Source organism: Pseudomonas sp. PICF141 (assembly GCF_002286815.1).
Classification (GTDB): Bacteria; Pseudomonadota; Gammaproteobacteria; order Pseudomonadales; family Pseudomonadaceae; genus Aquipseudomonas.
In genome coordinates this window covers 56562-101557 of record NZ_MUNM01000017.1, presented here as the reverse complement: position 1 = coordinate 101557, position 44996 = coordinate 56562, and the positions used below count along the sequence as shown (strand labels likewise).

Annotated in this window: 39 protein-coding genes and 2 pseudogenes; 16 read left to right on the top strand and 25 right to left on the bottom strand. The window is 58.5% G+C overall.

What is annotated here, in order from left to right:
- Positions 1 to 388: hypothetical protein (locus BZL43_RS28370; RefSeq protein ID WP_218228022.1), on the top strand; the 388-nt coding region annotated here is incomplete at its 5' end.
- 339 nt (positions 389 to 727) lie between these two features.
- A complete protein-coding gene (locus BZL43_RS01935) occupies positions 728 to 5881 on the top strand; it encodes an RHS repeat-associated core domain-containing protein (protein ID WP_095630737.1) in 5154 nt (1717 codons plus the stop codon).
- Positions 5882 to 6050: 169 nt separating this feature from the next.
- Here the strand turns inward: BZL43_RS01935 and BZL43_RS28200 are convergent, their stop codons facing one another.
- From BZL43_RS28200 to BZL43_RS01925, 3 genes and pseudogenes are all read right to left on the bottom strand, one after another.
- A complete protein-coding gene (locus BZL43_RS28200; protein WP_168185051.1) occupies positions 6051 to 6209 on the bottom strand; it encodes a hypothetical protein in 159 nt (52 codons plus the stop codon).
- 67 nt (positions 6210 to 6276) lie between these two features.
- A pseudogene (locus BZL43_RS01930) lies at positions 6277 to 6357 on the bottom strand (AzlD domain-containing protein); the annotation flags it as partial.
- A pseudogene (locus tag BZL43_RS01925) lies at positions 6357 to 6838 on the bottom strand (AzlC family ABC transporter permease); the annotation flags it as partial. The pseudogenes BZL43_RS01930 and BZL43_RS01925, both read right to left, overlap by 1 nt.
- Before the next feature lie 136 nt (positions 6839 to 6974).
- On the opposite strand from BZL43_RS01925, the gene BZL43_RS01920 reads away from it, so the two are divergent.
- Positions 6975 to 7361, top strand: coding sequence for a DUF2784 domain-containing protein (locus BZL43_RS01920; RefSeq protein WP_095630736.1), 387 nt, complete (start codon positions 6975 to 6977; stop codon positions 7359 to 7361).
- 15 nt (positions 7362 to 7376) lie between these two features.
- On the opposite strand, the gene BZL43_RS01915 is transcribed toward BZL43_RS01920, so the two are convergent.
- Together BZL43_RS01915 and BZL43_RS01910 are read right to left on the bottom strand one after the other, a co-directional pair.
- Positions 7377 to 8954, bottom strand: a complete 1578-nt coding sequence (locus BZL43_RS01915; RefSeq protein WP_095630735.1) for a sensor domain-containing diguanylate cyclase — start codon at positions 8952 to 8954, stop codon at positions 7377 to 7379.
- 148 nt (positions 8955 to 9102) lie between these two features.
- On the bottom strand, positions 9103 to 9630 hold the full coding sequence (locus tag BZL43_RS01910) for a DUF3087 domain-containing protein (protein ID WP_095630734.1): 528 nt from the start codon (positions 9628 to 9630) through the stop codon (positions 9103 to 9105).
- A gap of 225 nt (positions 9631 to 9855) precedes the next feature.
- On the opposite strand from BZL43_RS01910, the gene ppnN reads away from it, so the two are divergent.
- Positions 9856 to 11229 carry a nucleotide 5'-monophosphate nucleosidase PpnN gene (ppnN, locus tag BZL43_RS01905; RefSeq protein ID WP_095630733.1) on the top strand — a complete coding sequence of 458 codons (1374 nt, stop codon included), beginning with the start codon at positions 9856 to 9858 and terminating at the stop codon, positions 11227 to 11229.
- 397 nt (positions 11230 to 11626) lie between these two features.
- On the opposite strand, the gene BZL43_RS01895 is transcribed toward ppnN, so the two are convergent.
- Together BZL43_RS01895 and BZL43_RS01890 are read right to left on the bottom strand one after the other, a co-directional pair.
- Complete coding sequence (locus tag BZL43_RS01895) at positions 11627 to 13054, bottom strand: FAD/NAD(P)-binding protein (RefSeq protein ID WP_095630731.1); 1428 nt, start codon at positions 13052 to 13054, stop codon at positions 11627 to 11629.
- Between the two features lie 31 nt (positions 13055 to 13085).
- Entirely contained in the window at positions 13086 to 13649 is a 564-nt protein-coding gene (locus BZL43_RS01890) for a helix-turn-helix domain-containing protein (protein ID WP_095630730.1), read from the bottom strand.
- Positions 13650 to 13664: 15 nt separating this feature from the next.
- On the opposite strand from BZL43_RS01890, the gene BZL43_RS01885 reads away from it, so the two are divergent.
- The 7 genes from BZL43_RS01885 (at position 13665) to BZL43_RS01855 (ending at position 20997) form a co-directional block, all read left to right on the top strand.
- Positions 13665 to 14672, top strand: coding sequence for a DMT family transporter (locus BZL43_RS01885; RefSeq protein WP_177409304.1), 1008 nt, complete (start codon positions 13665 to 13667; stop codon positions 14670 to 14672).
- Between the two features lie 249 nt (positions 14673 to 14921).
- Positions 14922 to 17852: a monovalent cation/H+ antiporter subunit A gene (locus BZL43_RS01880; RefSeq protein ID WP_095630728.1), complete on the top strand. Its 2931-nt coding sequence runs from the start codon at positions 14922 to 14924 to the stop codon at positions 17850 to 17852.
- Complete coding sequence (locus tag BZL43_RS01875) at positions 17852 to 18196, top strand: Na+/H+ antiporter subunit C (RefSeq protein ID WP_008029186.1); 345 nt, start codon at positions 17852 to 17854, stop codon at positions 18194 to 18196. The genes BZL43_RS01880 and BZL43_RS01875 overlap by 1 nt, the downstream gene beginning before the upstream one ends.
- Positions 18193 to 19878 carry a monovalent cation/H+ antiporter subunit D gene (locus tag BZL43_RS01870; protein ID WP_095630727.1) on the top strand — a complete coding sequence of 562 codons (1686 nt, stop codon included), beginning with the start codon at positions 18193 to 18195 and terminating at the stop codon, positions 19876 to 19878. The genes BZL43_RS01875 and BZL43_RS01870 overlap by 4 nt, the downstream gene beginning before the upstream one ends.
- A complete protein-coding gene (locus BZL43_RS01865) occupies positions 19875 to 20363 on the top strand; it encodes a Na+/H+ antiporter subunit E (RefSeq protein WP_095630726.1) in 489 nt (162 codons plus the stop codon). The genes BZL43_RS01870 and BZL43_RS01865 overlap by 4 nt, the downstream gene beginning before the upstream one ends.
- Positions 20360 to 20638: a K+/H+ antiporter subunit F gene (locus BZL43_RS01860; RefSeq protein WP_095630725.1), complete on the top strand. Its 279-nt coding sequence runs from the start codon at positions 20360 to 20362 to the stop codon at positions 20636 to 20638. The genes BZL43_RS01865 and BZL43_RS01860 overlap by 4 nt, the downstream gene beginning before the upstream one ends.
- Positions 20635 to 20997: a Na+/H+ antiporter subunit G gene (locus tag BZL43_RS01855; protein WP_095630724.1), complete on the top strand. Its 363-nt coding sequence runs from the start codon at positions 20635 to 20637 to the stop codon at positions 20995 to 20997. The genes BZL43_RS01860 and BZL43_RS01855 overlap by 4 nt, the downstream gene beginning before the upstream one ends.
- A 102-nt stretch (positions 20998 to 21099) precedes the next feature.
- Here the strand turns inward: BZL43_RS01855 and BZL43_RS01850 are convergent, their stop codons facing one another.
- From BZL43_RS01850 to BZL43_RS01835, 4 genes are all read right to left on the bottom strand, one after another.
- Positions 21100 to 21537, bottom strand: a complete 438-nt coding sequence (locus tag BZL43_RS01850; RefSeq protein WP_095630723.1) for a DUF3995 domain-containing protein — start codon at positions 21535 to 21537, stop codon at positions 21100 to 21102.
- Positions 21538 to 21780: 243 nt separating this feature from the next.
- Entirely contained in the window at positions 21781 to 22797 is a 1017-nt protein-coding gene (locus BZL43_RS01845; RefSeq protein WP_095630722.1) for an ABC transporter substrate-binding protein, read from the bottom strand.
- Between the two features lie 117 nt (positions 22798 to 22914).
- A complete protein-coding gene (locus BZL43_RS01840) occupies positions 22915 to 23118 on the bottom strand; it encodes a hypothetical protein (RefSeq protein WP_095630721.1) in 204 nt (67 codons plus the stop codon).
- Positions 23118 to 23588: a hypothetical protein gene (locus tag BZL43_RS01835; RefSeq protein WP_008067697.1), complete on the bottom strand. Its 471-nt coding sequence runs from the start codon at positions 23586 to 23588 to the stop codon at positions 23118 to 23120. Before BZL43_RS01835 ends, BZL43_RS01840 begins: the two co-directional genes overlap by 1 nt.
- A 410-nt stretch (positions 23589 to 23998) precedes the next feature.
- On the opposite strand from BZL43_RS01835, the gene BZL43_RS28435 reads away from it, so the two are divergent.
- From BZL43_RS28435 to BZL43_RS01820, 3 genes are all read left to right on the top strand, one after another.
- Positions 23999 to 24247, top strand: a complete 249-nt coding sequence (locus BZL43_RS28435) for a hypothetical protein (protein WP_095630720.1) — start codon at positions 23999 to 24001, stop codon at positions 24245 to 24247.
- A 155-nt stretch (positions 24248 to 24402) separates the two neighbouring features.
- Positions 24403 to 24633, top strand: a complete 231-nt coding sequence (locus tag BZL43_RS01825) for a hypothetical protein (RefSeq protein ID WP_095630719.1) — start codon at positions 24403 to 24405, stop codon at positions 24631 to 24633.
- A 76-nt stretch (positions 24634 to 24709) separates the two neighbouring features.
- Positions 24710 to 24949, top strand: coding sequence for a DUF2789 domain-containing protein (locus BZL43_RS01820; RefSeq protein ID WP_007907886.1), 240 nt, complete (start codon positions 24710 to 24712; stop codon positions 24947 to 24949).
- 23 nt (positions 24950 to 24972) lie between these two features.
- Here the strand turns inward: BZL43_RS01820 and BZL43_RS01815 are convergent, their stop codons facing one another.
- The 14 genes from BZL43_RS01815 to iolC all read right to left on the bottom strand — a co-directional run bounded on the left by BZL43_RS01815 (position 24973) and on the right by iolC (position 43015).
- On the bottom strand, positions 24973 to 26196 hold the full coding sequence (locus tag BZL43_RS01815; protein WP_371916194.1) for a methyl-accepting chemotaxis protein: 1224 nt from the start codon (positions 26194 to 26196) through the stop codon (positions 24973 to 24975).
- Between the two features lie 587 nt (positions 26197 to 26783).
- A complete protein-coding gene (locus BZL43_RS01810) occupies positions 26784 to 27188 on the bottom strand; it encodes a TraR/DksA family transcriptional regulator (RefSeq protein ID WP_007907888.1) in 405 nt (134 codons plus the stop codon).
- 328 nt (positions 27189 to 27516) lie between these two features.
- Entirely contained in the window at positions 27517 to 28539 is a 1023-nt protein-coding gene (locus tag BZL43_RS01805) for an ABC transporter permease (RefSeq protein WP_095630717.1), read from the bottom strand.
- Between the two features lie 114 nt (positions 28540 to 28653).
- A complete protein-coding gene (locus BZL43_RS01800) occupies positions 28654 to 30219 on the bottom strand; it encodes a sugar ABC transporter ATP-binding protein (RefSeq protein ID WP_095630740.1) in 1566 nt (521 codons plus the stop codon).
- Positions 30220 to 30288: 69 nt separating this feature from the next.
- The gene (locus BZL43_RS01795; RefSeq protein ID WP_095630716.1) at positions 30289 to 31215 is read right to left on the bottom strand and encodes a sugar ABC transporter substrate-binding protein; all 927 of its coding nucleotides are present in this window, start codon (positions 31213 to 31215) and stop codon (positions 30289 to 30291) included.
- Between the two features lie 369 nt (positions 31216 to 31584).
- The gene (locus BZL43_RS01790; protein WP_095630715.1) at positions 31585 to 32637 is read right to left on the bottom strand and encodes a Gfo/Idh/MocA family oxidoreductase; all 1053 of its coding nucleotides are present in this window, start codon (positions 32635 to 32637) and stop codon (positions 31585 to 31587) included.
- A 134-nt stretch (positions 32638 to 32771) separates the two neighbouring features.
- A complete protein-coding gene (locus BZL43_RS01785) occupies positions 32772 to 33632 on the bottom strand; it encodes a sugar phosphate isomerase/epimerase family protein (RefSeq protein WP_095630714.1) in 861 nt (286 codons plus the stop codon).
- A gap of 126 nt (positions 33633 to 33758) precedes the next feature.
- Positions 33759 to 34769, bottom strand: coding sequence for a Gfo/Idh/MocA family protein (locus tag BZL43_RS01780; RefSeq protein ID WP_095630713.1), 1011 nt, complete (start codon positions 34767 to 34769; stop codon positions 33759 to 33761).
- A 39-nt stretch (positions 34770 to 34808) separates the two neighbouring features.
- Positions 34809 to 36740: a 3D-(3,5/4)-trihydroxycyclohexane-1,2-dione acylhydrolase (decyclizing) gene (gene iolD / locus BZL43_RS01775; RefSeq protein ID WP_095630712.1), complete on the bottom strand. Its 1932-nt coding sequence runs from the start codon at positions 36738 to 36740 to the stop codon at positions 34809 to 34811.
- A gap of 108 nt (positions 36741 to 36848) precedes the next feature.
- Positions 36849 to 37670 (bottom strand): TIM barrel protein, encoded by an 822-nt coding sequence (locus BZL43_RS01770; RefSeq protein WP_095630711.1) that lies wholly within the window; start codon positions 37668 to 37670, stop codon positions 36849 to 36851.
- 25 nt (positions 37671 to 37695) lie between these two features.
- Positions 37696 to 39198 (bottom strand): CoA-acylating methylmalonate-semialdehyde dehydrogenase, encoded by a 1503-nt coding sequence (locus BZL43_RS01765; protein WP_095630710.1) that lies wholly within the window; start codon positions 39196 to 39198, stop codon positions 37696 to 37698.
- A gap of 43 nt (positions 39199 to 39241) precedes the next feature.
- Complete coding sequence (iolB, locus tag BZL43_RS01760) at positions 39242 to 40051, bottom strand: 5-deoxy-glucuronate isomerase (RefSeq protein WP_095630709.1); 810 nt, start codon at positions 40049 to 40051, stop codon at positions 39242 to 39244.
- On the bottom strand, positions 40051 to 40941 hold the full coding sequence (iolE, locus tag BZL43_RS01755; protein ID WP_095630708.1) for a myo-inosose-2 dehydratase: 891 nt from the start codon (positions 40939 to 40941) through the stop codon (positions 40051 to 40053). Before iolE ends, iolB begins: the two co-directional genes overlap by 1 nt.
- Positions 40942 to 41077: 136 nt before the next feature.
- A complete protein-coding gene (iolC, locus tag BZL43_RS01750; RefSeq protein WP_095630707.1) occupies positions 41078 to 43015 on the bottom strand; it encodes a 5-dehydro-2-deoxygluconokinase in 1938 nt (645 codons plus the stop codon).
- Between the two features lie 311 nt (positions 43016 to 43326).
- On the opposite strand from iolC, the gene BZL43_RS01745 reads away from it, so the two are divergent.
- Positions 43327 to 44247 (top strand): MurR/RpiR family transcriptional regulator, encoded by a 921-nt coding sequence (locus BZL43_RS01745; RefSeq protein ID WP_095630706.1) that lies wholly within the window; start codon positions 43327 to 43329, stop codon positions 44245 to 44247.
- A 76-nt stretch (positions 44248 to 44323) separates the two neighbouring features.
- Positions 44324 to 44935 carry a glutathione S-transferase gene (locus BZL43_RS01740; protein ID WP_095630705.1) on the top strand — a complete coding sequence of 204 codons (612 nt, stop codon included), beginning with the start codon at positions 44324 to 44326 and terminating at the stop codon, positions 44933 to 44935.
- The last annotated feature ends 61 nt before the right edge of the window (positions 44936 to 44996 follow it).

Below are 44996 nucleotides of genomic sequence, written 5' to 3'. Positions count from 1 at the left end.
GACTCCTCGGATAAATCGTTCAAAGGGCCGGCCAGCTGATTTTATATCGAATGTTCCATCTCGCGTGTCTTTTCTTATGGGGGACGACGAGCAGTTGTATGGGTTTGCAGATAGTATTACGCTTCCTCCAGGGCGGTGTAAGGTGGATGCCACCACGGGCGCATCGATTGCCCCAGAGCTGGAAATACAAAATCGTTCAGCGACTAAAACCTCGACTGTTCAGACAGCCAATACCAATTTGACTAAGCCCTTGGTCATCCCATCATCAGGGGGTGTTTATTTTAAATTTAACAACAACACTAAAAACTGGGATTTTGTAAAGGTCTATTTACAGAGTGATCCTCTGCCTCCGGGTGCTATTCCGTCGGGGCCGGTGAGTGTGAAATAGGCATCGGTGTCTAGTGCGCTATTTTCGAAACAACACTTCTCCGATCTTGGCTACATTTCTTGTTTTATCCAATATCCCCCAAATCGCCCTGCATAGGATGGGCGGCAAACTCGCGCGCCAGGTTGGCCGTGGCTGAACGACCTTTGGTAAGTTTTGGGGGAGCCGCGTGGGCGGATCGCAAGTCTGCTGGAAATTGAAAAGGATAGCCATTCTGGACGTCGTTTTTTATTTATCAAAAGAATCAAAAGCAGTTATAACAACATTCAGAACCAAAGTGAGAAACAATAAAAACGTTATTTTTAACAGTATCCCATTGTCGTGCTCGAGAGGATTTATTTCATGGCTACCACCAATGATTCCTATCAACTTTTCGACACTCAAAGCCCCATGATACATGGGGTAAACCCACAAACAGGAAATTTCCATACTTATATCCCGATCGCCTCGCTCGTCGGTAACAATGGGCTAGGACCCACCTTGGATATCAACCTGTTTTACTCGCCTGACATGCAAGACTTGATATTCAAAAACTGGGCACTGCGCTTCAGTCACTACTTTCAACACAGCTATCACGACCTCAACTCCGACGAACAATGTTCTTTATACCTATCCACGGGAGAGGCATGGTCATTCTTCAAAAATATAGATCTCAGCTCTCCAAACTTCACCCTACTTAATCTTGACAACACTACCATGAGATTAGCACGAAAGGATGGAGCAATAGAAATATTTGAAAAACACGAAACCATAATTATCACCCCAACCTACCCACACAATATCGAAGAGGCAAACTACTTTATATTAAAGCAACTCATATCACCCTCCGGACACTCATTAACATTAAACTGGGAGGCCTACCAACCTACCCCTCCCTGGATTACCCCTAGACTAATATCCATTAACGATGAATCGAGTACACTCCTGAGAGTTGATTATTCAAACTACGACAACAATGGCATCTTTGGCGAGAGTTTCATTACAGACTCAACAGGAATCATCAAATTCGATGTTTATCCCGACTCACCTCAAAAATTCTCATATGAATTCGAGATCACGGGCAACGGCCTTGCGAAATCAAGCAAAAACAAAACATTTGATATTACAAACTACGCATATACTGTAAAAGAAGTTTACCACACACATAACACATCCAACTTGACAAACATAACACATGCTTCTGGCGTTACCGAAACCCTGATTTACGATAAAACCACATGGAACATCACAAGACACCTGAAGACTTTGGACTCGACAACCTGCAATGATACTTGCTACACCTATACGGACACCACAACAACCATTGAAGACAAAATCAACAAAACAAAAAGCTTTCACCACTTCAACTCGGACCACCAGCAAACCAAGGAGATCATCAGCTCTGGTGACTGCAAAAAAACCATTGAGACCAATACAGAATTTATAAATGAAACCATGGTAATTACCAATCGAACCACTTACCAAAACAAGCAAGAGCAAACTCGCACAGAAGAAGTAAAAATCACACTGGACACATTGGGCAATCCCATCGCCAAAACCGAAAATGGTCTCACCACCGAATGGACCTACTATCGTGGCATGCCAAAAGAAGAAGTATTAGTCAAAACGGAAACCTTCACTGACGTCTCCGGTCCCGGCGGCGTATTCGGCTGGATCGGCGACAACCTGAATCCAATAGGCTGGGGCTTCCAGCTGTTCGGCAAAGCCGGCCTTACCTGGGGCACCCGAGAAATTCGAACCGTCACCCATGACCGCTGGGTTACCAGTAATGACAAAAGCACCTTTAACCTACCGGTGGACATCGTCTGCCCGGGAGACCCCAATTACTTCAAGGTCTATGTCGAATCCGAAAAGGTCTACACCGTACGCAACGGCCAGAGAGTGGATTTGCAATGGACCTACTACGGCTACGGCGACTTGCCGGTCAAAGGCTCGGACGTCAAGGGGCCCGCCGTCAAACCTACCCTCAAGCTGACGGTTTACAACCCTATTGGCGATGCCAACGGCAGACTCTCCTCCTGGCAAAACGGCACGATGACCGTTGAGGAAACCCAGTACATCACTGACGCGAACTCGCCTCACCATGGCCGAATCAAGTCCACCTCCCAGCGCATTCTGGACAGTAACGGCAATACAGTTCCTGACTCAACTGTAGACACAGTATTCGACTACAGCCTGGCGAACGGTCAACTCACGAGCACCACCACCGTTACCCCAGGCAATACACCGGCCCTCACCCAGAAACAAACCAGCCAGAGCCTTAATGGCCAGTTATTGGCATCGACCGACACCCAGGGCAACACCACCACCTATCAATATGACGCCTTGGGACGCCTCACCCAGCAGGCCAGTTGTGCATCCGATGGCACACCCAATGCCACCACCCTTTTCAGTTACACCGATTCAGCAGCGCAAGGCAGCACCATAATCCGCACCAGCCCCATGGGCGAACAAACCCGCGAGTCGTTTGACCCGCTGGGGCGCTTGAGTAAAACCGAACGCCTGCATGCTGACGGCTGGAGCTGGTTGACACTGTCCAGCACGAGCTATGACGCACAAGGACGGGAAGGCTCAATCACCGAATATGACTACCGCCCCGATGGCTCGGTGTTCTTGAGCCGTACACGGAATTTGAGCTATGACGACTGGGGAGCCGTGTCCAGAGTCGAGTGGATAGGCGGTGCGACTCAAGGTTTCGAGTACGATCCCGTTTCACGGCAACAGTCACAGTGGGTTACCTATGGGACGCGTTATAGTGCAAGCACTACTGTCGTGATCGACGAACCGGGAAACTCACGCAGGCAGGAAACGAGTTTATACACCAACAACCAACTGACCCGTTCATACACCGCCATCTACGATGCACAAGGGCGCTTGATTCAAGAGTCCTCTTCCGATGCACCAACTCGCCAATACGCATACGACGCATTCGGACGGCTGACGCGCATCACTGCTGAGGAAGAAGTCACCATCAACGAGTACCCTGCCCATACGCTGACGGCCACCGCCAGTGCCGCTCGTATTGAATCAGCAGGACAGAGCATTACCTTGGGGTCACGGGTAATCGATGGCCTGGGCCGTGTCACCCTAGCAACTATCGGCGGACGGTCCAGCGGATACACCTACACCGGCGCCACCTACTGGGGCAAAGCCAGCAACGTACGAACCGGTGAATTTCAACAAGCGATTCCCATCACGCTCCAAGCGGCATATGACCCAAATTTGAACCTGGCGACGGAAACTACCACTGGCGGTGTCGTACGCAATAGCAACAACACGACCAGCACAGTCCAGTACACCCGTTCCTTGCGTGGCATTTTGCTGAGTGAGACGGACGCCTTCGGCAATAGCACGACGTTCAACTATGACACTCAAGGACGTATGACCAGCAGTTCGAGCGCCATCGCCACAGTCAACTTCTACTACGACGACTTTGGCAGGCTGGAAACGGAAACCCTGTCTAATAACACGAACAACCGATCAATAGTCACCCGTTACACCTACGACAACAAAGACCGGGAGGTACAGCGCAAATTCGAAGCCCAAGGCTTCAAGACGCTGACGATGACGCAGGACTACAACGGTTCCAATCAAATAGCCAATATGGCGCTGTATGAAGATGCGACACTGTTGCGAAAAGAGACCTTTGGCTACGACAACAAAGGACGGTTGGACACCTACACCTGCGATGGCCCCCACAAACCAATGACTCCCGAAGGACTTACGCTGGACAGGCAAAGTTTCCTCTATGATCTTGCCGGCAATATCAAACATTGTGACAACACTGTAGATGATATTGCCTATCCCGATATTTATAAATACGACTCGATGGACCCAACCCAGTTAGTTAGTGCAACCCGAATGAAACCCGACACTAGCCTACGGACCTATACCTTTACCCATGACAGTCTGGGATACTTGAGCAATAACAATGGGACGATATTGAAATACAATACACTCGGCAAACTTGGTAGCATCCAGTCCCCCAAAGGTTCGTATGATTATTACTATAATAATTTGGGGCAGCTCGCGGGTTGCGCAGGCACCAACTATTTCGAGCAGTTCTTCTACCAAGGCGACTACCAATATGCCCGTAAAGGGGTCATTCAGATCAACGGTCAGCGGTATAACCGGACCTGCGTACTACTCAATCAAAGTTCCGCCTGTGTATTACAACAGAACACCCAAAGCATTGAGAGTGGCCCCTCCACCGTCAGTCACAGCTTTGAGATCAAGGACATCAAAGGCACAGTGATTGCAAGTCACAATATGCTCGACAACCGTTCGACGTTTTTTACCTACACCCCTTTCGGATACAGGCCGGACGATTGGCAGCACCCCACCTGGATCGGCTTCAATGGCCAGCCCATCGACCGTGTGAGCGGCTGCTACCCTCTGGGCAACGGAGTAAGGGTTTACAACCCCGAAACGCAGAATTTCCAATCCCCGGATGGCTTTAGCCCCTTTGGTCAAGGTTGTGCCAATACTCGTAGCTATTGCCATAACGACCCGGTGAACTACAGCGATCCCAGTGGGCACGCAGAAGTCATCAATCAATACACCGTGGTCACCCACTCCCCCGCTATTTATGACCCCTTGACCCAATCGATCCTGTTCGGTGCCGTGGGCGTCGTGCTGGCACCGTTTACAGGAGGCGCCTCAATCGGCTGGACAGTGGCAACAACGGGACTGGCAATCGTATCGGCAGGATTTGGTATCGCTTCGGCGACCTTACAACAAAGCGATCCCAAGCTGGCCGAGGCATTTGGATGGACGGCATTGGGAACCGGGCTGCTGAGTGCCGGGACCGGCTTATTGGGCTCCAAGGTAGCAGCGAGGGTTGCGCTGGGGAGTGGTTCCAAATTGACTCTACCCACGTCGCAACGCATTGCACGAGGAACGATCTATCGTAGAGGCAACCTGCCTGCTGGGGACTTGAAGAGCGGGAACGTCAATGCAGTGCTGCAAGGGACGCCTGTAAGTTCAACCTATGAACTTTACAGCGGAGGCCTGGACAGCCGGATTCTTTACATTGACGCCCATGGCACGGCAATGGCCAGTGAGCATGTAATTGCTCCGCTGCCCACCACCGAGTTTCAATTTCGCTCGGCCCCCGGCGTCAAGGCCGCGGATGTGGGCACCAGTTGGGAAACGCGAGTGTTGGGCAGAACCCCTTACCGACATGCCCCAGGTTCGGCCGACATACCTAACTACATACTGGATGAGTTCACGGTCGCTGAGCACGTCAGCATTCGCTCGCTCCCACAAAGCGTTCTCCCGCAAAACTATCAACCTGTATTGAAGGAGTTAGCCAAGCAACTGAACGCCGACATACTGAGGCCGACCAGTACCGTCTTTTTGGGCGACCTGATTAATGAACTCACGCGACAAGGCTTTAACTACGATCGAATTGTCGGCAATTTCTGTCGAGGCACCATGCCTTACAATACCTCGCCTCTGGTTCAGAGCCTGCGACGCGCTTTCGGTATGTTCTAGCCAGATGGCAAGGCCGGAACGATTTACCACGTCGCTCCGGCCTTTCCTCCAAAACGGTGCATCAACAGATGCCCTCAGCCAGCCTGGGCGCGTAGCGTCGTCCCTACCTTGGTAAGCCTAAGATAGACCATCTCTATCAATGGCGAGGTTTTTGACATGCGCAGATCGATCAGGGCTTCAGCGGACGTTCTTCGTCGAGGTCTGACAGGCTTTTACCGTCGTCGGGGTGCTTCCAGTCCGGCGTCGAACGCTTCTGCTGCTCGATCTCTTCCTCCGTCGGCTCATCGATGTCCTCATCCGGATCCGGACGCTTTGGTTCAGTGGTCATGTCCACCTCCCGTACTCAAGGGATCAATTATCCGCTTTAAGCGTAGAACAGTTTCACGCCGAACGACTCAGAGCCACCACCGCAGCAAGAAGAAAAACCCCATGCTCAACAACATGCTGAGCAAGGTGTTGCGGGTGTAAAGCACCAGAGGCCCGGAATGCTGCTGCCCAGCACAATGCCCGCCAGGGTGAAGAGGTTCCACGCAATGTAAAACGTCAGGCCCACACCCAGGGCGTACCAGCGATTGAACTGCTGCATGTCATGTTGGCTGGTCAGGGCGAACAGCTCATCGGTGAGCAGAAAGCCCAGCCCCACACGCCAGCGACCCGGCAACGGGGAAATCACCGAGCGCATGCTCATGCCATAAAGCAGATGCTGGGAGGTCAGCAGCAACGTGGTCAACAGGATCGAAAAGACGCCGACGCCGCCCTTGAGCATGCCGATGGCGACCAATTGGGCCGCGCCGGCAAACACGATGCTCGACAGCCCCTGGCCTTGCAGGGGCGTGAGATTGGCTTCGATGGCCATGGAGCCGGCCAGCAATCCCCAGGGCGCGGTCGCCAGGGACAACGGCTGATGGCTGCGGCACCGCGAAGGAATGCAGCGTGCGGCATGAGTGAGTTGGACATAACGCTCTACAACCAGGGAAAGACCCCAGACTGTGCCAGCAGTCGTGGCCGAAGGCTTGAACGATCTTGCGCACTTTTGGCGATCATCCGGCGCGAGTACCATGGAATGATTCAGATAACCCGTCAGGGAATCGACATGCTTTACCGAATCGCCGCCGACGGGCTGGTCCTGTCTCACTTGTTGTTCATTCTGTTCGTACTGTTCGGCGGGTTGCTGGTGCTCAAATGGCACCACTTGGCCTGGTGGCACCTGCCCGCCGCCGCGTGGGGCGTGACCGTGGAAGTTTTCCACCTGCCGTGCCCCCTGACCGAATGGGAAAACCTTATGCGCCACGCGGCCGGGCAAACCGGCTATGGCGGCGGTTTCATTGAACATTACGTGTGGCCGATTATTTATCCGGCCGGGCTGACCCCCACGATTCAGTTAGGGTTGGGCAGCGTGGTGTTGGCGATCAACGTGCTGATCTACCTGCGGTTGATCCACTTATGGAAGCTGCGACATCCGACTCATCCAGGGCAATAACCGCTCTATGTGAGTTCAGTTGGCAATGACACTCATGTTCCGGCCACTGGCCTTGGCCACATACAGCGCTTTGTCTGCGGCGCCGATCAAATCTTCAGGCTGGCTCTGCACCGTCTGGTTGTAGGCACAAACCCCCAGACTGACCGTGACGAGGCCTTCGGGGCTGCCGCTATGCTTGATGTCGATTTGCTGAACCGCGCGACGGATCTTTTCCGCCACCAGAAAGGCACCCACATAATCGGTGCCGGGCAGCACCACCGTAAACTCCTCACCACCGAATCGGGCCGCAAGATCGCCGGGGCGCTGGATGTTGTCGGTGATGATGGCGCTGATCTTGCGCAAACACTCATCGCCCGCCAAATGACCGTAGTGATCATTGAAGCTCTTGAAATGATCGACATCGATCATCAGCAACCCAAGGCTGGTGTGGGTACGCCTGGCACGGCCCATTTCCGCCAGGATGAACAGGTCGAATTGACGCCGGTTGGAAAGGCCGGTCAGGGCATCCTCCAGAGCCAGCAACTTGAGGCTGTGGTTGACCTCAAGAAGTTTCTCCTGAGCCTCCAGCAAATCGTGCTGAATAGTATTCTGCTGCTTCATGACACGAATCAGGCGATAGCCCAGAAGGCTCAAAAACCCCAGCAGCAATGCGACGATCCCGGCACTGAGTAGTGACTCCTGCCGCCAGCTGGCCAGGACTTCTTCCTTGTCCAGGGCGGTAAAAACGATGAGCGGATAACCTTCGACCCGCCGAAACCCCACCACCCGCTCCACCCCGTCCACGTAGGATTTGACGATGGCCGTTCCGGAATTCCCCTTGGGCAACAGCTGGGTAAACAGCGGCCCCTTGGCGACATTGGTGCCGATATCGGCTTCATTGAACGGTCGGCGAACGACAATGGTGGCGTCGTCGGCGATCAGATTGATCACACCGTTACTGCCCATGTCGATGCTGTTGTACAGGTCCAGGAAATGATTGAGATAGATCGAAGCTGCCACCACACCGGCAAACCGACCATCGGCATGATTGATCCGGCGTGACACGGTCATGATCCACTCACCGGTCGAACGACTTCTTATCGATGGACCGATATGAGGACCTCGGTCGGGATGATCACGGTGGTAGATGAAATATTCACGGTCGGAGTTATTGGCATTGGCCAGCACCGCGTTATTGGAGTTGGCGATCCAGCGTCCTTCTTCGTCGAAAACGAACAGCCCATGAATCTGCGCCAGTTCACTGCGCTGGGCGTGGAGCAAACGTTGCAGTCTGGGAATTTTTTCCGGTTCCATGCCATCGTTTTCAAGGCGATCCACCACGGCAAACAGCAGCGTATCGGCCTGTTTGATCGAGGCTTGCGCCTGCGAGGCGAGCGTTTGCGCCAGGTTGGACATTTCCACTTCACTGCCGTGCAAATGATACTGACGTGCGTTCCAGCTTTCACCGATCGCAATGGCCGTCATGGACAGGCACACCGCAACGAGCAGGAAGACTGCGTATCGAACCTTGAGTTTCGACTGAACCTGCCCGGGTAACCAAGACGTGGCGAGCCGGGTGCTTTCGATACGATCTTTGACGGACGGATGCCCCATGACGCTCCTTAATCCCTTATGACATGGCGAAATTTCCCGTTCGCCCTTTTAGCGCCAGCCAGCCGTGGCTGATGCTCGGACCACTATGACTGATCAACGAATACGATAGGTGATTTGCACGAAAATGCTCATCGCCAACGATCGCAGGCTACCTCTGCGTCTGTTTCACCGCCTCAAGCCAGGCCGGATTCAATCGTGTCTGTTCGGTCTCGATACCCAGCGCTTCCATCCGCGCCTTGTGCTGGTCCATTTCACGGGTCAGTTGGCTATGGTCGCTGGAGTTGCCGTCCAGCTCGTGCATCTGGCTCAAGCCCAGATGATAAAACCGCAGCAACTTCATAGCGCTCGGATCGCCTTTCTCCACGGCCGCCGTGACCAGGTGCATGACGTTGGTGATGCTCATCAGGCTGCGCTTGAGCTGCCAACCATAGACCGCTGACGCCATCCATTCCTGAGTCCAGAACGTGCCGCGCATCAGTGCCACCATCAGCAACAATGCGGCAAACACCCCGCCCACGTTAAAACGCAGATTGTCGCCGCCCGGCTCACCGAACAACGCCACCGCCGCCGTGGACAACACCATCGCCAGCGCCAGGAACATCAAGGCGATGATGATCGTACTGCGCCGCGTCTGGCGTCGGTAGGTTTGGGCATTCATGGGCTGGATTTCGAACATCGCAACGGGGTTCCTTGCGTCAATTAAAAAGCGCTGTGGCAAAAAGACTGCGGGGCATTATCGCCTCTGCGAGGGATTTAGCTATGCTGGGGCTCCTTTTCATCTTTCCATGTCAAACGGGGAACATGGCGATTCAGCGCAGTTCGTGCCATCTTCTCCATGGATACACACTATTCGGATGCCATGCGCCTGCCCGGCGGGTGACATCGTTTTAAGGATCATTGAATGACCCAACGACATGTAATCAACGCCTCGGTCAGCCCTAAAGGCAGCCTGGAAACACTGTCCCAACGTGAAGTACAGCAACTGAGCGAAGCCTCATCCGGCATCACCTACACCCTTTTCCGCCAGTGCGCCCTGGCTATCCTCAATACCGGCGCCCACGTCGATAACGCCAAAACCATTCTGGAAGCCTACAAAGATTTCGAAATCCGCATTCACCAGCAAGACCGCGGCGTGCGCCTGGAGCTGCTGAACGCCCCGGCCGACGCTTTCGTCGATGGCGAAATGATCGCCAGCACCCGCGAAATGCTTTTCAGCGCCCTGCGCGACATCGTCTACACCGAAAACGAACTCGACGCTCTAAGCATCGACCTCAGCACCTCCCAAGGCATCAGCGACTACGTCTTCCACCTGTTGCGCAACGCTCGTACCCTGCGCCCCGGCGTCGAACCGAAAATCGTGGTGTGCTGGGGCGGCCACTCGATCAACACCGAAGAATACAAGTACACCAAGCGAGTCGGCCACGAACTCGGCCTGCGCAGCCTGGACATCTGCACCGGTTGCGGCCCGGGCGTGATGAAAGGCCCGATGAAAGGCGCAACCATTGCCCACGCCAAACAGCGTATCCACGGTGGCCGCTACCTCGGCTTGACCGAACCCGGGATCATCGCCGCCGAAGCGCCCAACCCGATCGTCAATGAACTGGTGATCCTGCCGGACATTGAGAAACGCCTGGAAGCGTTCGTCCGCGTCGGCCACGGCATCATCATTTTCCCGGGTGGCGCGGGCACAGCCGAAGAGTTTCTGTACTTGCTCGGCATCCTGATGCACCCGGACAACGAAGGCCTGCCCTTCCCCGTGGTCCTCACCGGGCCGAAAAGCGCCGCGCCGTATCTGGAGCAGTTGCACGCCTTCGTCGGTGCCACCCTCGGTGAATCCGCGCAGAAGCACTACGAAATCATCATCGACGACCCGATTGAAGTGGCGCGACAAATGACTCAAGGCCTCAAAGAGGTCAAACAGTTCCGCCGCGAGCGCAACGACGCGTTTCATTTTAATTGGCTGCTGAAGATCGACGAAGGTTTCCAGCGCCCGTTCGACCCGACCCATGCCAACATGGCCAACCTGCAACTGAGCCGCAACCTGCCCTCCCACGAACTGGCCGCCAACCTGCGCCGCGCGTTCTCCGGCATCGTCGCCGGCAACGTCAAGGACAAGGGCATTCGTCTGATCGAAGAACACGGGCCGTACCAGATCCGTGGCGATGCCGCCGTCATGCAGCCGCTGGACAAACTGCTCAAAGCCTTCGTCGCCCAGCACCGGATGAAACTGCCGGGTGGTGCGGAGTATGTGCCGTGTTATCAGGTGGTGGCTTAAGTCAGTGGAACCTATTGTGGCGAGGGGGCTTGCCCCCGTTCGGCTGCGCAGCAGTCGTTAAACCGGTGTAGGCGTTGCACCTGAAAACATGCGATTGCAGGATTTGGGGTCGCTTCGCAACCCAACGGGGGCAAGCCCCCTCGCCACAGAAGCCCCATCTCCAGCATCGTATTCGAATAAACAATCAGACGACGCTTCGACAAATCGACAAGTGAAATAGATACATCCGCTTTTCTTTGCCTGACACCGGGCTTTGTAGCGACTGTACCGGCCTCATCGCGGGCAAGCCCGCTCCCACAGTGATCCGTGTCGTTCCCGCATTCTTGGGTCAAACCAGATACCTGTGGAAGCGGGCTTGCCCGCGATGAGGTCCGAAAAAACACCGTCCAGCATTCGGTCAAACCACCAACCGCGCCGCAAGCAACTTGGCCTGGCTCGCCACGTCAGTCACCGCCGTGCTCTCCCACCACATCCCCCGCAGCGGCGGGCCCATGGCGAACAAACGGTTGGCGACATGCCCCTCGGCGTTTAGTACCGCGCCGTCAACCGCAGCGGCAATGCCCAACGCCAATGGCCCTGGCCGCACCAGCCCGCGCGTCAATAATTGCTGAGGCAATGGCCGCGCCACGCGGCGCCAGTCGTATTCGATGCCGCTGGAATTGATCAGTGCCGCGCCATGCACCATGCAAGTCTCGGCCTCGCCACGGCGACGGATGCGGATACTCACTCCACCGCTCAACGAAGGCTCCAGCCCTTTGAAGGATGCAGCCTGAATCCGCAAGCGTCCTTCCCCGTGCAGCCGCGCCACCAACTCGGCACTCAAGGGTGGCGAGCGATGGTGATGGCTTTCCCACCACGGCCGCACATGGCGCACGAACTGCCGGCGTTGCACGTCGCTCGCCTGGCTCCACAAACGCCCGATGTGCGCCCGAACCGTATCGAGCGGAGCCTGCCAGTCGATGCCTTGGGCGATGGCTTCCCGACAGTGTCGGCGCAGTTCACGCATCAACTGACGCGGCGTGCGAATGCTGTGGTCCTCGGCGAGGAAATCCACCCACTCCGGCGGCTGCCGCCGCACATGGGGCAACAGCCCATGCCGGGAAAACACCTCGATCGGCCCGCGATGCCCGGCCTGCTCCAGCGACACCACGGCATCGACCATGGTCAAACCGGAACCGATGATCAGCACCGTGGACTGCGGATCGAGCTGGCGCATGGCAGCCACATCCCACGGATCGAGGGCGGCGGCGTTGAGGCCGCTGGATTGTTTTTGCGGCGTGCGCGCGGCGGGGAACATCCCCGTTGCCAATACGGTATAAGCGCCCTGCAAGCGTTGCCCATCGCTCAAGGTCAGCCGCACCGCATCATCCATTATCTGCAGGTCAATCACTTCGGCCCGCACATGCTCGACCGTTGAACCGTTCCCGGCCCCCACCGCTTGCGCTTCGGCCAGACGCTGCTGCACATAAACGCCAAACAGCCCGCGCGGCGGAAACAACTCACTGATCGGCACCGACTGCTGATGCGACTCCGGCCAGCCACCGGTGGCGATGTGTTCGGTGAGCCACTGGGTCAGGTCATCGGGGTTGTCCGGATCGACGCTCATTCGCGCCGCGTTGCCGTTAAGCGTATGGCCCAGTTCGACCGCGCTGTACGCTTCGCCCCGACCGAGTTCGGCGCGAGGTTCGATCACCAACACCTGACGCTTGCCGGGCAGGCGCAATAATTGCGCCGCCAGCATCGCGCCGCTCAGGCCGCCGCCGATGATCAGGATGTCCGCGTGACGGATAGCATCGCTCGCCTGTCCGCTTGGGGTGTCAGTCATGGCGTTCTCACTGGTCAATGTTTACAAATAATCAAATCACCACATTACGCACAAACCGCGCCGCCACATCACCCTCGTTGCGGTAGGAATGCGCCTGGTTGCTGGCGAACATGAAGAACTCACCAGCGGCGATTTTCTGCGGTTGACCTCCCAGCATCAACGTCAGACAACCTTCGAATACATAAATCTGTTCGCTATAGCCATCGGCATCCGGTTCCGAGGGGTAATGCTCGCCCGGTTCCAGGCGCCATTCCCAGAGTTCCACTTCACGAGTGGCGGTAGCTTTGGCCAGCAACACCGCTTTACTGCCAGGGATCGTGCCGGCCCAGGCCAGTTCATTGATGCGGCTCGGGTCGCGGGATTCAGGGGCCTGGATCAAGTCGCTGAAGGCTACCTCCAGCGCTTCGGCCACGCGGTCGAGGGTGGTCAGGCTGACATTCTTTTCGCCGGCCTCGATGGCCACCAGCATGCGGCGGCTGACCCCGGACTTTTCGGCCAGGGCGCTCTGGCTCATGTCGGCGGCGTGGCGCAGACGTCGGACGTTCTGGCTGACGTGCTGGAGAACCGACGCCCGTTGGGTGGAATCTTTGTGCACTATATTGCTCACTTGATGGTGTTGCGCAGTATACTGCCCAACTTCCGGCGCATTGTGCGTCTCCCTCAGGTAGCGCGCAAGGTCATGACGTCGGTGAACTCCTCCCCTGCTTCCTCCCGTTTCTCACGGTTCAGCAAAGCTGAGTGCGTGTTGGTGCTGATCACCATGGTCTGGGGCGGGACCTTTTTGCTGGTGCAGCATGCAATGACCGTCAGTGGGCCGATGTTTTTCGTCGGTCTGCGGTTTGCGGCGGCGGCGAGCATCGTGGCGCTGTTCTCCTGGCGTCATCTGCGCGAACTGACCCTGTTCGAACTCAAGGCCGGGGCGTTTATCGGTGTGGCGATCATGCTCGGTTACGGCTTGCAGACCGTGGGCTTGCAGAGCATTCCCAGCAGTCAGTCGGCGTTCATTACCGCGCTGTATGTGCCGTTCGTGCCGTTGTTGCAATGGCTGGTCCTGGGTCGGCGGCCGGGGTTGATGCCGAGCATCGGGATCATGCTGGCCTTTACCGGGTTAATGCTGTTGTCGGGACCGTCCGGCGCTTCGTTCAATTTCAGCCCCGGTGAAATTGCCACACTGATCAGCGCCGTGGCGATCGCGGCGGAGATCATTCTGATCAGCACCTATGCCGGCCAGGTCGATGTACGCCGGGTGACGGTGGTGCAGCTGGCGGTGACTTCGGTGCTGGCGTTTCTGATGGTGGTGCCGACTCAGGAAGTGATTCCGGGTTTCTCCTGGTTGCTGTTGTGCAGCGCTTTGGGATTAGGCGCGGCGAGTGCGGCGATTCAGGTGGCGATGAACTGGGCGCAGAAGAGTGTGTCGCCGACGCGGGCAACGTTGATCTATGCCGGTGAGCCGGTTTGGGCCGGGATTGTCGGGCGGATCGCCGGGGAGCGATTGCCGGCCATTGCGTTGGTGGGCGCGGGGTTGATTGTGGCGGCGGTGATTGTCAGTGAGTTGAAGACCAAGGGTAAGGCGGTTCTTGAGGTTGAGGACGATCTGGATCGCGAAGCCGAGCACTGATCGTTCCCATGCTCTGCGTGGGAATGCAGCCCGGGACGCTCCGCGTCCCACGAGCGGACGCAGAGCGTCCATTGAGGCATTCCCACGCGGGAGCGTGGGAACGATCGAACAGGCGAAATCGCGCTCCTGAAACAATGATAAACACGAATTTGCCGTTTACTTTGTAGGATTCTGCGACAGCTTGGCGTTTGGTGATCGGGGGAACTGGCACGTATGATGCTTCACCAAACTTCCGCAGATTAGAAGCCTATGTCTCTGATAGTTCTACTGCTTCTGCCTTTTATCGGCAGCTGTCTGGCAGCCTTGCTGCCGCACAATGCGCGTAACACCGAATCGCTGTTGGCTGGTCTGGTGGCCCTGATCGGCACCGTCCAGGTCGCGCTCTTGTACCCGCAAATCGTCAATGGCGGCGTGATCCGCGAGGAATTCTACTGGCTACCGAGCCTGGGCCTGAACTTCGTGCTGCGCATGGACGGTTTCGCCTGGCTGTTCTCGATGCTGGTGCTGGGCATCGGCACGCTGGTTTCGTTATACGCCCGCTACTACATGTCGCCGGATGATCCGGTGCCGCGTTTCTTCGCGTTTTTCCTGGCGTTCATGGGCGCCATGCTGGGGTTGGTGATTTCCGGCAACCTGATCCAGATCGTATTTTTCTGGGAGCTGACCAGCCTGTTCTCATTCCTGTTGATCGGCTACTGGCACCACCGCGCCGATGCGCGACGGGGTGCCTATATGGCATTGATGGTCACCGGTGCCGGTGGCTTGTGTTTGCTGGCGGGGGTCATGCTGCTCGGCCATGTGGTCGGCAGTTATGACCTGGACAAGGTCCTGGCCGCTGGCGATCTGATTCGCGCACATGCCCTCTACCCTATTCTGCTGCCCCTGATCCTGATCGGCGCCTTGAGCAAAAGTGCGCAATTCCCCTTCCACTTCTGGCTGCCCCACGCCATGGCGGCGCCCACACCGGTCTCGGCGTATCTGCATTCGGCGACCATGGTCAAGGCCGGGGTGTTTCTGCTCGCCCGCCTGTGGCCGTCGCTGTCCGGCAGCGAAGAATGGTTCTACATCGTCAGCGGGGCTGGCGCCTGCACGCTGTTGCTCGGCGCTTATTGCGCAATGTTTCAGAACGACCTCAAGGGTCTACTGGCTTATTCGACCATCAGCCACCTGGGCCTGATCACGTTGCTGCTGGGCCTGAACAGTCCGTTGGCCGCCGTGGCCGCCGTGTTTCATATCCTCAACCACGCCACGTTCAAGGCCTCGCTGTTCATGGCCGCCGGAATCATCGACCACGAAAGCGGCACCCGGGACATTCGCAAACTCAGCGGCCTGATCAAACTGATCCCGTTCACCGCCACCCTGGCCATGGTCGCCAGTGCGTCCATGGCCGGCGTGCCGCTGCTCAACGGTTTCCTGTCCAAAGAGATGTTCTTCGCCGAAACCGTGTTCATCAACGCGACGGCCTGGATCGAGATGACCCTGCCGATCGTCGCGACCATCGCCGGGACGTTCAGCGTGGCCTATTCCCTGCGCTTCACCGTTGACGTGTTCTTCGGCCCGACCGCCACCGACCTGCCGCACATTCCGCACGAGCCGCCACGCTGGATGCGCGCCCCCGTGGAATTGCTGGTGTTTACCTGTCTGGTGGTGGGGATCTTCCCTGCTCAAGTGGTCGGCCCGTTGCTCGCGGCGGCGGCATTGCCGGTGGTGGGCGGTACGCTGCCCCCGTACAGCCTGGCGATCTGGCACGGCTGGAACGCGCCGATGATCATGAGCCTGATCGCCATGTCCTGCGGCATCATCCTTTATCTGCTGTTGCGCAATCAGCTCAAGCGCGGGCGCTTCCCGCACCCACCGCTGATCAGCCACTTCAACGGCAAACGCCTGTTCGAGCGCGGCCTGGTGATCATGATGCGCCTGACCCGTCGCGTGGAGCAGCGAATCAGCACCCGGCGCCTGCAAACCCAGCTGTTTCTGCTGGTACTCGCCGCCGTGCTGGCCGGGCTGATCCCGATGCTGCACAGCAGCCTGAGTTGGGGCGACCGGCCGAAAATCCCAGGCTCGATCGTGTTCGTGACTCTCTGGCTGCTGGCGATTGCCTGTGCCCTTGGCGCGGCGTGGCAAGCGAAGTATCACCGGCTCGCCGCCCTGACCATGGTCAGCGTCTGCGGCCTGATGACCTGCGTGACCTTCGTCTGGTTTTCGGCGCCGGATCTGGCCCTGACGCAATTGGCGGTGGAAGTGGTGACCACGGTGTTGATCCTCCTCGGTCTGCGCTGGCTGCCACGGCGAATCGAAGAGGTGTCACCATTGCCGAGCAGCCTGCGCAAGGCACGCATCCGCCGTATCCGCGACTTGCTGCTATCGATCGCGGTCGGTGGCGGCATGGCGCTGCTGTCCTACGCAATGCTGACCCGCCAGACGCCCAACGACATTTCCTCGTTCTACCTCAGTCGCGCCCTGCCCGAAGGCGGCGGCAGCAACGTGGTCAACGTGATGCTGGTGGATTTCCGTGGCTTCGACACCCTTGGCGAAATCACTGTACTGGTGGCGGTGGCTCTTGCTGTATTCGCCCTGCTGCGACGCTTCCGTCCGCCAAAAGAAAGCCTGCAACTGCCGGCCCAACAGCGCTTGCTGGCACCCGACGTGGTCACCGATCTGGTCAATCCGCGTCACGCCAGCGACACCGCGCTCGGTTTCATGATGGTGCCAGCGGTGCTGGTCCGTCTGTTGCTACCGATTGCGTTTGTGGTGTCGGTGTACTTGTTCATGCGCGGGCACAATCAACCCGGCGGCGGTTTCGTCGCCGGTCTGGTGATGTCGGTGGCGTTCATCCTGCAATACATGGTCGCCGGTACCCAGTGGGTCGAGGCGCAAATGAGCCTGCGGCCGCTGCGCTGGATGAGCACCGGGCTGTTGTTTGCCACGGTCACCGGGCTCGGGGCGATGGCGGCCGGGTATCCTTTCCTTACCACTCACACCTGGCATTTCACATTGCCGCTGCTGGGCGAGATTCACATCGCCAGCGCACTGTTCTTCGACATTGGTGTGTACGCCGTGGTAGTCGGCTCCACGCTGCTGATTCTGACCGCCCTCGCCCACCAATCGGTCCGTGGTCATAAAACCAGCGCGCAACCCAAACCCGTGGCCAAAGCGGCTGACCTGCAAGGAGCCATCTGATGGAAGAAGTCATCGCAATCGCCATCGGGGTGCTGGCCGCGTCCGGCGTGTGGCTGGTCCTGCGGCCACGGACGTTCCAGGTGGTCATGGGCCTGTGCTTGCTGTCCTACGGGGTCAACCTGTTCATCTTCAGCATGGGCAGCCTGTTCATCGGCAAGGAGCCGAACATCAAGGACGGCGTGCCTCAGGATTTGCTGCACTACACCGACCCGCTACCGCAAGCGTTGGTGCTGACCGCAATCGTTATCAGCTTCGCCATGACCGCGCTGTTCCTGGTGGTGCTGCTCGCCTCCCGGGGCCTGACCGGTACCGACCATGTGGATGGCCGGGAGCCTAAAGAATGAATCCGATGGCGCACCTGATCGCAGCCCCCATTCTGCTACCGCTGCTGACCGCCGCGGTGATGCTGATGCTGGGCGAAAAACACCGCCCGTTAAAAGCCAAAATCAACCTGTTCTCCAGCCTGCTGGGGTTGGGCATTGCCGTCATGCTGCTGCAATGGACGCAAACCACCGGCGTGCCGGGCTCCATCGGTGTGTACCTGCCGGGCAACTGGCAGGTGCCGTTCGGTATTGTGCTGGTGGTCGATCGTCTGTCGGCGCTGATGCTGGTGCTGACCGGAATCATCGGCGTCAGCGCCCTGTTGTTCGCCATGGCGCGCTGGGACGGTGCCGGTTCGAGTTTCCACGCGCTGTTCCAGATTCAGTTGATGGGCCTGTACGGCGCCTTCCTGACGGCAGACCTGTTCAACCTGTTCGTGTTTTTCGAAGTGCTGCTGGCCGCCTCTTACGGGCTGATGCTGCACGGTTCGGGTCGGGCGCGAGTGTCGTCGGGCCTGCATTACATCTCGATCAACCTGCTGGCCTCGTCGCTGTTTCTGATTGGCGCGGCGCTGATCTACGGCGTCACCGGTACGCTGAACATGGCCGACCTGGCGCTGAAAATCCCGCTGGTGCCGGAAGCCGATCGCGGCTTGCTTCACGCCGGGGCAGCGATTCTGGCGGTGGCGTTCCTGGCCAAGGCCGGCATGTGGCCGCTGAATTTCTGGCTGGTGCCGGCCTATTCCGCAGCCAGCGCGCCAGTGGCGGCGATGTTCGCGATCATGACCAAGGTCGGCGTCTACACCTTGCTGCGCCTGTGGACGCTGCTGTTCTCCGGCCAGGCCGGGGCATCCGCGTACTTCGGTGGCGACTGGTTGATCTACGGCGGCATGGCGACCATCGTCTGCGCCGCCGTGGCGATCCTCGCCGCGCAACGCCTGGAACGCATGGCCAGCCTGAGCATCCTGGTGTCGGCCGGCATTCTGTTGTCGGCCATCGGTTTTGCCCAGCCGAATCTGATCGGCGCGGCGCTGTTCTATCTGGTCAGCTCGACCCTGGCCTTGAGCGCGCTGCTCTTGCTCGCCGAGTTGATCGAGCGCTCGCGGTCGGCCAACGAAATGCCGCTGTTCGATGACGGCGAGTTGCTGCCACGGCCCCTGGAATCCTTGCAGCCGCCCAGAGGCTTCAACCTCGATGACGACCGCAAAGCCGTGGTCGGACAGGTGATTCCCTGGACCATGGCTTTCCTCGGTTTGAGCTTTATCGCCTGCGCCCTGCTGATCATCGGCATGCCGCCGCTTTCCGGGTTTATCGGCAAACTCAGTTTGCTCAGCGCCCTGCTCAATCCGCTGGGCGTTGGCAATGGCGGCGATGAACCGGTTTCGAACGGCGCGTGGGGGTTCTTCGCCCTGTTAATCTTGTCCGGGTTGGCCTCATTGATCGCTTTCTCACGTTTGGGCATCCAGCGCTTCTGGACCCCGCAAGAGCGTCCATCGCCCTTGCTGCGGCGTCTGGAGTGCGTGCCGATCGTCATTCTGTTGGGGCTGAGCATTGCGCTGACGTTCAAGGCTGAACCGCTGCTGCGCTATACCCAAGCGGCGGCCGACGCATTGAACAACCCGCAGCAATATGTGATGGCGGTATTCGGCACCCGTGTGGTTCCGGGCCCGCAACCCACGGCTGCGCTGTTGGAGATGCAACCATGAAGCGTTTGTTTCCTGCCCCGTGGTTGTCGTTGGCGTTGTGGCTGCTGTGGCTGGTGTTGAATCTGTCGATGAGCCCCGGCAATCTGCTGTTGGGCGCGATATTGGGGCTCTGCGCGCCACTGATGATGCGCAAGCTGCGGCCCAGGCCGGTCCGCATTCGTCGGCCCGGGGTGATTTTTCGTTTGCTCTTGCTGGTCGGGCGCGACGTGATCGTGTCCAACCTTGCCGTGGCCTGGGGCGTGCTCAATGCGGGCCGCCGAGCGCCTCGCTCGCAGTTCATCAAGGTGCCACTGGATTTGCGCGATGCCAACGGCCTGGCGGCGCTATCGATCATCTGCACAGTGGTGCCCGGCACGGTCTGGTCGGAACTGGCGCTGGATCGCAGCATTCTACTGCTGCATGTTTTTGATCTGGGCGACGAAAGCCAATTCATCCAGCACTTCAAGGCGACCTACGAGCGCCCGTTGATGGAGATATTCGAATGAGCGCATTGCTGTCGAACGCAATCCTGTTGAGCCTGTTCATCTTTTCGATGGCGATGATTCTGACCCTGATCCGGCTGTTCCAGGGCCCCTCGGCTCAGGACCGGGTTCTGGCGCTGGATTACCTGTACATCGTCGCCATGCTGATGATGCTCACGCTGGGTATTCGTTATGCCAGCGACACTTATTTCGAGGCGGCGTTACTGATCGCCCTGTTCGGCTTCGTCGGTTCGTTCGCCCTGGCCAAATTCCTTCTGCGCGGCGAGGTGATCGAATGAGGCCTGAATTGTCTCTGTGGGTGGAAATTGCCGTGGCGATCCTGCTGGTGCTCAGTAGCCTGTTTACGCTGATCGGCGCGGCCGGACTGCTGCGGATGAAGGACTATTTCCAGCGTATGCACCCACCGGCACTGGCCTCGACTTTAGGCGCGTGGTGCGTGGCACTGGCTTCGATCATCTATTTTTCGGCGCTCAATTCGACGCCGGTACTGCATGCCTGGCTGATTCCGGTTCTGTTGTCGATCACCGTGCCAGTGACCACGCTGCTGCTGGCTCGCGCGGCGCTGTTTCGCAAACGCATGGCAGGGGATGATGTGCCGGCTGAGGTGAGTAGTCGGCGGACCGAAAGCGGGAGTTGAATCCAGAGGTTTGCGTTGAATTGCAGGGCCTCTTCGCGGGCAAGCCTCGCTCCTAGGTTATGCGCAGACCTTGTAGGGAGCGAGGCATGCCCGCAAAGCTTTTCAAATCCAGGCGACTGCCAACAACCCCGCGCCCAACACCACACACAGCGGCGAATACGCCCAGGTATCCAGCCGGGCAAACTTCGAATCCTTGACCTGCTTGAAGAAACCCACCAGATTCGAATCGCCGATCGCCCGGGCGAACATCAGCATCGCGATCGCGCTGATCACCCATTGCAGTGACCAATGCTGCACCGTGGGCAGATACAACCCGACCCGCAGGCACACCAGCATCGCGATCAACAGCAAGCCCACCGCTACCAGTGACGTGCCAAAACTCGACGGCTTGAATGCCGGCCTCGATGCCTCACCCTCCTTACCTGGTACGCGCGGCACCGCCGCCTCGCTACCCCATTTGCCACCCGCCGCCCAATACAGATGGACCAGGCTGATCAATAAAAAGATTGCAGCAATCCATTGCGCGACCAAAAGACTCATATTCAGGCATCCGGTGTGAAATGTTGCAGCAGGATGAACTTCTTTGCGGCTTTTTGTAAGGGTATTTGCTATCGAACTGACGCTCCGCTGCACACACGATAAAGAAGCGCGCGCCCTGTAGGAGCTGCCGCAGGCTGCGATCTTTTGATCCTGTTTTTTAAAGCCAAGTCAAAAGATCACAGCCTGCGGCAGCTCCTACGGACTCTATGTAGATCCGGGATTTCCCGGTGTGCACAAATCGGTTTATTTCAGGGCCGCAGAAACTTTGTCCGCCACGTCCTTGGGTACCCAGGCCTGCCACACGTCCGGGTGTGCCTTCATGAACGCCTCTGCCGCTTGACGTGGCGGGGTGTGTTTCTCGCTCATGTCAGCCAGGGCCTTGTTCAACGCGTCGATCGGAAAATCGACCTTGGTAAAGAACTCGGCAATCTGCGGGTATTGTTTCTGAAATGGCGTGGACACGCCGATGGACAGCTTGGAGGGCAACGAACGCGTCGGTTTCGGATTGGGGTTGTCGGCGTCGGTCAGGGTTTTCCAGGCTTCGGCGTCGAACGGAGGCTCTTGCAATTGAATCAGCTTGAAGCGGCCGAGCAACGGGGTCGGCGACCAGTAATAGAACAGGACCGGTTTGCCGCGACGGATCGACGAACTGATCTCTGCGTCCAGCGCCGCCCCCGAACCACTGCGAAAGTTCACATAGCTGTCGTCCAGCCCATAGGCCTTGAGCTTTTGCTTGTTGACCACTTCCGACGTCCAGCCGATCGGGCTGTTGAGAAAACGCCCCTTGCCCGGGGTTTCCGGGTCTTTGAACACGTCTTTGTAGCGCGGCAGATCGCTGACACTGCGCAAATCCGGCGCCATTGGCTTGATGCCCTTGGCCGGGTCGCCCTTGATCACATATTCCGGTACCCACCAGCCCTCGGTAGCACCTTTGACCGTATCGCCCAGAGCCACGACTTTGCCCTCGGCCTCAGCCTTGACCCAGACCGGACTGCGACCGGCCCATTCCTCGCCAATGACCTGAATGTCATTGTTGGCCAATGCGGTCTCCAGGGTAATGGTCGTCCCCGGCAAGGTGTCGGTCGGCAAGCCATAGCCCTTCTCGACGATGATCCGCAGGATATCGGTAATCAGGCTGCCGCTTTCCCAGTTCAGGTCGGCGAAGTGAATCGGCGCCTGGGCAGCGACCACCGGAGCGGGTGAAGCCAACAAACCGAACGTGGCCAGGGTAGCGGCCAGCAACCGTCGAAATCCCCTCATGCTTTTGCACCTCGCGCTTCACAGCAATAGCAGGATGGCCTGACAAAGTAGACCGCAAGCCTCTGAATACTCAGTCATCTGACTGTAGTTGAGGTTCCTGCTTTTGAGGGGCGAGGATTAACTTTCGGAAGTTTCCTGCAAGCCTGCAAGCTCTCTTCTGACCATGCTGGCGTACGCCGCCGGACGCAACAGGTAGATCTGTGACGCCACCCAACTCAGCCAGGCGCCCTGCAGAACGGCCTTTTGAGCCAACAGACGCTGCGCCTCGGCGTGCGCACTGGCCTGGTTCTGTTCGTGGAAATCGGCGCGGGTCGGGGTCATTACTCGCTGGCCTTGAAGGTCACCAGTTCGCCCTTGCGCCACTTGGCGGCCTTGGCAGTCACGGCTTTCAGGGTTTTGGTCAGGCCTTCCTGCAATTGTTGATGGGCCGCGAACACCATCACCACGCTATGACCTTCCTTGAACACAATGCCATGGCCGTCTGCGGTGGTCACGAACGCGTAATCCCCCAGCCCGTATACCGTCAGTTTGATTTCGCGGAACTTGATGTCCAGCTTGCCGCCTTCGCGACTGGGCAATACGGAGGCACTGAAATGATCGCCGACCTTGAGCTTAAGCCCTGGCTTGTCATCCACCACCAGCGCTGCTTCGGTGTCGAGCTCGGCAATGTAAATACCTTCAGCGTTCTGTTCGGTGATGTAGACGAAACGTGATTGAAACTGTTTAACCAGCTTTGCGCGCAAATCACCCAGTACGAACAAAGCATGCATATCGAGATTACTTACTGCCAAGGAAACATCCCCACATCTGAAAATGACGCCGTACGCAGGAAACGCGCACAGCAGAAAAAAGCGGCAATGCCGAGGTGTAGCCAATGACCCGGGTCGAATCCTGGAATGAGCAGAGGGCCCATTCATCGCGAGGTTTGAGAAGATTACTGGAACATCCCTCGCGGCGTCTTGCCTGGCGGTCGTCAGATGTTGAAGGAAAATGCCCTTCTGACGGCCAGATAAAAACCGGATTACCAACTTTAGGGAAAAATCTCTTTAAAAAAAGCACTTTTCCGACATATCGCCAGTAAAAAATTGCTTTAGATGGGCACCAATCGCCAACCATCGATGGCGATTCTAGAGCAGCCATGCTCACCGAGACTACCCATAACAACGTACACACGTCGGTAAAACCACGAAAAGGACTTCATATGTGCACACTGACTCACTTTGCCCAGCCATACACCCGACACACAAACGGCTCGTCGTCTCTGCATTCGATGGGCCTCCACCCGCAGGACTTCCTGGCGCCGGAGCGTCTGCTTCCGCGTTTTCAGGTGGTATTGGCGGGCAACGCCTTTTTCCACATCAGGGAAATATCTACCGGGCGTGTAAGAGGTTTCCGTGGCAACCATAATGATGCCTGCGCCCTTGCCCGTTCGCTTGAGGCAAGCAGTTGAAGCACCTGCTGCATTCACTTCCATAGACGTTTCGTCACACCGGCGACTTAACTCAGCCGCCGGCAGGCAACTACTGCCATACTGCCCGACCAATGAAACCCGCCCCAGGGCGGACGGCGTTCAACGCAACAACTATTTCAAGGGAAGACGGCTACGTGACGGAATTTGATATCGGTGAATTTTTTATCCGGGGCGAAGCCAGAGAAGTCGAAGGCGAATTCCAGGCAGTCATTATCATGCGCGCCAAACCGCCGTTGACCACCGTGACGTTTCACCAGGTCGAAAAGGATCGCTGGTTCAAGACTGCGGATGTCGCGGCCATGGCCGCCCGGGATGCCGCGAAAGCCCTGAAGCTTGCGGTCGATGAAGGGGCATTGAAAGCCTGATAGTCGGTTTGCAGTCTATGCTCATCCCTGCTTTTGCTCGCACTCGACGCAACGGATTATCTGCAAGGAGATGAAGATGGACTCACCCACCCATGATTTGAAAGGTTTGTTCGATCAACTCGGCCTGGACTCCAGTGAAAAGGCCATCGACGATTTCATTGCCCGTCATTCCCCCTTGGCTGACGACAAAAAACTCATCGATGCCGAGTTCTGGACCCCGCAACAAGCCGGCTTCCTCAAGGAACAACTGCGTGAAGATGCCGATTGGGCCCATGTGGTCGACGACCTGAACCTGCGCATGCACCAGATCCACTAATACGATAATAATTGCCGGGACTCTCAGCGAGGACTTTGCGGTTTGTAACCCAACCGCAAACCACCCCAATGCCGGCCCTTGAGCATGATCGGCACCGAGAGGTCGTGCATCAGTTCACCGGTGTCGCGGGTGTAGGTCTGCAACAGCACCGCCTGCTGGTGGCTGCCACAGCGGATCCCGGTACGATCGGCGAACTTGCGCTTGGTGCGGTTTTGCAGAGTATCGACCTGCACATCACCGGTCAGCGGCTGGCTGAACACGGTGTTATGGGTCGGCACATAACCCTGCTGCGTGCAAGCGATGGCGAACACCAGGCCTTCATGGCGCGGCAGCAACGGTTCCTGAATCCCCGGCAATACCTGATCGGTGTAGCGGTCGAAACGGGTCTGGTATTTGGCCGGACTGGTGTTAGGGATCGCTTGATAATTGCGATCAAACAGGTCATCGAGGCTGATCCGGCCCTGATCGATGTCCGCTTCGAAGCGCGCCGCAATCTGACTCGCGCCCTCGCGGGCCAGGTCGTAAATGCGCTGGTGATAGTCATCCAGTCCAACCTCGGCCAGGCGCTCGCTGATGGTTTCGGCCTGCCCTTCCATTTGCACTGCTGCCTGGGCAAGCCGCTGGGTCTGCTGATCACTGATCGCCAGATCGCTGCGCATCTGTTCGATGGCGTGGAACAGACTGTCGAGTTGTTCGCGGTTGGTGTCCGCGCCCTGAGCGATTTCCCCGACCTGCCTTTCGACGCCAGCGGCCAGGCGCGCGATGTTTTCCAGGTGCTGCCCGGTGTGCTCGACTTGCGCAACACCGGTATTCAGATCGCTCGCCAGTTGACGAATCTGCTCCACCACTTGCGCGGTGCGTTGCTGAATATCGGCGACCATCTCCCCGACTTCGCCGGTCGCCGTCGCCGTGCGCGCGGCCAGCCCGCGAACCTCATCAGCCACCACCGCAAACCCGCGACCATGCTCCCCGGCCCGCGCCGCTTCAATGGCCGCGTTCAGCGCCAACAAATTAGTCTGACTGGCAATGGACTGGATCACCAGCGTGACCCGCTGGATATCGTCGCTGCGCAGGCTCAGCGCTTCGATCAGTTCACGACTGCTGCTGGCACGCTGGCTGAGTTGATGCATGCGTGCAATGGACTCGACCAGTTCCGTGCGCCCTGCCGCGCTGCTCTGATGGGCTTCGCTGGCCGCGCTCAAGGCTTCCCGACTGAGTTTCGACGTAGCGTGTTCGGTGACGATCATCACTTCAGCACTGCTGACAATCTGCGCCGCGGCATTGAGCTGCGATTGCAGTTTGTCTGCCAGTTGCTTGACCGCATAGGCCACGCCGGCCGCCGACAAGGCGTTATGACTGGTGGTGTAGGAAAGATCGCGAGTCAACTCGGCGATGGCGCTGGAACTGTCTGCAGGGGTTGTGTCGGGGAGAGTGCGCGAGCGCAGTCGCGGCAGCCAGATAACCAGCACGGCTAAAGGCAGGCCAAGGTAAAGCGACCAGCCAGCCAACACCATGCCGCACAACAAGAGCATCAGGGCGATGCTTTGCAAGGTCGGCGTCAGCCAAAGGTTTTTCGGCACAAGTACTGGTGCAGGCATTGCCTCAACCAGAGATCCGTCCCTCGTCATCGTCGTCACCCCACGTGTCTTCTAATTGTTGTCATCGCATTAAACGCCACTACAAAGCCATTATCTATGGTCCGTTAGTAGTGGGAGTTGCAGCAGATCAACAGAAGTGAGTGAGATTTTTCGGACGACAAAAAGCTTCGCGGGCAAGCCTCTCTCCTACAGATGTCTGAAGGAGCGAGGCTTGCCCGCGAGGGGGCGCTACTGAATCAGGCCTGACGCTGGTGCTTGTCGATTTGCTCGTGACGCTCTTGAGCTTCGATGCAGTACTTGGTGGTCGGGCTGATCAGCAGGCGTTTCAGGCCGATGGCCTCGCCGCTGTCGTCGCACCAGCCAAAGCTGTCTTCTTTGATGCGTTCCAGGGCTTGTTCCAACTGAGGCAGCATGCGCTGGTCGCGATCGATCGCGTTCACCAGCCAGGTGCGCTCTTCTTCGACAGAAGCTGCGTCAGCCGGATCGGCCGGGGTGTCCAGGCTCTCGATGGCGATGCGGTTCTGTTCGATGCGCTCATGGGTTTCGACTTTCATGTTCTGCAACAGCTCAGAGAAAAAAGCATGTTGCTCGGCATTCATGTAGTCATCCGCCGGCATGGCCAGCAACTTGTCCTTTGTCATTGATATCTCTATAAAAAAACGTGCATTAAGGCGAATTAGGGAGCGATCCGTTGAACCTGAAGCATTCATTGGAAAGGCGCCGTTTATTCCAAGCGCCACCCGGCACTCAATTTACGAGGGGCGGCAGTCTAAGGCCGACTTGAGGCCTCAGCAACTGAAAAGACAGCAAATCTGTCCGACAAAACCCTGAAAGTGCGCTACGGCAGGCTTTGAGGCGCATATCGGAGTGCGTTTATAGCAAGAAATTCAGTCGAGCGGCTGTACATAGGAGACAAACGGCTGCGCCACGCGGGTCAGGCGTGGCGCATTTTCACGTTTAGTCCGGCCTTCAGCGCTTGAGTTTGCGCTTGTTGCGGTACTGGTCGATGACCACCGCCACCACAATAATCAGCCCCTTGATGATGTCTTGAATATAAGCATCAACCCCGACAAAGGTAAAGCCGCTGGCCATGACCCCAAGGATCAATGCGCCAATCACGGTGCCGGTGATCCGCCCGACGCCACCGGCCAGGCTGGTGCCGCCGATGACCGCCGCGGCAATCGCGTCCAGTTCATAAGACATGCCCATTCCGGCCTGTCCGGTCGCGGCCCGCGCCGACGCCACTACACCGGCCAGGCCTGCAAGCAACCCGGCGATGCTGTAGACGATCACCAGATGCCGCTTGACGTTGATCCCGGAGGTGCGCGCCGCCTGCATGTTGCCGCCGATGGCATAGGTGTATTTACCGTACTTGGTGTAGCGCAGGGCGATGTGAAAAATCACCGCCACCACCAGAAAGATGATCACCGGCATCGCACCGTGTCCGATGGCCGTGTAGGAATCCGAGAGCATGCTCACCGGTTGACCTTCGGTGTAGTAGCGCGCCAGGCCGCGGGCCGAGACCATCATGCCGAGGGTGGCAATGAACGGTGGAATGCCGGTGATCGCAATGATGCTGCCATTGATCGCCCCCGCCAGCAGTCCCACCCCGAGCCCGACAATCACTGGAATCCACACCGGCAAGTCGGTCAGGGACGGAAACACCGCCCGGGCAAAGTCCGAGGTCTGGGCCAGGCTGGCGGCAATCATCGCCGACAACGCCAACACCGAACCGGAAGACAAGTCGATACCCGTGGTGATGATGACCTGGGTCACCCCGATCGCCAGCAGGCCGATGATCGACACTTGCAGGATCATCAGCACCAGACGCTGGGAGTTCATCAGGAAGCTCTGGTCCCGCACGATCCAGCCGAACATTTCGAAGACCAGGCCGATGCCAATCAGCACCAGGAAAATACTCAACTCGGTCGGAAAGCGCCGGCGACTCTTGACCGGTGCCATTGCAGGCTTGTTTTCAAGTATCGCGTTCATAACCACTCACCCTTCAAATGAAATCCGTGTGGCGAGGGAGTTTGTTTGTAGCGAGGGAGCAAGCTCCCTCGCCACACAATCCCCTTTCACCCTTGAACTGCGTTCACCCTTGCTTTAATGACACTGGGACATGCCCGAGGCCAGTTGCATCACCCGTTCCTGGGTCGCTTCGCTGCGGTCGAGGGTCCCCATCAGGTCGCCCTCGTGCATGACCATGACCCGATCGCTCATTCCGAGCACTTCCGGCAGTTCCGAGGAAATCATGATCACCGCCATGCCTTCGCTGGCGAGGTAGGAGATAAGCCGGTAGATCTCGGCCTTGGCACCGACATCGATGCCCCGGGTCGGCTCGTCGAGAATCAGGATGCGCGGGTTGGTCATCAGCCAGCGCGCCAGCAAGGCCTTCTGCTGATTGCCGCCGGACAGCGTGTCGATGCATTGCTCCAGCGACGGCGTTTTCACCCGCAGCTTCTTGCACATGTCTTCACACAACGCCCGCAGGGCTTTCTGCTGGATGAAGCCGTTGCCGACGTAATGAGGCAACACCGCCATCTCCATGTTCTCCAGCACCGACAGGCACGGGAACAGGCCGCTGAGTTTGCGATCTTCGGTCAACAGCGCGAAGCCTTTCTCGATCGCCATGTGCGGATCGCTGATGCGCACCACTTCGCCGTCGAGGCGGATTTCGCCACCGTCGCTTGGGGTGATACCGAAAATCGCTTCGGCTACATTCGTCCGTCCCGAGCCCATCAACCCGGCGATGCCAAGGATCTCGCCAGCATGCAGGTCGAACGAGACGCCCTCGAAAATGCCGTCCAGCTTGAGGTCGCGTACCGACAGCAACAAATCGCCGATCGGCTTCTCACGCACCGGGAACAACTGGCTCAGCTCGCGACCCACCATCATTGAAATCAGGCTGTCGCCGTCCATGCTGTCGGCCCGTTGCAAGCCGATGTAAGCGCCGTCACGGAACACCGCCACTTCATCGGCGATGCTGAACACTTCATTCATTTTGTGGGTGATATAGATAATGCCTTTGCCCTGGCGCTTGAGGTCGGCAATGATCGAGAACAGATGCGCGACTTCCTTATCGGTGATGGCCGAGGTCGGCTCGTCCATGATCAGGACGTCGGAGTCATAAGACACAGCCTTGGCGATCTCGACCATCTGCCGTTCGGCGATGCTCAGGTTGCCGACCAGCTCTTCGGGATCGAGATTGATCCGCAGGCGTTCAAGCAATGTGGCGGTGCAACGGTGCATCTGGCGGTGGTCGATCATGTGCAGGCCGTTGAGCTGTTCGCGGCCGATCCAGATGTTCTCGGCAATGCTCATGTGCGGCATCAGGTTGAGTTCCTGATGGATCATGGCGATCCCGGCCTGGAGCGCCGCCAGCGGTGTTTCGAAAACCACCGGTTTGCCCCGCAGGCGCAACTCGCCGGCATCGGGTTGGTAGATGCCGGCAATGATTTTCATCAAGGTGGATTTGCCGGCGCCGTTCTCGCCCATCAGCGCCAGCACGGAACCGGGACGCACCCGAAGCTGTACGTCGGACAAGGCCACCACACCGGGAAAACCCTTGCTGACGTTGATGATTTCCAGCAGGTACGGCTCATCGACAGAGGGTGTCGTCGGTGGGACACCCATTAACGGGGTGCTCGAAGCAGTCGCTGAAGCGAACATGATCAGGTACTCCATCAGCAAGGTCGCGTTGCAACCTGGCGTGCTTATTGTTGTTATCGAACGAACGGATTATTTGAAGGTGTCGACGTTCTGCAGCGTGATCAGGCGATACGGCACCCACACGGCCGGTTCGACCGGTTCGTTCCTGGCCATTTTCACCGCCGTATCGATTGAACCGTCTGCCTGACCCTTGGCGTCCTGGAACACCGAGACCAGCAGAGAGCCCTTCTTCACCGCGTTCAATCCGTCGGGCGTACCGTCGACGCCGGCGATCAGCACACTGCCTTTGGCAACGCCAGCCTGTTGCAGGGCCATGGCCGCGCCAATCGCCATCTCGTCATTGTTAGAGACCACCGCGTCGAATTGGCGGCCCTGCGTCAGCCAGTCGTTGACCAGGGTCATGCCCTTGTCCCGCAACCAGATGCCGGACTGCTCTTGCTCGATCTTGATGTTCGGGTACCTGGTCAGCACCTCTTTTACGCCCTTGGTGCGGTTGGTGGTGGAGTTGTTGGCCAAATCACCGAGCAGAATCACGATGTTGCCCTTGCCGCCCATTTTGTCGGCCAGGTACTGCATCTGCATCTGGCCGGCCTCCAGATCGTTGGAGGCGACAGTGACCACACCTTTGGGCAGGTTCAGGTCATCGGGACGACGATTGACGTACACCAGCGGAATACCGGCCTTGACCGCTGCTTCAGTGATTTTTTTGGTGGCGGCGGTATCCACCGGGTTGACCACAATGGCGTCGACATTCTGGCTGATGAAGCTTTCTACCTGGCTCAGTTGCTTGACCACGTCGCTGCGCGCGTCTTCGAACTGCAGCTTGACGCCATCGGGATAGGACTTGGCTTTGGTGTCCATGGATTCGCGCAGGTAGGTCAGCCAGGTGTCATCGAACTGCGACATGCTGACGCCGATCTTCATGTCAGCGAGTGCGGCACCACTGGCGAACATCAGAGACAAGGCCAGCGAGGCGAAACGGATCTTGGTCTTCATGAAAAGTCTTTCTCCACATTCTTGTTGGTTTTATGGATGAGGCGTGACGATTTCAGTGAACGGGCAAGCGGACAGTCGGTGCACCCGGAATACAGCAAACCAGGGCGCCGTTGCGTTCGACGCAAAGCAAGCGAGAAAAGGAATGAAACGAAATGCGAGGCAGGTCGCCAGTGAGGTGCAGCGCGGAACATAAAACATGCACAGCAGAGGTGAAGGTTTTCATCGACGGTACCTGGCTTCTGTTTCTTGTTTTTTGGGTCCGTCCTTCACTCGTTCAAGACCTGCTTGAGCGTGATCGGACGTTGATAGTCGGCAACCTGGAAATGACTTTATTGGAAAATAATTTCTATATCAACTCATTTTAGAATTTTATTCTGTTTTTATTCCATGACTGCGAAACGGGCTCAATGTCACCACTTGATGGCGCTCGAAGCTGAGCCGCGCAGCGTCTAGCACGCGGGTGGTCGCCAGTGCATCACGGGCGTCGACCGGCAGTGGGCCACCGCTCTGTAACGCGGTTTGTAGCTGCAAATAGAACTGATTCCAGCAACCCCGCTCGGATGGCACCCGTTCACGCACCTCGCCCTGTTCGAACCAGCCCCAGCGCCGATGCTCCTCGACGCCCCAGCGCTCGCCTTCGGATTGGGGCGTAAGCCCGGCGAGGGTTGATGCCTCCTGCCCGTCCAGACCGTCGACGCTGTAGCAGCCCTGGGTGCCGGTCACGCGAAAGCGCGGGCCGGGGGTGTTTTGCAGGCAACTGCCGCCCAGCTGCGAGATCACGCCGTTGGCATGGGCCAGGGACATAAAGAAGCCGTTGTCGAAGCTCTGGCTTTTTTCCAGGTAATCGAGTTCGGCGTAAACCCTGGTGACGGGGCCGAACAACAGGAGCGCCTGATCCACCAGATGGCTGCCCAGATCGCGCAGGAAACCGCCACCGCTGCCGTTGTTCACCGACTGCGGCGAATAGCGCTCGATCCGCGACTCGAAACGGGTGACCTGACCCAGCGCCCCGGACTCGATGAGTTTGCGCACGGTGAGGAAATCCGAATCCCAGCGCCGGTTCTGATAGACGCTCAGCTGCACGCCTTGGCGCTCGGCCATGGTGATCAGGGTTTGTGCTTGTTGCGCATCAGCCGCGAACGGCTTGTCGCTGACCACCGCCACCTCGTGTTCGATGGCGTCGAGTACCAGCGCCGGGCGACCTTTGAGCGGCGTGGAGATCACCAGCACATCGACCCCGGCTTCGACCAGTTGGCCGATGCTGTCGAAGGCCGGCACACCAGGATATTCCGCAGCCAGCCGTTGCCGACGCTCGGCAGAACGGGTAACCACCCCCACGAACGTCGCCGCCGGCAAACTGCTGATCAGCGGAGCATGGAAAAACCGGCCGCCATGGCCGTAACCGACAAGTCCGATACGCATTATCAACTCCTTCTTATGATCGTTCCCACGCTCTGCGTGGTAATGCCGCCATGGACGCTCTGCGTTCGCTTTGTGACGCAGAGCGTCACGGGATGCATTCCCACGCGGAGCGGGGGAACGATCTGTTACGGGGGTTAGCGACAGAGTTCGCGGGTCACGCGTTCGAGCATCATGCGATTGGACTCGTCCGGCCGGTCTTCCCAAGCGAATACCGAGACGGTAGCGATGCCATCGAACTTGATCTCGCGCAACGTGCCGAAAAACGCTTCCCAGTCGACCTCGCCCTGGCCAATGTCCAGATGCTGGTGCACGGTGGCGGTGACGCCCGGCGGGTTGACGATGTAGCGCAAGCCCGAGGACGCCTTGTGGTTGTAGGTGTCGGCGATGATCAGGTGGCTCAGCTTTGAGCAGGCGTATTTGAGCATCGAGGGGATATCACCGACACCGTCGTCATAGAAAAACGTGTGGGGCGCGGCATAGAGGTAGTTGATCCAGTCCCGGTCCAGACCGCGAATGATGTCAACGGACTCATTGTTGCGCTCACAGAAATCGTAAGGGTGCGCCTGGATATCGAGCTTGATGCCTTCGCGTTCGAACTCGGGGATCAGCTCGTCCATGGAGCGCATGAACTGGTTTTCGCACACCAACGGGTTATCCGACTGACCGGTGAACTCGGTGTTGACCAGCTCGCAGTCCATCTCCACGGCAATCTGGATCGCGCGCTTCCAGTTACGCACGGCGGCCACACGCAAGCCTTCATCGGCAGCCGCCCAGTGGTACATCGGTAACAAGGAAGAGAGTTTGACCCCGGTGTCGCTCAAGGCTTTGCGAAATTCCTTGATCCGCGCCTTGTCGACCCGTGGGGCTTTATAGAAGGGCAGGAAGTCTTCCCGGGGCGACAGCTCGATGTGTTCGTAACCAAGCTCGGCAACCTTGTCGACCATCTTGCCCAAGGACAGGTTGCGGTACATGTAGGGATCAAGTGCGATGCGCATGTTTTTTTGTTCTCCATCACCTTATGCTGATCGTTCCCACGCTCTGTGTCCGTTTTGTGACGCGGAGCGTCACGGGATGCATTCCCACGCAGAGCATGGGTACGATCAGTTACAGGGGATTTGGGGTTAGCCGTAGAAACGGGGGCGGTCTGGCAGGCCGACTTTTACGATCTCGCCGCTGTTCTGCGCCTCGATGCACGCGTCGGCTGCGACGGCGGCAGCGAAACCATCCCATGCCGATGGCCCACCGATCTGCCCGGCCCGTACGCCATCGATGAACGCCTGCAACTCGACGTCGTATGCGGCGATGAACCGGTCCTTCCAGTCCATCAGAATCGCGTTGGACAGCTTCGCCCCGCTGCGCAACTGAACCTGCGACGGCTCCGGCAGTTTGGCGATGCCGGTCTCCCCCACCACTTCGCACTGGATGTCGTAGCCGTACTGGCAGTTAACGAACACTTCCACGTCGATGCGCGTGCCCTTGGCGGTTTCCAGCAGCACGATCTGTGGGTCTTTCAAATGGGCGTGGGCCTTGCTGGTCTTGCGCGGGAACACCACTTGCACCGACACATAATCGTCGTCGAGCAACCAACGCAACACGTCCAGTTCATGGATCAGCGTGTCGGTGATCGCCATGTCGGTCTTGTAGTTCTCACCCACGGTCGGGTTGCGGTGCGCGCAGTGCAACATCAGTGGCTCACCAATCTGCCCGCTGTCGATCACTGCTTTGAGTGCTCGATAGCCCTCGTCATAAGGACGCATGAAACCGACCTGCACCAGGCGTTTGCCGTGGGCCACTTCGGCCTCGACGATTTTGCGGCAGCCGTCAGCGGTGACCGCCAGCGGCTTCTCGCAGAACACCGGTTTGCCTGCCGCAATCGCCGCCAGCACGAACGCTTCGTGGCTCGGGCCCCAGGAAGTGACGAGGATCGCTTCGACCTCGGGCGCCTTGATCAGCGCGTGGCCGTCGGGATAGACCTCAGCGGTGAGTTTAAGGTCGGAAACGACCTTCGCAGCTTGCTGCAAGTTGATGTCGGTCACCGCAACGACCTGGCTATTGAGCAAGGTCTGGCTGCAACGACGGATGTGGTCCTGGCCGATGGCCCCGGTGCCGATGACGCCAAGCTTCAAAGACATTTCATGACTCCTAGATTTGTTGTTGTTCGTTCAGGGCAATCAGTACTGACGGGCTTTGGCCAGTCGTTCGTTGAGGGTCTTGGCCACCGCATCGGTGCGGGCGCTGATGGAGACTTGCGCCACGCCGACCCGCCACCACGACAGGTATTTGTGAATCATGGTCTTGGGCAAAACCTTGATATCGATCAGCGTCGACACCGTCTGCAACCGCGCATCCGCCAATGCAGCGTGCAACTCTTCAACGGTGTTCACTGTGTAAGTCTTGCAGCCGTAAGCCGCCGCGCTCATGGCGAAATCCACCGGCACGAAACCGCCATCGAGCTTGCCGGTTTCCGGGTTGCGAAAACGGAACTCGGTGCCGAAGCTGTCCATGCCGTGTTCCATTTGCAGGTTGTTGATGCAGCCGAAGGTCATGTTGTCCAGCAGCACCACGTTGATCTTGCGCCGCTCCTGGATCGAGGTCGCCAGTTCCGAGTGCAGCATCATGTAGGAGCCATCGCCCACCAGCGCGTAGACCTCGCGCTCAGGCTCGGCGAGCTTCACGCCCAAGGCGGCATTCACCTCGTAACCCATGCACGAATAACCGTACTCGACGTGGTAAGTGTTCACGCCCTTGCTGCGCCAGCTGCGCTGCAAGTCACCGGGCAGACTGCCGGCGGCGGCGACGATCACGGCGTCATCGGCCAGGGTTTGATTGAGTACGCCAAGCACCCGACTCTGGGTCAGGCAGGAACCGGTCAGCTCGATGAATTCGCGCAACACCGCCGGGTCCATGTGATCGTTGATTTCCGGCACGAAATCTTTTGCCTGGTATTCGACCTGATAAATGCGATCGACTTCCTCATCCAGTTGCGCCTTGGCCTGGCGGGGTTGATCGCCCCAGCTTGAGCGGTAATCGCCCAATGCATCGGTCAGTGCCTGCAAACCGCTTCTGGCGTCTGCCAGCAGTTGCACACCGTCGAGTTTCAGGGCGTCGCAGGGATTGATATTAAGATTGAGAAATTGCACCTGCGGGTGTTTGAACAAGGATTTCGACGCGGTGGTGAAATCGCTGTAGCGAGTGCCGACACCAATGATCAAATCAGCATCCGTGGCCAACAGGTTCGCCGCCAGGCAACCGGTTTCGCCGATCCCGCCGACGTTCAGCGGATGACTCGATACCAGCGCGCTTTTACCAGCCTGGGTTTCGGCGAAGGGAATATCGAAGCGCTCGGCGAACGCCTGCAACGCCGCATTGGCACCGGAATATCTAACCCCGCCACCGCAAATAATCAGCGGCTTGCGCTTGCCTTTGAACAGCGCCAGTGCATCACCGAGCATCGCTTCAGTCGCCGGACGACGCTCGATGCGGTGCACGCGCTTTTGCAGAAAGTAATCCGGGTAGTCGTAAGCCTCGGCCTGCACGTCTTGCGGCAACGCCAGGGTCACCGCGCCGGTTTCGGCAGGGTCGGTCAGCACGCGCATGGCGTGGATCGCTGCCGTCATCAGTTGCTCGGGACGGTTGATCCGGTCCCAGTATTTGCTCACGGCCTTGAACGCATCGTTGGTGCTGATGCTCAGATCGTGGAACTGCTCGATCTGTTGCAGTACCGGGTCCGGTTGGCGGCAGGCGTAGACGTCGCCGGGCAACAGCAGCAAAGGGATGCGGTTGGCAGTGGCCGTGGCGGCAGCGGTCAGCATGTTCGCCGCGCCCGGGCCCACCGATGAAGAACAGGCGTAGATCTTGCGCCGCAAGTGTTGCTTGGCAAAACCGATAGCGGCATGGGCCATGCCTTGCTCGTTGCGGCCCTGATGCACGATCAGGTCGCCGCTGTCCTGTTCCAGGGCTTGCCCCAGACCCAACACATTGCCGTGGCCGAAAATGGTAAAGATCCCGGCGACGAATTTGCTTTGAACGCCATCGACCTCGATGTACTGGTTATCGAGAAATTTCACCAGGGCCTGGGCCATGGTCAGTCTTGTTGTGGTCATGCTTGCACCTTCCTTTGAAGCTAAATCCGGTGTGTGCTGTGGAATGCGATCAACTGTGGGAGCGGCGGTGCGGCGACCCGACTTGCCCGCTCCCACAGGGTTCCTCCATTAACCTTGGGATTTCTGCAGGTGATCCATGCTCGCGCCGATCGCCGTCTGGATATCCGCCAGGCCATGGACGCTGTCGGCGAACGGTTCGAACGACAGGTAGCCGCTATAGCCGGTAGCGAGCAAGGTCTCGATCTGTGCCGCGTTGCCGAGGATATCGCCCTTACCCACCAGCACCCGGTGGCCATCGCGGATGGTCGCCAGCGGTGCCTCGGCCTCTTCGACGCCGGAGATGTGCACCAGCCCGGTCAGTTCGGGGAAAAACTCATGTTCGCAGGCCAAGTGATGGTGAAAGGTGTCATGCACCAGACGGAACACATCCAGCCCACCCATGGCCTTGATCGCGTCGACCGCGGTGCGTTTGCGCCGCAGCGAGCACTCCTCGAAACCCAGCGGCTCGATGAAACCGAGGATGCCGTGATCACGCAGGATCGGCGCCAGTTCACTCAACGCGGTGCGCAGGCCGGCAGCACGCTGCGCTTCGGTTCGTGGATCGGCGCGCTCGTTCAACGGGCACATCACCAAACCCTGCGCACCGCAATCACGGGCATAAGCGGCAAGTTTCAGCGCGTGTTCGCGGCGCTCGTCATTCCACACATCGAACGGATACAGCGCATTGATCGACAGCACGGTGATGCCTTTGGCCTCGCATAGCTCACGCACATGTTCGGGCGCGGTGCCGTCCTCGATCTCGACGCCCTTGAGGTCATTGCGAATCTCGATGGCGCCGGCCTTGAGGGCCACCGCCAGCTCGATGAACGCGGGCAGGGACAAACGTGGGGCGACCATACGATTCAGGGCGAAACGCAGGGGTTTGCTCATTTTTGTTGTTCTCCGCACAGGTGAGTTATTTGGCTGTCGGCATGCTGAATTCAGGGCCTTTGGCAATGCTGTCGGGCCAGCGCTGCATCACGCTTTTGTAGCGGCTGTAGAAGCGGATGCCTTCTTCACCGTAGGCGTGGTGATCACCGAACAGCGAGCGCTTCCAGCCACCGAACGAGTGCCAAGCCATGGGCACTGGAATCGGTACATTGATGCCCACCATGCCGACCTTGATGCTGCGGGCGAACGAGCGGGCGATGCCGCCATCGCTGGTGAAACACGACACGCCATTGCCGAACTCATGGGCGTTGATCAGCGCCACGGCGCTGGCGAAATCCGGCACGCGCACGATGCCCAGCACCGGACCGAAAATTTCTTGCTGGTAGATGCTCATTTCGGTCGTGACGTTATCGAACAGCGTCGCGCCGACGAAGAAGCCGTTCTCGGCGCCCGGCACCTTGAAGTGGCGGCCATCGACAATCAGCTGCGCGCCCTGGGCCACGCCTTCGTCGATGAAACCTTCGACTTTGGCCTTGTGCTCGGCCGTCACCAACGGCCCCATGTCACTGTCAGCCTTCAAGCCATTGCCGACTTTCAGTTGATCGATACGCGGCAGCAGTTTGGCAATCAGTTGATCGCCGACATCGCCCACCGCCACGGCAATCGAAATCGCCATGCAGCGCTCACCGGCCGAGCCGTAAGCGGCACCGATCAATGCATCTGCCGCTTGGTCCAGATCCGCGTCGGGCATGACGATCATGTGGTTCTTCGCCCCGCCCAGCGCTTGTACGCGTTTGCCGCGCGAGGTCGCTTGCTGGTGGATGTACTCGGCAATCGGCGTCGAGCCGACAAAGGAAATCGCCTCGATGTCCGGGTGTTGCAGCAAGGCATCGACTGCGGTCTTGTCACCCTGAACCACATTGAACACACCGTCCGGTAACCCGGCTTCGGACAATAATTTCGCCATCAGCAAACTGGCCGACGGGTCACGTTCGGACGGTTTGAGGATGAAGCAGTTACCGGTGACCAGCGCCAGCGGGATCATCCACAGCGGCACCATCACCGGGAAGTTGAACGGGGTTACGCCGGCACACACGCCCAGCGGCTGGCGCAGGTTCCAATTGTCGATGCCGCCACCGATGTTGTCGCTGAACTCGGTTTTCAGCAGGTTCGGCGCGCCACAGGCGTATTCGACAATTTCGATGCCACGGGTCACTTCGCCCTTGGCATCCGAGAACACTTTGCCGTGTTCGCGACTGATTATTTCTGCCAGCTCATCGTGATGTTGGTCGAGCAATTCCTTGAACTTGAACATTACCCGCGAACGGCGCAGGGACGATTGTTCGGACCAGGCCGGAAAGGCTTTCAGAGCCGAGGCGACCGCTTCGTCGACGGTCTTCTGGCTGGCCAGCCCGACGCGTGCCTGAACGCTGCCGGTGGCCGGGTTGAAGACGTTGCTGAACCGTTCGCTGCTGCTGTCTTGCACTTGACCGTGGATGTAGTGGCCGATGATCGGGGCGTTGCTCATTGATCGTGTTCTCCGTGCAGAAGTTGGAATTCAGGCGTTCAGTTCACAGGTCAAGCAGCCAACTGTGCTGCGGATCGTTATGGAACTGCCAGACACGTTTCGGGCCGGCCATCACGTTCAGGTAATACGACTCGTAGCCGTAGGGCACGCTGACTGGGTGATAGCCCTTGGGCACGACCACCAGGTCGCTGTTTTCCACAGCCATGGCCTGGTCGATGCTGCGATCGTCGGTGTAGACCCGCTGGAACACGAAGCCCTGGGGCGGGTTGATCTGGTGGTAATAGGTTTCTTCGAGAAAGCTCTGGTGCGGCAAATCGTCGGTGTCGTGCTTGTGCGGCGGGTAGCTCGACGAATGCCCGGACGGCGTACGCACTTCCACCACCAGCAGCGAATGGGCCGGCTCGGTGTCCGGCAGGATGTCGCAGACGTAGCGGGTGTTGGCGCCCTTGCCGCGCACGCTGCGTTTCATGCTGTCGGGTTGGATCAGCCGTGGGCTGTGATTTTCGGCGGTCGAACCGGGCGCGGCGCAGACGGCGATCTGCACGTCGCTGAGTGCGACCACTTGTGCCTGACTACCCGGTGGCAAGTACGCGGCGAACGGCGATTTATCTTCGAAGACCGAGTGGCGATCGCCAATGTTGTCCCAATCAAACGCGCCCTGCCCCGGTGCTTCACCCTTGATGCTGACCCGACCGCTAAGCAACACCAGGCACAATTCCTTGTCGTCGGCACTGATTGGCAGGGTTTCACCGAGGCTCAGGCGATAAGCGGCGAAACCGACGTATTCCAGCTCTCCTTGCCCCAACTCGACCATGGTCCGGCCGCGGGCATTGCTTTTGACCAACAGGCTCATCACGCGGTCCTCTCGTTGAGCAACGCACGCAAGGTGTCGTAGCCTTTTTTGGCATAGACGTAACTCGGTGCCACCGCTGGGTCCTGCTCGGCCTCGACCACCAGCCAGCCTTGGTAATCGGCGCCCAGCAGGACGTTGAGCAAGGCGCCGAAGTCGATGTCGCCATCGCCGGGCACGGTGAAGGTGCCGTTGATGATGCAGTCCGGAAAACTCCACAGATGGTTGCGCGCCAATTGCACCACCGGTTTGCGCACGTCCTTGAAATGCACGTGGCAGATGCGTTCGATGTGTTTGCGCAGCACCTGCAAGGGTTCACCGCCGCCCATGTAGCAGTGGCCCGAATCGAACAGCAGGCCGACTTCGCTGCCGGTCAACGCCATCAGCTTGTCGATGTCGGACGGGGATTCGACGTAGGCCCCCATGTGGTGGTGATACGCCAGGCGCACGCCCTGGGCCTGGGTGAAGCGCGCCAGTTCGGTGAGTTTGTCGGCGTATTCCTGCCAGGCTTGGTCGGTGTGGAAACGCGGGCGCTCGACCAGTGGAATGCGCTGGCCTTGAATGGAATCGGCGACTTCGCCATAGACCAGCACCTTGGCGCCGTTCTTCGCCAGCAACTCGACATGGCTGGCGATGGCGTCGATTTCCTCGGCCACGGAACGGCGGGCCAGACGGCTGGAATACCAGCCGGAGACCAGCGCCAGGTCGTAGGGCCGCAGCACGTCGCCGACGCCTTTGGCATCTTTGGGGAATTTACCGTTGAGCTCGAAGCCTTCGTAGCCGATGTCCTTGCCTTCGCTGAGGGCAGTGCTCAACGGCGTCTCGCCACCGAGGGACGGCAAGTCGTCGTTGCTCCATGAGATCGGGTTGATGCCAATTCGGATAGCGGGCATGGCTGCACCTTTTATTGTTTTCTAAATTACCGTTGAGTCTGAGGCCGCCTTCGCGGGCAAGCCTCGCTCCTACAGAACACCGCAGCTTCCCGTAGGAGCGAGGCTTGCCCGCGAAGAACGATAACGCGGCGTTATGTCAGGCCCGGGCCATGCGCCAGGCGTCGATCAGTTCGACGAACGTGCCCTGCACCTGGCGGATCAATGTTTGGTCATCGATTTCACCGGCCATCCATGCGCGGCTCGGCTCCTGGAAAATCGTCCGGCCCACGGCAAAACCTCGGCAGCACTGGCTCTGGCTGGCCTGCTGAAACCCTTCGGCCAAGGCCGCCGCCGGGGCATTCAGGCCCAGCAGCACCACGCCACGGCAATACGGATCGCGTTCCTGAATCAGCTCGTCGAGCTGCTTCCATTGCTCGGCGCTTTGCGCTTCGATCTTCCACCACGCCGGGTAAATGCCCAGGTTGTAGAGGCGCTTGAGGGCGCGATACAGCACGTCCGGATGCGCGGACGGGTGATCCTTGGGCGGAATGATCTCCAGCAGCAGTTCATGACCGCTGACTTGCGACGCCTGATACAAACCCTTGATCTGCGCTTCCTGCTCCAGACGCAGCAGTGGCTCGTCATCGGGATGGAATTGCACCAGGCACTTGATGATTTGTTCCTGCGGCCAAGCGATCAGGTTGCTGCCAATCGAACGCCCGTGTTCGAACGCCAATGGCCGCGAGCCCTGTACTTCCACCGGCCGCGCCACCCACCAGCCACGACCGGTGGCGGCGTTCAGTGCGTCCTGACCGAAACGTTGATCGGCCAGCAAGCCAACGTCGGCCTCGACGCCCTGCTCACGCAGATCCGCTTCGACCCGCTCCACGGCCTGGATAAAGAGTTGTTTGAGTTCGCCAATACTGCTCAGGTCGCGCCCGCCCTTGTGGGCCAGTTCCACCAGTTGCCCACGATGATCGAAGGCGAAGATGAACAGTTGCTTCCACTGTTTGCGCGGCACGCTGACCTGATGCAGGCGCTGCAACACGGCGTCCTGATCCGGCCGGGTGATCGGCACCGGGCTGTTGAACAGATAGTCGAGTTCGGCGCGGGTCGGCATTGCCGGGGCGCAGGCATGGCGCGACACCACCAGAGCGCCGCAGGCATTGGCCAACTGGCAGCAGCGCTCATCGCTGGCATCCTCCAGCCAGCCGCTGAGGAAACCCGACATGAAGGCATCGCCGGCCCCCAGCACATTCAGTACTTCGACGCGCACACCGGGATAAATCGCGCCGTCTTCAAGACGCGCCGGAATCGCTCCGTGAATCACCGTGCAGCCTTGCGGGCCGAGCTTGACCACCAACGTCGCCGTACTCAGTTGCCGAACATTGCGCAGCGCGGTGAGTAAATCTTCGGAACCGCCGGCGATCAAAAACTCTTCTTCAGTGCCGACGATCAGGTCGAAACGCGGGAGGATTTTCTGCACGTGCTGGCTGACGTTCTGGTCGGCGACGAATCGGGTTTCGCCGTCCGCCTTGCCGGCCAGGCCCCAGAGCACCGGGCGATAGTCGATGTCCAGCACCCGTTTGACGTTGTGCTTCTCGGCATAGTCCAGTGCCTGGATGCTCGCCTTGTAGACGCCGTCGGTGGAGAAATGGGTGCCGGTGATCAGCAGGGCTTTGCTGGAAGCAATGAAGGCTTCGTTGATGTCTTCGGCGCGCAACGCCATGTCGGCGCAGTTTTCGCGGTAGAACACCAGGGGAAAGGTTTCTCGGTCCTTGAGGCCCAGCAGGACCATAGCGGTCAGGCGTTCCGGATCGACCTTGATGCCGCTGATGTCGCAGCCTTCGCGGGCTAGCGATTCTACGAGGAAGCGACCCATGTGGTCGTCCCCTACCCGGCTCAACATTGCCGATTTCAGACCCAGCCGAGCGGTGCCGAAAGCGATGTTGGCGGACGACCCGCCGAGGTATTTGGCGAAGCTGCTCACATCCTCCAGCCGCGCCCCGACTTGCTGCGCATAAAGGTCGACGCCCAGGCGCCCCAGGCAAATCAGATCCAATTGACGCCCACTGGCAAAACGAGTCTGGCCCATGCTGGCTCCTGTTATTTTTATCAGCCTGCGTTCGGGGCGATGAAGGCGCCGAACACTCTTGGTGGATGCAGACTAAAACGACCAGGACCCAACAATCAATAATTATTCCAAATATTTTTCACATGGAATATTTTTTCCAATAAACTTTCTACGCAAGCGTTCCAGACACAGTGCATCGTTTCAGCAGAGCCGATAACGGCCGCAAGCTCAAGATTTTATTGGGGCCTAACCTGTAGACTGCGCACAGCCAACCTATCGTCAGGGGATGACCCGCCTGTCATCTCTATAAGCACAAGCCAGAAGGATTCCTTATGTCCCGCACCGATCAGCCGGCCACGACCGAGAGCACGCCCGACAGCGATCTGGTCAGCCCTCCGGTCAATGCCGAGCGTTTGTTGCAGCTGATCACCGATGAATACGAAAGCCTGCCACGCCAGCTCAAACGCATTGCCAGCTACATGAGCCAGCAACGCGACCGGATCATGGTCGACCGCATCAGCGATATCGCCCGCGAATGCGAAGTGCACCCGTCGGCCATCGTGCGGTTTTCCCAGCGTTTCGGCTTCAGCGGGTTCAGCGAAATGCAGGCGCTGTTTCGCGAGGCCTATACCCACAAAACCACGCCGGTGCAGAACTACCAGCAGCGTATTCGCAGCATGATCGCCAACAAGTCCCAGAAGGCCAGCGGTGGCGATCTGGCTCGCGAATGCATCAACGCCACCCTGTCGGGCATCGAACGGCTGGGGCTGGAGCTCGATGACCAGGCCTTCGACAAAGCCGTGGACCTGGTGGTGAATGCCGACAACATCTATGTGGTCGGGGTGCGCCGCTCGTTCGCGGTAGCCGACTACCTGGTCTACAACCTGCAACACACCAACAAGCGCATCCACCTGGTGTCGGGGCTGGGCGGCAGTTACCGCGAGCAGATGCGCAGCGTGCGCGCCAATGATCTGGTGATCGCCATCAGCTTCACGCCCTACGGCAAGGAAACCCAGCACTGCCTGCGTATTGCCCAGCATCATCAAGCGAAAACCCTGATCATCACCGACAGCAACCTGTCGCCATTGGCCAAGCGCGCCAACACCGTGCTGTTGGTCAACGAAGGCAGTTCGTTTGCCTTCCGCTCGCTGAGTGCGACCTTGTGCCTGTGCCAGGCGCTTTTCATCGCCGTGGCTTATCGACTGGAATTGAAGGTTGATGAGATTCATGAGCAGGCGGGCTTTGAGGATTAACGCGAAGCCGTTTGCAGGTCGCTGAACCTCGGCTAAGGTTGTCCATCCCCCATGGACCGTCTGAAGGAGAGGCTCAATGAAACTGATCGGCATGCTGGATTCGCCCTATGTGCGACGCGTCGCCATTTCTGCCAAGTGCCTGGGCATACCGCTGGAGCACGAGTCGGTTTCGGTATTCAGAAACTTCGAACAGTTCCAGCAGATCAACCCCGTGGTGAAGGCGCCGACCCTGGTGCTGGATGATGGCGAGGTGTTGATGGATTCGACGCTGATCATCGACTACCTGGAGGCTCTGGCCGCGCCGGGTAAAAACCTGATACCCAACGATCTGGAGCAACGCCTGCGCTCGCTACGGCTGACCGGCCTGGCGTTGGCGGCGTGCGAAAAATCGGTGCAGCTTTACTACGAACGCAACCTGCGGCCGGCGGAAATTCAGTACGCGCCCTGGGTGGAACGGGTCGAAAAGCAATTGGCCGCGGCGTATTCGGCGCTGGAGCGGGAGCTGGAAAAACAGCCGCTGAAGATCGACGGTTCGATTGCGCAAGACGGAATTACCCTGGCGGTGGCCTGGAGTTTTACCAAACTGGTGGTGCCGGATCAGGTGGAGGCCGCGCAGTTTCCCCGGATAAATGCGTTCACAGAGTATGCCGAGGGGCTTGAGGTGTTTGTCGGTACGCCGATTAACTGAGCCACAACGATCGTTCCCACGCTCTGCGTGGGAACGATCATCATGCGGGCGTCCTCAAGCC

Coding starts and splice junctions, on each gene's coding strand:
- BZL43_RS01935 (WP_095630737.1), top strand. CDS start 728: ATGGCTACCACCAATGATTCCTATCAACTTTTCGACACTCAAAGCCCC.
- BZL43_RS28200 (WP_168185051.1), bottom strand. CDS start 6,209: ATGACCACTGAACCAAAGCGTCCGGATCCGGATGAGGACATCGATGAG.
- BZL43_RS01920 (WP_095630736.1), top strand. CDS start 6,975: ATGCTTTACCGAATCGCCGCCGACGGGCTGGTCCTGTCTCACTTGTTG.
- BZL43_RS01915 (WP_095630735.1), bottom strand. CDS start 8,954: ATGGGGCATCCGTCCGTCAAAGATCGTATCGAAAGCACCCGGCTCGCC.
- BZL43_RS01910 (WP_095630734.1), bottom strand. CDS start 9,630: ATGTTCGAAATCCAGCCCATGAATGCCCAAACCTACCGACGCCAGACG.
- ppnN (WP_095630733.1), top strand. CDS start 9,856: ATGACCCAACGACATGTAATCAACGCCTCGGTCAGCCCTAAAGGCAGC.
- BZL43_RS01895 (WP_095630731.1), bottom strand. CDS start 13,054: ATGACTGACACCCCAAGCGGACAGGCGAGCGATGCTATCCGTCACGCG.
- BZL43_RS01885 (WP_177409304.1), top strand. CDS start 13,665: ATGGTGTTGCGCAGTATACTGCCCAACTTCCGGCGCATTGTGCGTCTC.
- BZL43_RS01880 (WP_095630728.1), top strand. CDS start 14,922: ATGTCTCTGATAGTTCTACTGCTTCTGCCTTTTATCGGCAGCTGTCTG.
- BZL43_RS01875 (WP_008029186.1), top strand. CDS start 17,852: ATGGAAGAAGTCATCGCAATCGCCATCGGGGTGCTGGCCGCGTCCGGC.
- BZL43_RS01870 (WP_095630727.1), top strand. CDS start 18,193: ATGAATCCGATGGCGCACCTGATCGCAGCCCCCATTCTGCTACCGCTG.
- BZL43_RS01865 (WP_095630726.1), top strand. CDS start 19,875: ATGAAGCGTTTGTTTCCTGCCCCGTGGTTGTCGTTGGCGTTGTGGCTG.
- BZL43_RS01860 (WP_095630725.1), top strand. CDS start 20,360: ATGAGCGCATTGCTGTCGAACGCAATCCTGTTGAGCCTGTTCATCTTT.
- BZL43_RS01855 (WP_095630724.1), top strand. CDS start 20,635: ATGAGGCCTGAATTGTCTCTGTGGGTGGAAATTGCCGTGGCGATCCTG.
- BZL43_RS01850 (WP_095630723.1), bottom strand. CDS start 21,537: ATGAGTCTTTTGGTCGCGCAATGGATTGCTGCAATCTTTTTATTGATC.
- BZL43_RS01845 (WP_095630722.1), bottom strand. CDS start 22,797: ATGAGGGGATTTCGACGGTTGCTGGCCGCTACCCTGGCCACGTTCGGT.
- BZL43_RS01840 (WP_095630721.1), bottom strand. CDS start 23,118: ATGACCCCGACCCGCGCCGATTTCCACGAACAGAACCAGGCCAGTGCG.
- BZL43_RS28435 (WP_095630720.1), top strand. CDS start 23,999: ATGTGCACACTGACTCACTTTGCCCAGCCATACACCCGACACACAAAC.
- BZL43_RS01820 (WP_007907886.1), top strand. CDS start 24,710: ATGGACTCACCCACCCATGATTTGAAAGGTTTGTTCGATCAACTCGGC.
- BZL43_RS01815 (WP_371916194.1), bottom strand. CDS start 26,196: ATGATCGTCACCGAACACGCTACGTCGAAACTCAGTCGGGAAGCCTTG.
- BZL43_RS01810 (WP_007907888.1), bottom strand. CDS start 27,188: ATGACAAAGGACAAGTTGCTGGCCATGCCGGCGGATGACTACATGAAT.
- BZL43_RS01805 (WP_095630717.1), bottom strand. CDS start 28,539: ATGAACGCGATACTTGAAAACAAGCCTGCAATGGCACCGGTCAAGAGT.
- BZL43_RS01800 (WP_095630740.1), bottom strand. CDS start 30,219: ATGTTCGCTTCAGCGACTGCTTCGAGCACCCCGTTAATGGGTGTCCCA.
- BZL43_RS01795 (WP_095630716.1), bottom strand. CDS start 31,215: ATGAAGACCAAGATCCGTTTCGCCTCGCTGGCCTTGTCTCTGATGTTC.
- BZL43_RS01790 (WP_095630715.1), bottom strand. CDS start 32,637: ATGCGTATCGGACTTGTCGGTTACGGCCATGGCGGCCGGTTTTTCCAT.
- BZL43_RS01785 (WP_095630714.1), bottom strand. CDS start 33,632: ATGCGCATCGCACTTGATCCCTACATGTACCGCAACCTGTCCTTGGGC.
- BZL43_RS01780 (WP_095630713.1), bottom strand. CDS start 34,769: ATGTCTTTGAAGCTTGGCGTCATCGGCACCGGGGCCATCGGCCAGGAC.
- iolD (WP_095630712.1), bottom strand. CDS start 36,740: ATGACCACAACAAGACTGACCATGGCCCAGGCCCTGGTGAAATTTCTC.
- BZL43_RS01770 (WP_095630711.1), bottom strand. CDS start 37,670: ATGAGCAAACCCCTGCGTTTCGCCCTGAATCGTATGGTCGCCCCACGT.
- BZL43_RS01765 (WP_095630710.1), bottom strand. CDS start 39,198: ATGAGCAACGCCCCGATCATCGGCCACTACATCCACGGTCAAGTGCAA.
- iolB (WP_095630709.1), bottom strand. CDS start 40,051: ATGAGCCTGTTGGTCAAAAGCAATGCCCGCGGCCGGACCATGGTCGAG.
- iolE (WP_095630708.1), bottom strand. CDS start 40,941: ATGCCCGCTATCCGAATTGGCATCAACCCGATCTCATGGAGCAACGAC.
- iolC (WP_095630707.1), bottom strand. CDS start 43,015: ATGGGCCAGACTCGTTTTGCCAGTGGGCGTCAATTGGATCTGATTTGC.
- BZL43_RS01745 (WP_095630706.1), top strand. CDS start 43,327: ATGTCCCGCACCGATCAGCCGGCCACGACCGAGAGCACGCCCGACAGC.
- BZL43_RS01740 (WP_095630705.1), top strand. CDS start 44,324: ATGAAACTGATCGGCATGCTGGATTCGCCCTATGTGCGACGCGTCGCC.